The organism is Streptomyces sp. NPDC051218, from assembly GCF_044455475.1.
Taxonomy (GTDB): domain Bacteria; phylum Actinomycetota; class Actinomycetes; order Streptomycetales; family Streptomycetaceae; genus Streptomyces.
In genome coordinates this window covers 1-55,622 of sequence record NZ_JBITEU010000003.1, presented here as the reverse complement: position 1 = coordinate 55,622, position 55,622 = coordinate 1, and the positions used below count along the sequence as shown (strand labels likewise).

Here is a 55,622-nt window from a genome sequence, read left to right as displayed (position 1 = left end):
CCATATGGCTGACGAGCTTCTCCCACGCTCGAAGGCGATCCGAATCTTGCCACTCCACCCCTGTCCAGTACCCCGGATTTTGGAACAACCCTGGGCTATGGATGACTCTGACGATAGGTGGCGATCGCGGACCCGAGATAGTCGAACCACTGTCGAAGCGTGGCACCGTTTGGCGGCAGAACTTCGAGCCCCAACGTCTCCGTCACCTGGTCCAGTTCGCTCTCGGATTGCACAAGCGAGAGCAGTTCAGGTACCTCACGCATGACACGGTCGAGGTCGTCGCCAGGGGTGGCGGAGAGGTAGTCGCTGAGAGCCTCATCGTGTGAGGCGTACTCGTCCGGATGATCCTGGTTGAAGTAGGCGCCTAGCAGTTCAGAAATCCCTGGGAATCTCTCCCTCCATTCCCACCTGGTCTCAGGCTTGCTCCAGAGGTCTCGTCCGGGATGCTGCGCAACAGCCTGGATGTGGTCCCGCGCGATCCGCAAGCAGTCCTCCACGCTCATGCCGGTGGGGGGCTGAACCCGTGGAAGATACTCCACTTCATCTGCGATTTCCTCGGAGAAGAGGCCTGTGGTCAGTAGATCGTCGATCTGACGGACTGCAGTCGCGGCTCGCTCAGGATTTCTTGCGGCAATTCTGAGGTATGAGGCAAGGCCGGGGCCAGGAATATCCGGTGTGTCGGAGAAGGCGAAACCGTTCTGGGCATAGGCTTCTAGAAGGCTGTCCAGTTCATAGAAGCGTTCTCCGGGATTGAAGTGGCTGTTCATAGCGGCTCCATCGGGACGGGGCTTACGGCTGTGGATAAGAGGTGAGAACACGGTACCCGGACGGAGTTGACGGGTCTGCCTTGAGGACTACGCGCACTCTGCTCACCCAGCTCGTCGGCTCCCCATGTGTGAAGTTGTAGCGGGTCAGATGGAGGCCGGTATGTTGCCCAGGGAAATCGGCATCCAGTTCCAGTTTTCCCTTCGGCCCTTTGCTGAGCCAGGTTGATATCTTTCGCTGATTCTTGGGGCGTGCCAATGTTTCTTCGGTGAAGTGCTGGGCCTTGGCCTCTCCGGTGAAGCGTGAGTCCGCCTTCAGTCCTGGGTTTTCGCGTAGGCGCCTGCGCATGCCGCTGATGGTCTTGTCGACGTGCCGATCGATGGTATGAGAGCCATTTTTTCCCTCATCGCCACGAACGTCCGCACGGTGCTCTGGCTTGGTCCGTCCCTTGCGCTTACTTCTGGGCCAGGCGTTCGAACCACCCCCTGAGCCCTCGGATGCACCGTGACCCATGAGGGCGATGCCTGCTACGCCGAGGGCCCCCGCATGAACCGCAGCTTCAGTAGCGGCTGCACCGGCGAGGACTCCACCGCCCGCGAGAGCCAGCCCTCCGGGCGGGAACAGCATGAGCAGTGCGATGAGCGAGAGAATCGTCAGAGCGATGCCCGCATACAGTTCGAGATCCTCCAGGAATGACAGAAGCATCGCCGCCGGTCCGGTCGCATCTCCGTCCAGCGGCTCGCCCTGGCGGTAGTGGACGAACAGCAGCAGGCCCCCAGTGAGGAGTGATCCGGCTGCCGCCCACAAACGCAGCCGTATGAGCGCGACGATCTCCGCGAGTGGCTGTTGCCTCGTCTTCCGCCAGGCGCGCAGCAGGAGAATCAGTTGCAGCAGCGTCCAGGCCAGGGCCGCAACGCCGAACCACAGCAGGATCCGTGGGCCGTTGCCAGTGGTGAACCACTTCTGCAGATCCTTCGTGGACGTGAACGAGCCCACGCCGAGGAAGAGCAGCGACGGCAGCATCAGGATGAGCGGGATGACCAGCAGAGGCCAGCGGCGCCGCCAGGGCCGCAGGCGGCGTGCCGACTTGAGCAGGCTGCGCACCCGGGTCTGCTCCCAGGCGTCGGGGTGGTTGGAGGCGTTCATGCGCGCTGCGGTGTCCGACACCGCGCCATGCAAGCTCTGCAAACGGTCAGGAGGGACGCGTCCGGCGGCATAACAGAGGGACCTGCGCATGCGGGCGAAGCGCAGCGCGATCAGCAGACTCCACGGGACGCGCCAAGCCGCGAAGCCGCCCAACGCGGCTAGTCCGGTGCGGCCTTCGCGCTCGGCGTCCAGGAGGGTGGCGGGCATGGCTTGTCGGCCCCGGCGTATCGCCGTGTAGTCCAGGGCCATGGCGAGCACCAGACAGGCCAAGGGCGCCCACTCCAGAACGGCGTCAGGGAGCTTGAACAGAGTCCTGGGCCACCCGGCTCCGGCCGAGCCGCCACCGGTGTAGTTGAACAGCGCGTGGTGCCCGATCGCGTATACCAGCGGCAGCACGCCCAACAGGCGCCGCCAGCCACGGGCCCGCAGCAACAGCGCCACACCGAGCCCGTCGATGGCGCCCCAGACCAGGTGCAGATTGATGCCCAGGCTTGTCTCCGTGAAGCTGATGTCCAGGGTGCCCAACGAGTTCGGCAGCCAGGTGCTCAGCACGGTCGACCAGTCGGGAATGTAGGGGGAACCCTTGCCGATGCTGCCGATTCCGCCCGAGAGCATCCAGCCCCCGCCGTCCGGCAGAGGGAAGGCCCGCTGGGCATCCAGCATGTGCGAAAGCAGGACCTCGAGCAGGCCGAGCCCGGCACCGGTCGCGGCACCCAGGACGACGAAGTCGGCGAAGCCCAACTGAGAGCGGATCTTCAGGTTCACTCCGGCCAGCACCAGCGGCGCAATCTGTGCGAGTTCCTCGACGACCGGGACGAGGGTGTAGGTGCCGTTCCCCATCGCCTCGGTCAGCGACTGGCCCGGATGGGAGACGGCGGCGCGCGCGTAGAAGTACTCGATGAGCACTGCCATGACGCCGCTGCCGTACACACCGACAGCGACCGTCACCAGCACGGTGGTGAGTTTCAAGGACCGCGTCGGCGAGGCCAGCAAAGCCAATTGCAGCACGCCATATATAGCCGCGGCCGCCATAATGAGCGTCACGCACAAACCCCCGATAGCCAACAATCAGCACAAGCCCCAGGAGGCTAACAGCACGCCTTACAGCCGTGAATGGCTGGCCCATGTCCGCCGAGATGACGCGGGGCGTTTTTCCTTAGGGGCTCAACTCGCACTACATGCAACGCTGTTGCAGAGCATTCAGGGAAATTCCACCCATGCACTCTCATCGGGACAAATATTGGATGCGATCACTCGCCTCACGGCAGATGGGAAACGCATAGCGGACCCTGCACGCGGTCTGAGTCTTTCCTTCCGTCTTGGACACCACAGGTCGCAACGTCCGTGGCGGCAGCATGGTCGCGCACGTGCACAGTCGGCAGTCTCGGAGGCCGTTCCTCCTCGGGCCATGCCATGTGGCCGCATCGTGCTGCAGACATCGGACTGCTGGTCGGTGATCCTTGGCGGCATGGTGCGTGGCTACCTGGCAGAGTTCTTGGTCTCCCGGGCGGTTGGCGCGACCTCGAACCGCGTGGAGTGGGACGCCTACGACGTGCTGACTCAAGGACCCCCGGTGGGACGTACCTCAGGTAGTGCCCATTGACCCGGGCACCGGAAAGTACCTTCCGCCGGAGGCGCGCGGTTTCCAGGCGGACGTCTACGTCTTCGCTGTCCAGAGCGTCCGCACACACGACGAGTACGACGCCCTGGACCTCAGGCAGTGGACCTTCCACGTACTCAGCCGGACCCAGCTCATGGCATTGCCCCGAGGCTGCAAGGGTCACGCACTGGCTACGCTGCGACGTGTCCGCGAGACCTCCGATGCCGTGGCGTATACGACACTCGCTGAACGCATCCGCAAGGCCACCGGGGTGGGAACGGATCCGTCGGTCTGACACACAATGCGCCTCACCACGCTTGTCCCGCGAGCCCCGAGATATCTCCCACTCGATGTTCCGTCGCTGGTCAGGGACGTGAGCCGGGAACATGCGGCGGTCCAGAGCTTGTCCGGACAACAGAACTTCAGAGATGGTGGAGCTTCCTTCCGCGATCAAGGAGGAAGTCGGAGATCTGACCAGGTTAGAGCCGCATTTACGCAGGTCATCTGCTTGTAGGTGCAGGATGAGCATCCGGAGTAGGAGGAGATCTTGCCCGATCCTTCCCTAGCTTTCCCCGGCCTTTGTTAGGTTCCTGTCCACCGTCCGTCCCCCCATTCAGTTCCCCGTGAGGGCTCGGGAGCTTAAGGCTGGGGAGACGCGTCAAAGCCACAGGTGGCCGGCCGCTAGGCAATCGACTGACTACCGGTCTGGATTCGTTCCGCTCAGGGGACAACCGGGGCTTGCGGTGCGACCACCTGGCACAGAGCCACCCGGGCCACGCTTGCTATTCGCTCACCACCGACACCCGCACGAACCTGGTGCGCCCAGTTCCAACAGGAAGCCGTCAACACCTCCGCCAGTTTGTTGCCATGGCAGCGCACACCACGCCCTCACCGTTCCTGGTGGCGACGAGGGCTGGACTTAAACGGGGTCGGCCAGCCAAGCTGTCGACGATCCGTCCTTGCTGTTGAAGGCCACCTGGCGAAAGCCCTCAGCCGGGATCCCCCCGTGCCCGTGCCATACGGTCCCTTGGTACACGGAATCGGAGATGCATAGAGCGAACCCGTCGTCGCGTTCGCGCCGTGCAGTCCGTAGGAACTCGGCGTCGAGTAGACGGCAGGCGTGATTCAGGTCGGAGCCGACCCATCCGTCGAACTCGTCGACCGCAACGTCTCCTGATGAGAGCACTGCTCGCAGCCCAATCTGTGCCGAGCTCGACGCCAGTTGATTCACCGCCCGCAGCTGCTCCGGCGCCTCGGTGAGCAGGGTACGGAGGAGCGCGACCAACGAGGCTTCGGGGGTGATCAGCTCCATGACTGAGTCTCCGCGGCTGGCGCGTTGGTGTTGTGGCTCGTTGATTCCTGAGGTGGTGAGTATGCGGTCGGCGATGCCGTAGAGCGTGCGGCGCAGGTAGTGCTGCTCGATGTCGTTGCGGTCGCTGTACTGCGCGATGTCGAGCAGGAGAATGGTGTGGCTCATTGGGGCCGTCGTGTTCGGACCTGGCTCTCGACGTGCTGGCGACGTTGCTGGGCGCTGTCCCGCTGTGGCTGCCCGCATCCAGAGGGCATGCATGGGTTCCAGCTGCTGCTCGGCAGTGACGACGGGTGCCGTGGACGAGAGGATCTCAATGAGCGCATCGACGACTCGCCATCGAGGAAGGCGAGGGCTGCTGAACGCGTCGTGGATCGAGCTTCGAGAGATTCCCGCGTCCCGCAGGTCCCGGGTCATCTCCGCAAGGCTGGGGAGGCCAGCTAGGAGGTGCAGGTGGTGGAGGGTGTCGTTGAACTCGCGGTGCTCACGGCCAGTCAGATCCGGCTTGCGCAAAACTCCTGGTTGCCCCATGCCTGTCCTCCGTCCAAGACCGTCCGAGACCGTCCAACAGCATGGCATCTCGGCTGATCTCGGATGACGGCATCCGTAGATGTTCAGGGCTGGCCTCTAGGCGTCCAGCTCACACATGTCCGCCGTGATGCTCGAAGCCGCGCTCGGATGGCCCGGGGGTGGTTAAGGGGAGGGCAAGAGATCGTGTGGACGAAGAAGACAGTCCGGCGGCTTGTGAACACTGCGCTGTTTGCGGTGACCCGTGGGGCTGCTACGGCTGCGGGCGGCGCAGTGGTTGCAGGTGGTGTGTGGTGGTTGCAGCGCCGCTAGCCGCGCCGACGTGGTGCCGTGACGGCATCAAGTTGTTCGAGTGGCGGTTGGGCGTAGCGTCTGAAGTCCATTGTCAGCGATAGAGAGTTGGAGCGGCCCATGCACAGCGCAGGCGATCGGATTGATACCTCGACGGCGCATTCGGCGCGGGTGTATGACTACATCCTGGGGGGCAAGGACCACTACCTTGTCGACGCCAAGGCGGGCGATGCCATGTGCCAGCACTGGCCGGCGCTACCCGTGCACATGCTGGAGAACCGGCGGTTCATGCACCGTGCCGGACGCTTCCTCGCCCAGGAGCAGGGTGTCCGGCAGTTCCTCGACATAGGCACCGGCCTGCCCACAGCCCCCAACCTGCACGAGGTGGTGCAGGAGGCGGCACCCGAGTCCCGCGTGGTCTACGTCGACAACGACCCCATCGTCCTGGCTCACGCCCGCGCCCTCCTGCAGGGCTCGTCCGAGGGGGCGACCGCCTACGTTGACGCTGACATGCACGACCCGGACGCCATCCTGGGCAGTCCCGAATTCCGTGCGCTGATCGACGTGAACGAGCCAGTCGGCCTGATGATCATTGGGATACTGCACTTCATCTTGCCGCCGGACGACCGGCGTTTGGTGCAGCGCCTGCTCGAACCGCTGCCATCGGGCAGCTTCCTGGCAATGACCATCGGCACCGCCGACTTCGCGCCCCAAGAGGTCGGCCGGGTGGCCGAGGAATACGCCCAGCAGGGCATGCCCATGGCGCTGCGCGACCTCCCGACCGCCACCTCCCTCTTCGACGGGATGGACCTGGTCGACCCCGGAGTCACCCAGGTTCACAAGTGGCGGCCGGGACCTGAGCAGGAGGGCATCGACGACCGGGCCATCGCCATGTACGGGGCGGTGGCGCGGAAGCCCTGACGAGTCAGGGCGCCCGGGGGTGAGGCTCTCCCGGGCGCTCCGTTTCCTGGGATGAGCAGTCCTCACAGTGCGAGGAGCACAGCGTGGCCTCGCCCTGCGTTTGACGTTTGCCGCAGGCCTGGCAGTTGGCCCAGGGTCCTGCGGTGAATACCATCTTGGGCGAGCCGCATTCTGCGCAGCGCACGCCGTGTAGGCGGGGCAGGTTTCCGTTCTCGTCGGGTATACCGGCTGCGTAGCCCTGGAGTTGGACGTGTGCGCTGTACAGGTCGACTTCGGGTATGTCCGGCTGTTCGCGGTTGATGTACAGCCAGTCCTGGTGGCTGATGGTTCTGTCCGAGGTGAGCGGGTGTGCGTCGAGTTCGGTCGTCCAGCAGCGGCCGTTCGGCTGGTGACCGGTGCCGTCTTCGGCTGCTTCGTAGTACGTCACGGTCCATACGGCGCGCCAGTTGTCGTCCAGGCCGGGGCGCTGTGCGTTCGTGCGTGGGGTTCTTGTCACTGCTGGTGTTCTTCCTTGTCGCCGGGTGCCTAGCGTGCGGGGGGGGCAAGGTCATGCGCTGGGTTGAGAGATTCCAGCGGCATTCGCGGTAGAGCCTGTTGAAGTCGTGCATGGCGTCGGGGTCGTCGGCGTTGCAGGGCTCGTAGCCGTCTGGGGTGGGGCGGCAGTAGAAGCCGTATTCGGCACATTCGGGTTCGCCGGGGATGTGGCCGTTCCAGACGGTGTTGCAGCTGCTGCCGGGATGGCAGTGGGCGCGTTGTCGGCCGGTGATGGCGCAGCGTGCGATGTCGCATCGGTCGGCGTGGAGTGTGCCGGGTGAGGTGGTGCAGTCCGGGCAGCGGCCTGCGGCTGTCAGGGTGAGGTGGATGCGTGGGTCGACGGTGGTGATGGGGGTTGTGAGTCGGCCGAGCCAGAGTGCGCGGAGGGCGTTGTTGAGGTCGCGGCTGGGGGCGATGGTGTGGAGGCCCAGTGTGCGGTGGATGAGTTCGCGCAGGAGCGTGGGCGGGAGTTGGGCTGTGGCCCAGTGCAGGGTGAGTCCGCGGGTTGCGTGGTTGTGGGTCCAGGTGGCGCGCATGCGGGTGGAGAAGGTGACCGGTACGGAGCTGTTTGGGGTGTATCTGGCGATCAGTGGCTGGTTGAGTTGCAGCCATTCAAGTCCGGTTTCGGCATAGAAGTTGAAGATAGTTCGTCGGGCTTCGTCCAGTTTTAGCGTTGCGCTGCGGCGCATGTGGAGCCAGTCGCCGGCAGGGGTGCTCCGGTGCTGGATGAGCGGCTCGTCCTGATCGTCGTCGGGGACAATTCGCAGACGGTGCGGTTGGCCGAGAACGTCGAATCCTGCGCCGCGGATGAGTTCCCTTTGCGGGTTGTCGGGTGCGGTCTCGGCGAGGTGTGAGAGCTGGCGGTAGATCCAGGAACGCCGTTGTTCGACGAGTGTGGTGGCGTCCGTGTCAGTGGTGGTGTCCGGGCCGCGGACGACGATGTTGCCGCCCCGGGTGACGGTGACGGTCAGCGTGGTTCTGTTGCTGGTGCGAACGGTGACGTCGGTGTTGCCGACGCGTATGGTGCGGTCGCTGGTGGGCATGGTCGAGGGTCCTTGGGTAGAGGGGTAGGTGGCTGGCTCGGCGAGCGTCCTGGCTAGTGCTGGTCGCACACCCAGGTCTGCGGAATGCCGTGGACGGGGAGGTCGAGGACGCGTCGGCCCGTGCGCGTGCAGAGTTGGCAGGTGAGGTCGAAGGCGCGCAGCATCCGCAGCGGCCGTATCGGCTCGTCGTCGCGAAGCGTGATCGGTGAGTCGTGGCCTTCGAGTCCGAGGAGCCACAGCGGCTGAAGGTGGCGCTGCCTGGTGAGGATGGTCAGTGGGCTGCCGTTGTCGGCGAGGGTGAAGGTGTCGCCTTCTCGCAGGGTGGTGGCGTGGACGGTCGGGGTCTGTTCGACGGTGACGATGAAGCCGTTGGTCATGGTGTTCCTTGGTTCGGGAGGGTGCCCCCCCCTCATCTCACATAGTTAATTCTACTATGCTTCGGGGGGGTGAAGCCCGTTTGCGCAGGTCAAGAAGGGGTTGTGGCCTCCGTCAGGTCTCGACGCTGTCCGCATACCGCTCGGCGGTGGCGAGCATCAGAGCGAGGCCTCGGGCGAGCTTGCGGACTCCGCTGCTGAACAGAACCAGCTCGACGGCTTGGCCGTCGGCGCCGACGTGAAGACGGTCGCTGTACTGGGCCCGATAGCTCTTCGCTTCGTAGTGCCCTGCCCTGGCACGTGCCCAATCCTCGGCGCCGCGAAAGCGCCCCTTCCGAAACCAGTAGCGATCCATGGCCGCCTCGACGAACGTCCCCCACGCCCGGGCCGGCACGCGAGCCGCTTCGACTCGTGCGGTCGCTCCCTCGTTGTCGACCATGATGTACCAGCGGCCGAGCGCCTCGCTGTCGATGCTGAGGATGTTCCCGTAGCGGGCCTGCAGCGAGGGCCACACCATCTGGATCAGTTCCACCGCGCGGTCGACGGCTGCTTGCTGCGCCCTCTTGTGCGCTGCGACGGCGGTCTCCCACGGCTCGCGGTCGGTGGTGAAGCCGTCCTGCTGCGTGTAGTTGGCCGCCCTCGTTCGTGCGGCCTTGTCGACCAGGGCATATCCGAGGCCCTCGGCGTGGCCGGGGGTCATCTCGGTGATCAGCTCGCGTCCTTCGTGGACGGTGTGCAGGCAGAGGTGGCGTATGTACTCCTGCTCGTCGGGCAGGGCGTCGATGATGTGCGGGTTGCGCAGGGCGAACTCGGTAGGGGCCAGTTCGTCTCCCTCGTCCCGCGTGGTCCAGGCGCCGCTAGTTGTGACGGCCTGCGAGAGGTGCTTGGAGACTTTCGGGTACCAGGTGGCCTTGCGGCGGTTGATCTTCATGGGTGTCTTGGACCTTCAGGAAGCGATGGTGCTGGCCGACCGGGTGAGGTGCTTGGTGCCGCAGACGGCGTGAAGCACTTCCGCGAAGGTGCTGGTGGACAGGTCGGACAGGACGAGGTGGACGATGCGAACGCGGCCTTCGTCATCGGCGTGGATGGTGGCCCTGCCGCCGGGCCAGCGCAGGTCCGCGACACCCGGCACGGACCCGTAGCTCACCTGCGCCTCCGGGCCGGCCAGCTGCTCGGCTGTTGTCATGAAGGCCCGCAGCGCGTCGCGCGTCCGGTCGGTGCGCACGCGCAGCTCGGCGAGGAGCGTGGTCCACGCGGGCAGGCCCGTGGTGCGCATGGAGTCGGCGACGGCCTGTGGGTCGCTGATGGTGCCGGTGATTTTGTGCTGGTCGCTGCGGCGCGGCCAGACGAGGGCGTGCGTGACCGACACCGAGACGCTGACGGGGCTTGACGAGCGGACGGGCGATGAGACGGCGACTTCCAGTGACATGAGCGGACTGTTGAGGAGGGCGAGGTCACTGTGCCCGCAGCTGTCTGCTGCCCAGCCGTCGCCGAGGAGGGCGGCAAGGATGCGGGCATAGTCGAGCGCGGAGCGAGCGGTGCGCATGGAGGATTCCATTCGAAGAGGTGGCAAGAGGGTGTTGGGGCTGGCGGCTGGCGGGAGGCCGACAGGGGCCTCCCGCCGCAGAGGTCAGGCCGCAGCCGCCAGCGCCTCGCGCTCCTGAACGTCCTCGCTGTCCTCGTGCTGCTCCGGCTCGGTGTCCTCGCGGGCCTTTTGGTCCTGCTCCTCCTGCTGGGCGCGGCCCTTGGCCACGGTCCCCGCTTCGACGCTGCTCAGCGCATAGCCCTCCGCTTGAAGGAACGTCAGCCAGGCGACGGTCTGCCCGTTGATGTGGTTGCGCCAGGCCGCGTCGTCCATGTGCTCCAGCTCGTAGGCTGCGGCGACATGGGCGAGCAGGACCCTCCAGGCGCGCGTCGGGCTGGTGCGCGCGATGACCGCACCGAACGGGTCGTCCCCCCGAGACCACTGGCTTTTGCCCTCGTTGGGGTCCTCGACGCCGAGGAAGCGTGCGGTCAGGTCGGTCCGTTTGCGGCTGACGTAGTTCTCGTATCCGTAGCTGGTGCCGGTGACCAGGGAGAGGATCAGCGGCCACACCCGCGTGCTCGCCTCGGGCTGCTGACAGAGTTCCTTGATGAAGTCGGCGCGGACCTCACGGGCCTGCCTCCATGCCTTGTTGTTCGCGATGACCAGACGCCGCTCGGCCCTGGCCGCCTCTTTGTCCGGTCCTGCCTGAGCGGTGTCCTTCGTGGCGGCTTCGGCGGTGAGCGGGTGGCCGTGGCGGTGCCAGGCGGTGCACACCCAGATCACCTCGGCGTCGCTCGGGGCGACGCATGCCGCATGACCAGGGCAGGTGCGGTGGGTCTGCTGGGTGTGCGGCGCCCCGGCGTCGGTGAGGAGGTCGGTGAGCGGCCTGGTGCTGGTGTCGGACCAGTTCCAGCGCCAGTCGACGACCGTGACCTCCGCAGCGGTCAGCTCGGCTGCTTGCTGGGCGCACTTGTCGGTGAGTTCCTTCTCGGCGCGCAGGTCGGCCAGGGCGTGCTTCCAGTGGCCGCGCTTGGTGTTGCCTTCACGCTGGTCACGGCCCTTGGCCCGCTTGAGGGTCCACAGGGCGTCGTCGACGCCTTCGACTTCCTGGAACTCGGCCAGTTCGACGAGGTTGAAGTGTTCCTCGATCGCCTCGGCAAGAGCTTCGTCGGACAGTTGGGCGGCCTTGCTGGCGGCGCCGAGCTCGGCGGGCTTGAAGCCCATGGCGCGCGCGTTGCGTATCTTGCGGGCCTTGGGGATGTTCATGAGGGAGAGCTGCTTGGCGGCTTCGATGTCGTCGCGGATGGTGGCCTGGCGGCGGTGCTTGTTCTCGATGAACGACACGGTCAGTGCCGCGTCGTCGACTCCGGCGAGGTCGTCTCGGACGATCGCCGGGACGAGCCGGTAGGGCTTCTTCCTCGCTTTGGCCTTCTTCGCGGCGGTCAGGGCTGCGTTGTTGCGGCGCTGCCCGAAGATGATCCCGAGCTTCCCCTCCGTCTCGCCTTCCTGCGGGCGCAGTACGAGCGGGGTGAGAACACCGAGTTCGTCGACGCTGGCCTGGAGTTCAGGGTCGGGCTGGGTGGTGTCCTCGCCGTCCTGGTCGGCGCGGTCCTTGCGGTGGTTGTACGGGTCGACCACGAGGTCGTGGGGGTCGATCCAGACGAAGCGGCCGGTGAATCCCTCGACGGGTTCGGGGGCTTTCGGGCTGGTGGCTGTGGTGCTCATGGTGGTGGGCCTTCGAGTTGTGGGGCGGGCGCGAGGCGGGGTGCGCCCGCCCGGTGTGGTGCGCGGGGTCGGTTCAGACGGCCGCAGTGGTGCGGCGCTTGGTGGTGCGCTTCGCTGCCGTGGAGCGGCGGGCCGTGCTCTTCGGCTGTGCCTTGGTCTTTGCGGCCGGGCTGGCTGTGGCGTTGGTGCTGTCCTCGGCCGGAGGCTGGACGGAGGGAGGGATCAACGTGCCGTTAGCGCGCAGCCGCGACCGGGGGCCGTCGAAGCCGGGCAGCAGCACGGTGCGGATCGCGGTGAGGATCTCCTCCAGCGGCGATGCCGTGGTGAAGCGGACCCCGGTGCTGTACCGCGCCCCCTTCGGCAGCCGAGTGTCCTCACCAGCCGCACCATCAGGGCTGGCCGACTGCTTGAGTGCGGGGCCGCCGACGGCGAAGGTCTGCACCGCCCGGCCCTGCCACAGATGTCGGATGCCGATGGATCGGCCGTCGGGGTGGATAAGGCGGATCGACCTGTCCGCGAACCCTGCAGGGCTGTCGTCCAGGGCCTCGCTCCATCCGTCGCCCAGGGCCTCGGAGATGGGCTTGCCCAGCAGGTAGAGGTCGACCTCGCTGAGGGCGACCGGCTCCAGAGGCGTGGTGTCCGCCTCGGTACCGGTGAGGTCTACGGCATCAGGCTCGGTGGTGGTGCTGTTCAAGGGAGTTCTCCTGCTCCAAGTGGTGCGTGAATACAGGGGTGTTGACGGCTGTCAGGCGGAGACTCGGCGGACGGCGTCGATGACGGTGGCGGTGCGGATGGTGCGCACCGTGTCCTCGGTGAGGCTGGTGAGTTCGTCTCGCTGGTTGAAGCCCGCGAAGAGCACGGGGCCCTGTGCGCCGGCGATCAGGCTTTGGTCGAGGAGGAAGTGCAGGGCGATGGCCGCGTACAGGTTCGGCGGCTGGCCGTCGCGGATCTCGGCGACGAAGGCGACGGTGTTCGAGCCGTCCGGGCGAAGTACGTAGTGCAGGGCCTCGGCGTCGTCGCCGAGTGCCTGATGGATCTGTGTGCGCTGGACGGTGTCGTTGGTGCTCAGATGTAGGTCGGTGATCGCACCGTCGGTGGCGATGAGTAGGGCGTGAACGGCGGTGGCGGTCATGTTGGCTTCCTGTCTGTGATCTGGGGCGTTCCCCCGCAACTTCTAAGTTAATTCTACTACGCATGAGGGGTGGGTCAACTGCGAACATGCAGGTCAACAAGGGGGTGGCGTCTACGCTGCGGATGAGAGGGGCTGCTCCATCAGGTGCTCGCCCTGACGTAGGGCGGCGATGATCCGCGCCTTGCCCAGCACCTTGTCGCGATGCTCGAACACGGCGCGCGCCTCCTTCATCGCATCCGCGACGGCGTTCGGATTGGCCAGCGCGTCCGCACACGCCACAGTCACCCGCGGGCCCAGTTCCCAGACCATCGAATTCACCGCGCAGCACGCGGCGGCGATCGGGTCAATGTCGACCATCGACCACTGGAAATCCGCAGGGTCGTGCCCGCGCTCGCGAAGGTGCTGGGCGGCTGAGCGCAGCAGCCCGCCGCTGCCAGCGCACGGATCGTGGATGTGCTCCCCGCCGCGCGGAGCATCGACCGCGAGGCGGATGTCCATGACCTGCCCGGCGGCAATGATGTCGGCCATGGCGTCAGCCACTGACGCCGGAGTGTGATACTCGCCGAGCCCCTGTCGGGCGCCGTGGGAGCGAAGGCACATCATCACGGGCGACAAGACGTCCGTTGCCGAGCGCAAGAACGGGTCCGCGTGGGCGGTCAGGTCGAACAAGCCGCGCTTCAGAACCGTTTCGACAACGGCCCGCACCGCCTGCATGCGGTACTCGTCAACCTCGTCGTTCAGCCACTCGTGGAGGATCCGGGCGCGGTCGATCAGGTCGGGCCGGTACACCCAGTGTGTCGACCAGATCTCCCGCAGCATCGCGATCAGCTGTGGGCCGTCCTGGGTGAGGATCTGCGTCTTGAGGTCGGGGCCGTTCGGGTCCTTCTCGCGGATGAGTGAGAGGGCGGCAACGATTCCGATCGGTACCTCAATGGCCGTGCCCCCGTGCCGGTTGTGCCATCGCTCGGCCACCGCTTCGCCGATCTGCAGGGCGCGACGGTGCGGATCACGCACAGGGTGGGGGTGAGGTGTCCGCCGGGTGCGTGGCGTGGCGGCCGGCTGTGTCGCCATAGGCGGCGGCGCCGAGGGGGTGGAGCGTGCAGGCTTCGCTGCGGCGGCAAAGGTGGCGGGTATTGGCTCAGGGGCGGCGGTGGTCTCTGCGAACAGATCGAGTTGCTGGGGCATGGCGGAGCCGCCTTTCCGTGGGTGGAGTCGGGTATAGGGCGACCCGCCCCGAGTGGGGCGGGTCGCGGCGCTGAGGGTGCTTCCGGAGGGGAATTCGAGCGTCTCCCCTCAACCCTCGATAGTTAATTCTACTATGCTTAGGGGTGGGGTCAACTGCGGATGCCCAGCTCAGGGAGGGGGGTTAGGCCTGATCGACCCAGGTCATGCCGTACGGGGTCTGCCACAGCCAGGACAGGCCCGCCTTGTGAATCTCCGCCCGGGCTCTGTCCCACCACACACGCCCGAAGCGGTCGGTGTGTGCCTCGACGGCCCAGGCGGCCGACGCTGCCGCGTGTGGCGCCTGGAGGATCTCGGCAACCGACTCTCCGAATCCGTGGACGCGCTCACGCAGACTTGCGTGCAGATCGGCCACCTCGGTGCGCCAGAACTCGTCACGGCGGTGCTCCTGACGGTCATGCGGCAGCGCCCACCCCCGCTCCGTGATCGCCCCGTTCTGCTGCAACGCGATCCAGGCCGCCGCCCGCTCACGCGAGAGCACCGCAGGTTTGAACCTCACGTTGAGGACTTCAAGTTCAGAGGTATCGTCAGCTCGTATCCGTGCTCCGAAGTGGGCCGCGTTCGCATCGTGCCGCGCCTGGGCGCGCTCCCGGGCTGCGACCTCCGTCCGGGCGTCCCACACGGGAATCAGGTAGTTCCACGTCGTCCTGGTGTGCTCTGGGTGCGTGTACGTCACTTCCCACAGGCCCCGCATGTGCGTTCCTTCTCCTTGCTGGTCGTGCTGTTCTGGCTGTTGCCGGTGTTCGCGTGGCACGTCTACTGGGGCACTGGCGCGGCCTTGTGCTGGGCCACCCAGTCCTCGAAAGCGCGCGGGTCGACGGCACGCAGCTGCTGGAGGTAGTGCCAGGCCATGCGGGCGTGCAGGGCGCGGGCCTTGTCGGTGAACGGAACCCGCACCGGCAGGTGCCCCCGGCCTGACGGCCACGTCAGGCGGCTGGAGCCGGGTGCGGCTGCCGCGATGTACCAGTCGAGGTTCGCGGCCAGCCGTACAGGCAGCTGATCTTCGATCGGCTCGTCCTCCATGGGCCAGATGCCCTCACCGTCGTCGGCGAAGAAGTCGTGCGGACTTCCGGCCGCGGCGTCGTGCGGCATGTTCACCCACACCCGCTGGCCGTGCTCCCTGTGCGGTTCGACGTGGATGACGGTCCGGTTGTGGGCCAGGCACGTTCCGTTCGTCTTCGACAGATAGAGGACGGCGACGCGATCATCGCGTTCGTACTCACTCATGTAAGACAATTTCCGTTCTGTAGTGGTTACTTCGAGGTGCGCCGCAGGGCGCGGACGGCCTCGGCGCGGACTGCCGTGGCCGGGCAGGGGCCAGTGATCGCCCGCACGTGGGCGACGACCTGACTGTGGTCGTCCTTGTGAACGGCGTGCTGCAGGTCGTCCATGGCCTGCGCCACCTCGTCCACGGTGGTGGGGTGCCGCCGCCGGCACGGGCAGTTGTCTGCCCTGTACGCGGACAGCGCCGTGAGCAGATACGGGTGCTGGTCCTGCGGGACGCAGCCGCGATGGCGCATCGCGGGGCGCGCACGGCGCAGATGGCTGTAGAAGCGCAGGACGGGCTTGCCGCACATCAGGCAGGCGACGGGCCACAGCACGTCGCTGCCGCAGTACCCGCCGAGCGGCGCCCAGCCGAGTTCGTCGATGCGGGCGACAGCGAGGGCGGCTGAGGTGACGTTGCGGAGCGTAGGCCCCAGCCCGGACAGGTAGGCGCCGAGCTCATCACCCCTCGTGCCGTCGATGGCGCTCGCCGGTGGCGTCTTGCTGTTCACGATCACGGCGTCCTCGGGCCGGATCATGCGGCGGTGTAAGCGCGCAGGACGGCGTACGCGGTGGCGGGCAAGGTGTCGCTGGTGCGCAGAGCAAAGGGCGCGCCCGGCTCGGCAGCGTTCGCATCGTGGAGGATCTCGAGCAGCCCGGGTGTCGGGTAGAGGTTCGTGAACCCGGCCCGGGGCGGTGCACCGTTCACTTCCGGGAGGGCGTCGAGGACTGTGCGTACTTCCGGCGGGAAGGGATCTGCTTCACCTTCGCGGTGGGACAGGGGCCTGGTCAGCGCGGCACGCCCGCATCGGATGGCCCGCTCGGCGGTAAGCCGATTCATTCGAACCTTCACGCTCACCGCGCCGGGGCGTGGCGAGCGCATATGGATCCACAGCGTCGGGTTGGCGATGTCCTCGCCCTCGAACACGAGCTCTGAACGGGCGTTAGTTCCTTTCGCTATGGCGGGCAGTCGAGCGTCACGGAGCGGGAGGCTCAGCAGGCGCAGTGCCGCGAGGGCGTCCCGGCGCCCGAAGTGCGGCAGGACCTGGCTGTGGATCAGCTCCGCAACCTTCACGCCGTTCGCGCTCTTCATCGGGATGGTTGAGGTGAACGTCCTGGCTGGCTGGCGCGGCTCATTGTCCTGGGAGGCGAAGGCGCTGACGCTGAGCAGGCCATCACGGGTCTGGAGGCTGCAGCGCAGGCCGAGCGGGTGGGTCACGATCGCCGTGCCGAGCAGTCCGGTCACGGTCCATTCCGGTCCGAGCGCGGCTGCGGTCTGATCGGTGAGCGTGAGCAATTCTGGGGCGACGAGCTGGGTGTCGTAGGGCATGGAATGCTTTCTTCGGAAGCGCCGTTCCGCGTCCGGGTGTTGTGCCGAACGGATGGCTGTGGATGTGGTGAAGGGGGTGCCGGTGACTGTCCAGCACCCCCTCACTAACCATTATTCTACTATGGTTGAGGGTAGGGTCAACTGCGAAAAGCCAGGTCAGAAGGGGTTTACTCGATGGTCGAGGCGGCGAGTACGGTCTCTACCTCCTCGGCGCTGCGACGCCCGAACACCTCGTCGTAAGTGAGCAGCCATGGCCATGCGGCCGCGCAGCCCTACGTAGCCACCGGGCGTCACGACTTCTCCGGCATTTCCGCGCGGGAGCACAGAAGCAGAGCGGTCTCCAGGGACACCAGGAAGTCGTCGCGGTCGAATGCGAGAGACGACGCGGCATGGCGTGCCGGGTGCGGCCCGGCGCAGAACTGTTCCGCGTCGCCTTCCGGGTGCTGCTCGGACCACGCGGACGCGTACTGGGTGAACGCCCACGCGTGCTGGTCTGCGGGCGTGGGGGATCCAAGGTCGGCCGCTGTGGCGGTGCGGGCTTCCCAGGCGGCGAGGAGCAGCAGCTGCCGCCGTACTTCCGGGCGGGTGAGAGACCACAGGCTGGGCAGGCCGAAGACGACGAAGGCTTCCTGAATGTTGTTGTCGACGGCGCTGGTGGCCCGGGCGAGGAGCCGGTGGAGCGAGACGATTTCCTGCTCGGCGCCCTCGGTCTCGCTGCTGAGGTTGTTGTCGTTCACGGATATCTCTTTCGTCGTTGATGGTGTGGCGGCCCAGGACGGCCACCACGTGGTGCGGGATTCGGGATTGCCGGGGCCGGGGCAGCGCGAGAAGTCGCGGGCCGCAAGGACCTGGTACTCCCACGCGCCGTCCGGCCAGGGGCCTTTGCGGTCGACGATCGTGGCGGTGCCATCCGGCAGGCTGTGGGCCCATTGCTGGTTGATGTGCGAGACCCGTGTGCCGATCGGTAAGGGATGCGTGGTCATTGATGCTCCGTTTCCGCGCTGCTGTCTGCGAGAAATGCCTTGATCTCTGTGCGAGTGCGGCGCTTGTCGCGGTGCCGGAAGGCGCGACGGGCCTTCCGGGTCGCTGAGGCGTTGTAGAACTCGTCGGGGTAGTGGTGGCTTAGTCCGATTCGGCCCATCTCCCGCGGCGTGAGGATCACGACGCTCCCCGTACGGTGTGTGAGGCCTCAAGGTGACGGGCGGCTGTGATCAGCGCGCAGGCTTCGGTGTCGCGGCCGAGCAGGACCAGCCCGCAGACCTCGAACATCAACGACCAGTGGCATTCAGGAACCGCATCGGCGAACTCCTCGAACGTCACGGCCTGTTTGGCCCGGCTGCGACGGGTCCAGGCGCGGTAGACGATGCGCTGCATCGTGCGATTGGCCCGGCGGGTCTGGGCGCTGTTGAGGCCGAGGCTGCTGATGATCTCGGCGGCCGCCGCAAGCGGCAGGTGCGTGTCGAGCACGGTGGTCATCGTCTTTCGGGGATCCGGAGGTGGACGGCACTGCTGTCCGGGGCCGCGCTGCGGCGCAGCCCCGCGGCGGGTGTCAGTGCGAGGCCACGCCGAAGAGCAGCCAGCCGTCCGCGCCGTCGTCGGTGGTGATCGGTAGTGCGCCGGCGGGCCCGTACTTGGTGCTGACCCGCGGATCCTCGCCGTTGAGTAGTTCCTTCGCGCGAACCACGGCTTCCTGCTCGCTGCGCTTCGGCTCGTCGAGCAGCGTCACCTCGTCCTTCTCGGCGACGGTGCCGGTGAAGCCGGAGGTCCCGTACTCCCACTCGGCGTGATCGCGGGCGGCGTTGAAGGCTCTCTGCAGGTCGGTGCCGGTGGCGGTGGTGTAGAAGTCGAGGGCGCCCATGAGGCGGGTCCTTCCCGTGAGTTGAGATGACGGCATGGCGCGGCCCGCCCCGGTATGAGGCGGGCCGTAGTCGCGGAGTGTCAGTGGATGCGCACGCGAGGCCGGTTGGTGCGCAAGACCCGTACGCGGGCAGGCTGCTGGCCGCCCTGCTTGCGGTAAATCTCGGAGAGCACGCTGTCGGCACCGACCACCGCGGCGACCGCGTCCTCGAGGACGGAGCTCTGCGCGCCCGGGCCGAGCGTGCGGAACCAGGCCTCCATCGCGTCGCCGCTCCGCGTCACCAGGCCTGCCGTGTCCGCGTAGGCCTCCCAGGCGTGCACGGTCATGTGCGCGGCCCAGTTGATGGCGGTCGCGGCCTGCTCCTCGGTGATGTTGTGCTCGGTAGCGACCTGCAGAACGGCGAGCGGGTCCGGCGTCATCGTGTGCATGAGGGGTGCTTCCTTACGTTGTGGTTCAAGCGGCAGTTGGGTGTGTTCTCCCTTCCCAACTAAGGTTAATTCTACTATGTCTAGATGGGGTGTCAATTGCGTCTATGCAGGTCAGAGCCCCGACCGCTGTCCTGTCACGCGCTGCTCTACGACGCCACGCGCGCTTCGCGACGGCCGCGCGTGGCCCGCTTGCGGATGCTTGCCGCGCCGGCATTTCGCACCTCGGCCCGCTGTGACGTCACCCGGCACTTCCCGCACAACGGCTCCCCGAGCCGCTCGTGAGCCTTCACCCCGCTGCTCGTCCCGCAGGTACCCGCCTGCGATACGAGCTTCGACAGCACAGGTGCGCCCGCGGCAACAGCGACAGGCTTCCCGTTGACCCACGTGCGCGCCGCGCATACCCCGTCGAACCGGTTGGCCTCCGGCCGCACGAGCTCGTAGCACTGCAGCACGAACGGACACAGCTCCGCGCAGCCTTCCATGAGTGGCCCGCACGCCTTCATAACGTCGCTGGGTTTACTGCGCACCAGTTGCTCGCTGGGCACGTACCCGTCAAGGCCGGCGCACGGCGCGGCGGTGGTCCAGGCTGTGGAAGAAGTGGAGGTGATCACGGAGGGCTTTCTCGTTGTCGCGTGGAATCAGAACAGGGCGGGCTGCGCCTTGGCGGGCGGGCAGATGGCATCCAGAGCGGCCGAGGCCCTCAGCTCCAGGCCGCTGGCGCGGCGGGCCCACGGCCGGTAGAAGAGCGACGACCACAACTCGGGCGTGCGGTAGGGGACCGGGCCCGGAACATATGCGGCATCGTGCGCTGTCACGGCCTCGACGGCCGCGCGCAGCGCCCCGTAACGGACCGGGGTCAGGCGGGAGTTCACCATCCGGTGCGCCTCATGCCAGTACACGGATCCGGACCGGGCACCGCCACGAGCATCGACTTCGTAGCGAAACCCGCCGGGCGTGGCCGACCAGTGAGTCAGGCATCCGGCATCCGGTTCTCCCTCGAGGCGCCGGACGCTGTGTCTGCGCTCACCTTCGTCGAACTGCTTCTCACCCCACTGGATGCGAGCGTGAAGGTCCGGCAGGTCGATGAACTCCAGGAGCGGCGCCGGGGTGAAGAAGTCGCGCACGGCCATCTGGAGGTCGTCGTCGGTGAGGTTCACGCCCTGCCCCCGGCGCCAGTGTTGCGGTGCGAGCAGGCGGCGAGGTGTGCTGTCGCGGCCTCGATGAGGGGCTCCAGGCGCAGGTCGCCGACCTCGTGAGGGCACGGGTGCGGGGGCAAGCTGTCGTAGATCACGCACCGCCAAGCGGGCGCCGGCCCGTCCTCGGGGACGTGGCTCAGATGCCAGCCTGCGAGTGCCCCCGGAGCCCAGCGGTTGAAGGGGAGGGCGTCTTCGCAGGCGACGACGAACAGCGTGCCGTCATGGGCGTAGGCGCAGATCGCCACGCCGCCGCGGGTCTCCACGTACGGGTGCAGTCCGGCGTCTTCGAGAGCAACGTGCACGTCGCTGTACACGGCGAGGGCGCGGTGTTCGTCCCGTCCGTAGGCGGCGCGGATGCCGGCCACCTCGGCAGTCACATCAAGCATGTCTATCCAATCCCCAAGAGAGTTGTGCACTGGCCTATTTTCGGCCAGTGCACGCTCCGGCAGTTACATGCACTTCAGCGTTGCGCGCTTGGTGAAGTGGTCGCCAAATTCGTTCTGCAGTGCACTGACTGCCAGATCCAGCGGGCCCCACGCGCTCTGTGGAATGTCCATGAACAGCACCCCTGTCAACGGCAGGTCACCCTTGGGCTGCTGAGTGAGCGCCAGCGCCTCCCAGCCCTTACCTCCCGGCCGGCGCTGCGCCTCAATGGAGCTCTCGTCGTGGTAAGCGATCACTCGCACCTCTTCACCTCGGGAGGTCACCTGGAACGTCCTCGCCCTGGCGAATGCGTCCTTGAGTTGATCGTCGGGCATGTGGGCGGTCCCGCGGCAGATCGAGCCGTACATCATGCTTGCCTCCAGAGGTGATGAGCGGGTCCCTCCTGCTCGTATAGTTAATTCTACTATGCGTAGAGGGGGTGGCAAATCACCCGGGCGTGAACTGCCACACAGTTATACATCAGCCTATTTCTGGGAGTGACTTTACCTCCCCGCCACCGGCCGCGTCCTCCCGCCTCCCACCCCGCATGGCAGCAAGCTGCTGACGTGCCACCTCCGACAACCCGTCCGACCCCGACCCCGGCTTACGCCGCACCTGCGCCAGCACCCGCTCGTTCGCCTCCCGCTCACGGACCTTGAACTGCTCCTTCTCTGCCCGTTCCTGCCGCACCCGATGCTGCCTCGGACTCGTACCGCAGCCGCGGCAGGAACGGCCCGGCTCATCCGTATGCGACGGGCACGAAGGGGCCGCAGCTTCTTCGAGCGGAGCGTCATCCGGCTCCCTCGCAGCGCCAGCTGTGGGGGTAGGGGGGTTCTTCTCCTCTGGGTATTGGCTCTGGTTACTAACTAGAACGCCCGATGATCCGGCGTCCGGTGAACCGGCGTCCGGAAAACCGGCGCCCGAAAACCCGTCTTCGGTTCCGCCGACCGGCTGCCCGTCACCGACGGGCTGTTCCGCCGCGCAGAAATCTTGCCCGGCCGCCTCGTCGCCCTCCTCCAGCCGCTTCTTGAGCTTGCGGGCCATGCGTCGCGCCTCCAGCTCGTGGTACTCCTCGGCCGCCCACTCCTGCGCCGTGTCGTACACCTCCGTGATCCGGCTCAGCGTCCCGTCCGCCATCCGCTCGGTCACCACGCGGTAGTAACCCAAGTCCTTCAGCTCACGCAGCGCCGTCTTGATCGCCTCCTTGCCCTCCCTGCCCGCGCTCGCGATCGACTCGGCGCGCACCTTCCAGGCGTCCGGCTTCGAGATCAGGAACGCGAGCACGCCCCGGGCCCGAAACGACAACCGGGCATCCTCGAGAGCAGCCGTCGGCACCACCGTGAACCTGGTGCTGAGATGGCGGCGCAGAATCGACACGGAGCATGCCTCCAGGGCAGTAGAGCTTCAAAAAGATCAAGAGAGAGGGCGAACCCCACACCGTCCGTGCGGGGCCGCCACAGAGGCCGTCAGGCGGTCTTACGGGCGCGACTGACCTTGATGGTGCGGGCGGTCTTCTGACCGGCCGCCTTGCGCCGGGGCACGACCATGCCGGCGCGGCGCAGCACGGACACCATGGCGTCCGTATCCGGGATCATCGGCACCACCAGGTCGGCGTCCTCGAACTGCTCGACCATCGCGGCGACGTCGGTCTCTTCCTTGTCGTTGCCGCCGCCCCAACCCAGGTGGTTGTCCCCGTAGTTACCTTCCGGCGAGTTGTCGAGCATCGCCCGGGCCTTCTCCTTGACCCGCTTGCCCTCCCGGTACCGCTCGTGTGCCCGCACGTAGGCGGCGAGCGCCTTGGCCCGGTCCTCGTCATCGTGGACGAGGACCGTCTGCGCAGGCTGGCCCGGCGCCACGCCCGGCCAGCAGGCCTCAACGAACGGACAGTTGTCGCAGATCACGGACAAGCCGGGGCCGTCATGGTCGCGCCGCAGATCGTCCGGGGAGCCTGCCTCCAGGACGCGGTCCACCCACCAACGAGCCTCCACAGCCAGCCACTCGTCGAAGTCGAACTCCTGGATGTGCTCCTCGCCCGTATCCCGGCACACGAAGCGAAACCGGATGCGCTTGACGTCGATCGGCCCGAGGCGGTGCAGGTACCGCTGGCCGCGCACATCCGCGAACCCGGCCGTGCGCAACAGGTCCGCGTACAACAGGACCTGCCGCATCTCCGCAGCCGTCGGCCCGAACCGCACGACACGGTCCCAGACGCGGCTCGACTTCGTCTTCACGTCCTCAACCGTCACGACCTCGGCCGCTCTGACCGGCCGGTGACGCTTGGGCAGCTTCGCCGCGGTGGCGGCATCGAGTTGTACGACGTCGATGTGCCCGCGCAGCGTGGCATCGACGACGGTGCGCTCAACGAGCCAGCCGTACTCGCGACGGGCATCCTCAAGAAGTCCCTTGTGGATGTAAGTGCCGAGGATCGCGGCACGCTTGTCCCCGGCGTTCGTGCGCTCGGCGCCGGCCAGGATGTATCCGGCTCTGCGCGAGCAGATCGTGTCCGATGCGCCGAGCTGGGTCTGGACGGATCGCGGGCGGCGTGCGTCAGCGGCATGGGCGGCATCCCAGATCGACAGGGATGTGGGTGCACTGATCGTGCTGGCGGTCACAAAGTCTCCAAGCGGCATGCCGGGGCCCGGCCCGTCACAGCCGGGCCCCAGCGGGAAGCGGGCGGAAGGTCAGGCAGCGAGCTCGTCGGACGGCTGCTCGTCGAAGGCGCCCTCGGTGTCCTGGTCCTGCTGCTCAGCCGCAGCGGCCTTGAGGCGCGCAACGTCGTCGCTGGTGGGGTCGCTGAACTTCTTCGGGTTCTTCACCTCGGCCGCCTTGCGCTCGATGGCGGCCCGCACCACAAGCACCTCATCGCGACTCAGGTCCTCGTCCGCCTCGACTTGGCGCCACAGCTTCTTGAGGTCGTCCACGCCCTGTTCCGCGGCCTTGTCGACCTTCGGAAGCCACCGCTGGGCCAGATCCCCGGCCAGTTCAGGGACAGCCTTGGGCTGGTTGTGGATCGAGCAGCCCATGAGGCCGAACACCAGCTTCTCGACGGAGAAGTCCGGCACCGTCTTCGGTGTCCCATTGCGCGGAACCTCGAACTTGAGGGAGCGGGCGCCGACTATCTGCGCAGGCTCCTCGCGGCGCAGCCGCACCCATACCGTCGCGTCGAAGGCGAGCGACTTGTGCGCCTCCACCCGCCAGTCCTTCGTGCCGGAGATCGGCTCACCCTTGCCGTCGACGACCGCGACCTCTTTCCCGCGCGCCAGCAGGATGACGATGCCGGGCATGGTGCGCACGAGGTACATGACCCGCTGCCACCGCTCGGCCGCGTCATTCCACAAGTTCATGGCGGGCTTGATCTCGGCATCCGGGTCCTTGCGCAGCTTGGTCTGGTTCTTCGGAGTGCGGCGGGCCCGCTCGTTGGTCCAGTTCACGAGCATCCGCCACAGCATCGAACCCGAGTCGATGACCAGGACGACAGGCTTCTCCTTCGCGGCGGCTGCACGCTTGGCCTCCGCGTGCACCGCTTCGATCTGGCCGAGGATGTCGCGGTAGCTGCCGTTGTGCTCGATCAGCAGGTAGTCAGAGCCCGGCACATTCGCGTACTCATCGGCTGTGTCTTCGCCTAGCTCAAGCCAGTACGCCTGGCCGGTTTTGTCGGAGCCGGTGAACTGGGCTGCGAGCCAGCTCTTCCCGGCCTTCTCCTCGCCCTCGATCAGGACGATCGGCCAGGGGATGACGCCGGTGGGCTTACGGGTGCGGAGGGGTGGCACGGTCATGCTGGACACGGAACATCTCCAAGAGCTACGGCGGAAGATGTACACTGGCCTATTTCTAGGCTGTGTGAATCTTCCTTGTTTCGAACAGGTTGGACCACTCCGGGTGCATGGCGATGAGGCACCGGGCATACCGGGACCGGAAGTCGTTGTTGAGCTTCCATGGTTCCCCGCGGGTGGCGATGCCGTACTGCCAGCGCAGAACCTCGAACAGCATCCCGATGCCGATGCGCGTGAGCCCGCGCTCCATGCAGTCGGCGGTGAGGTTCTCCAGGTGTCGGAGAATCCAGGGATTGAGCTCGTTAAACGCTTCGAACCGTTCCTGGATCGTCAGGTTGCTGCCCGGGTTCTCCGGCTGTCGGATGGTCGCGATGGGTAGCTCTAGCTGCACTGTCATGACTTGCCCCTCCCTGAACTGATGTATCGCAGCCTATTTTGCATGCGGTCGACACGGCGCCTGCACGCACCCTCAGTGGATGAGGTTAATTCTACTATGTATCGGGCGGAGGGCAACCCGCCGAACCGCCCCAAGATATGGCCCGGCGGTCGCGACGACGTCAGGCCCCGTCTACGGCGGCCTTGCCTCGCTTTGAGATCCCCGACCCTGGCCCGTCATACCGTCCCTCCCGCAAAGCAGCAGCGACATCCTCCTGAAACTGCCACACACCACCACGGCTCTGCGCCACCGTGTGCTCCGCACCCTCGAGCACCGTCGACAACAGCCACAGGGGGGAGCCGGACAGGAGGTAGTCCTCGGCTGGCAGCATCCCGCCGCCCCGGTTGCGCGTGTTCGATGCCACATACTTACTGACACCGAACAGCGCCGCGTACTCCTGCAGCCCCACCAGCGGGGGCAGTTCGCCCTTCTTCTTCGGGCGGACCGTCGCCTGCTGCTCCTTCTCCAGCTCGGCGAGCAGCTCCTCATCCAGCTGCCGGCCGCGACTGCCCGGCGGCAGCGCGAACTCCACCGCCAGGCCACCGGGCCAGAACGGCTTACCCGAGACGATCACGGCATCCTCATAGGAGAGGATCCCGTCCGGGATCCACCGGTCGCTGACCGCCGTCGGCGCAACGTTGTAGATCTTCGCGAACTCCTTGCGGCCCACGATCAGCGGCTTCGCCACGACGGCCTCCTTCCTGCTGGTCCACCATCCGGGGGGCATAGCAGAATAGCTGTCACAGGGGTGGAACCGGCACCCGAGGTCGAGACCGCGTGGGATGTCGGCTGTGTATTCCGGCCGAGGTGCCGTCAGGCAGCATGCGGTTGTTCCGCGTTAGCTTGAACCTTCCGGGACTCGGGCCACGTGGCGGCCGACGCTGACTCCTCAGCCGCCGGGGGTAGCTCACACCATGTGGTCTTCCCTGCTGGCTCCGGGCAGCTGCCCCACGCCGCAGACAAGAGTCCAACGAGAAGCAAGCCGCGACCGTGCTCGTCACTCGATGAGGGCTGCTTGGCCTCTACATTCGTCGTGTCGGTGTCGGTCACCTCAATGCGGATACGGCGGCCAGTCCACCGGAGGCAGATCACGCAGGGAGCATTCGTGTGAACCACCGCGTTGGTGATCAACTCCGTGACAAGCAGCTCAAGATCATCGAAAGATGGGGCCTGTGGCCCCAGGCCCAGCCCCTCCACTGCCTCACGCACAAATTTACGTGCTGGCCCCACAGCCTCGGAGTCGGCAGCAACTTTGAACGAGAAGGGCAACTTGCGAAGGGTGAGGCGCGGCGTCATCGGACCTCCTCTGGGAGGCCGCTGCCCTGGCTTTAGGCTGAACGGTCTCCGCAACTGACTGGATATCGGGTCCCCAACCTGACAGCACGGATGACGATCTGCCATTTCACCGGTGATATCACCGCCACGATCCAGCGGAACGCGAAGTGGCCCCCGCGGACAGCGGGGGCCACCTTCCCTTCGACGAGCCTCAACGAGCCGTCTCGAACGCCTCACGGACAGCGGCAGGCACGCGACCACGATTGCTGACTTCGAAGCCGTTCTCCTTGGCCCACGCCCGGATCGCCGACGAGTCAGTCTTGCTGCCCGCATCCTTGGGCTTCCCCTTCGCTTTCGCACCCCCGCGAATCCTGCGAGCGCCGTCAGCATGGAGATACGGATTCAAGATCTCAAGGAGCTTCTCGTAGTTCTCATCCGTGAGGTCGATCTCGACCCCGGCTCCGTCGATAAGAACGCTGTGCGTGGCGATTTCCGACGATTCCTCGCCGGTCAAGTCATCCACATATGTTGTGACTACTTTCTGGGCCATGCGTGAATCGTAGGACACCGTCCTGCAGTACTGACAATCGCTGGCGCCCAGAGCACGGATACCGCTACCCCCAAGCCGCAGGGCCAACATGGAGGTGCTCGCGCTTCAGCCCTTGGGGACGTGCGGAGGCTCGCGCAGCAGAGCGTGGTGGGTCTTGCGGTCCTCGCTGCGCTGCACCGCTTCGCCCGTGCCGAGGATCGCCGCGGCCAAGGCGAGGATGAGTCCCGTCGGGAGCCCGTCGACGTAGTACGCGATCAAGGAGAGCGCCGCTGCGGCAATGGCATACAGGCGGGCACTGTGGTCGGCGACGAAGGTGCTCAAGTTCTCAATTTCCGTAGGCGAGTTGGTGCAGGAGGTTCCAGCCGCGGCGACCGATTGCCGGATCGTTGGGGCGGCCAGTGGTGAACAGGTTGTGCTTGCGGTTGAACCCGGCCACGGCCTTCTGAGTCTGCGGGCCGTAGTTGTCGGAGGGCGGCACCGAGCGGTCCAGCCAGCCGGTGTCCTTCAGAGCTTGCTGAAGACCCTTCGCAGACGGTGACGAACGACCCGGAGCAAGACCGCTCGGAAACGGAGACGGCGTATAGGTGCCGCTGCCCGCCTTCCTTGGAACGGTGAGCTTCTGCCCGGGTGTGATCACGAACGGCTTCTTGATCTTGTTGGCCTGGGCCAGAAGCTCCCAACGGATGCCGAGCTTCTTGCCGATCCCGGACAGCGTGTCGCCGTTCTTAACCACATACATCGACGAAGCCCCCGCCGAAGCGCCGCCCGAACTTCCACCAGAGGGCTTGGACTTCAGCCGGGCAGACACGCGTGCCCGCAGCCATTCCATGGTGAAGCCCTTGGGATCGACCTTCCCCGGCTGCCACTCCTTGTGGCCGATCACGCTCGCCGGGCTCCAGCCGTGCGCGCGGCACAGTGCCGCCGCCGCTCGTTCGATCGCTTCAAGCTGCGCCTTCGGCCATGGGTCCGTGCCATCGCCGCGGTTCTCGCACTCGAAGCCGTAGAAGTGCGTGTTGCCGTCGGTGTCCGCTTCGTTCGCAGCGGGACGCCCGCGCTCGGCGATGACCGCCCGCAGCACATCACCATCACCGCGGCCGGCGTGGTTGGTGCGGCCGTGTCCGACGAGGTACACGGTGCCGTCCTTCGCGATCATGCCGTGGCACAGCGGGCCTGGCAGGCCCGCGTAGCCGCGCTCGACGATGCTGACGGTGTTGCTGGTGCCGGAGGTCACGGTGTGGTGGATTACCACACCGTTCACCGGCCCGAACGGCCCCTTGTGGTTCCTGTTGTGGGTTCTCCACCCCGGCCGCTCCACCACGTGCACGCCTTCGGCGCGCAGCACAGCAACGAGTCGGTGGGCACTGATAGGTGTCGCCACGTTCGGCGCTCACTGTTCTCCCCGCGCCCCAACTTAACCCCCTGTCCCGCGGGCCCCTATGGGGCTGTGCCTCGTGAGGCGAGCCACAACTGGAGGGCCATCAACAGCACCGGCGAGACGAACGAGCTGAACACCAGCCGACGCGTCGCCATCGCCTGCGTCTGATCCTCGCGGCGCTGCTGCTCCGTGCGCTCCAGGCTCTGATCCACCTCGGCCCGTAGGGCGCCAAAACCCGTCTCAAGATAAGTGATCCGCTGCTCTACGCCGCGTTGATCCGCCCGGTACACGTCCTCGGTCACGACGTGATCAAGGCGGGCAGCCAGCCGAGCGAGGTCCCCGCGAAGGTCCTCTCGTAGCTGGGAAACGGCACGGTGCAGCTCCCAGAGCGTCGGCTCGGCGCTGGGAGGCATGGACACCGCGATCACTCCTGAGCAGCCCCGAGCCCTACCGTGATCGTACGTTGGCGAAGGAGGAGGGCCCCTGACCTGCTCATTCCCGTCAGCTCGATGGCGTACGGCAGACGGCCGCACCGCCATGTGACGTCGGCTGGGCCGCCGTTGTGACCTGCGATGAAGAGCTGGAAAGAGACGCTCAATGGCAACGAAGAAGGGTCAGAATGATGATCTAAGCTTCAACGATAAGGGTTGAGTAGAGACGTATCCTGATGCGAGAGCCAGTCAGAGCCTTACAGCAAATCTGATGTATCGAAGTTGGGATGTGACACGTGAAGCTTGCCGTTCCGCTGCTGCGGGTTACCGCAATCAACTAGGCTCGGGAGTACCCGCCAAGAGATGAGAACTTAGACATAACCTTCTGAGAACTTGGCCAGATGGGATGTCGCAGCGAGCTTGACCGCCAACAAGCCCGCACTCGTCCTTCACACAGCAGAGCGCCCCCGCCCGCACCACGCAGGATGCAGGACAGGGGCGCCCTGTGGGAGCGGCCGCAGAGCCGCCGACCCCGATGGCTGAAACATCGGGGTCGGCTTCTACGGCATGGCCTCAACGAGCCTGGTTGCCACCGCGGACACGAACGCGGACACGACCGCACCGATGACGATCAGCGCCAGTTCGCGGCGGCCGAGCCGCCGAAGCCACTCCCTGTACTTACCCATCCAGAACCTCCTGTGAGTCGTCCCGAGCCCGGTTGCCCGGGATGTGAGATGAGTCAGGAGGAGCTGTGCGTATGCACGAGTTGAGGGTATGCCGAACGCCACGCTCGGCGACGGCATTTGGTGAAAACCGGGCCGCTACGGCTTGCGTCTATGGACGTAGAGCGCGAGGCGCCGTCGTCGGAACAACGGCGAGCCTTTTCCCGCTTGTAGCCCCGGGCATCCGTAGATCCGCCAGAGTGGTGCCCAGTCCCCCCAATGGAGGAAGGGCAGGCCCTGTGGTCGGAAGCTTTTTGTACTGGTCGGACCGAGCCATCCAGAGGCTCGCGGAAGACAACGGCGTCGAGTTGACGGGCCGTGCGCGCTGGACGGTAGGCATCGGCGCCGGGGGTTTCCAGGCGGGCCTCGTGGGCCGGGAGCGCCTCACCCGCAACCGGGTGGAGGAGGCGCGACGAGTGCGGCGAGCACTGGGCAAATCAGTGATCGAAGACTTCACCACGCCGCCGCCCGCCGCATTCATCCAGGCCACCGGGCGGGTCTCGTTCGCTCAGTTTGAGGGCATTTACGCGAAGAACCCAGGTGCCCTGTTGCACCTCCAGACGCGCAGCCCCGCAGGCCAACGAATCGACGTGTGTTTGTTCGGGAGCCAGGACAACGTAAGCGGCTTCGGCCCCTGGGACGATTTCGAAGGCGGCTGGATCTCCTCCGAGGCGCCCGCGGTCGACAAGTTGCTCCGTGCTGGCGACGGAGACGGGCCTCCGACCGAAGACGATGCGGAAGCCCTTGCTGTCGAGGCATTGAAGATCGCCTTGCACCAAGGGGTGACGGGTGCCGGCGAAGAGCACGCGGGTCGCCCCGAGACCCGCGGTTACACCGTCGGTCACAACGGCGACTGCACCGTGCTCGCGGAGGTCTACACCGACGTCGTCCTGGAGGCCGGTCGGTGGCGCTTCCATGAGGGGAACCCGCTTGCTGGCGCTGAACGGATCATCGTGGGCAGACCGCTGTGGGTTCGAACCTTGCACCCTGAGGCGACCACCCGTTACGCGGACCTCCGGGGAGGGACGCGATGGCGCTGGCTGCGAAGGATGCGCCTGCTGCCGCGACGCCATCCCAGCCCCGGGTCGGGCCCGTAATGAGCCCGCGTGGACTGGCAGGCTCTACATCGGGGAGGCGTGAACGGGTACGAGATCGGTAAGAGCCCCATCGCATCGCATGCAGATCCCCCGGTAGGTGGGCGGCTCCGCGTTCGCGTAGAAGGTCGCCGTGAACGGCCGCCCCTTCACAGGGCATTCTGGCGTGTGGCATGTGACGGTCATGGTGATCGAAGTCGGGTCGTCCATGGGTGTTTCAGTCCTCTCCGATGATCATCCAGTGCACGAGCGTCTCCGTGGTGTTGGTGCGGTTCACCCAGATCGTCAGACCGCTCGAAGACACAGCCGTCACACCGACTCCCGTCACAGCCTTGCCGGGCACAGAGGTGACGGGGGTGACGAAGGCTCGGAAGTGTTCTCCCTTGACGTTTCCGCCGCTCAAGGTGATGGATGTGGGTTTGTTGGCGACCGGGTTGATGGTGACTGTACCCATGGAGACGTTGTCCGCCCGCAGCACGCCGGCCGCCCGGATCGATGACGCGAACAGCGCGGCGGTGCCCTGCCTCAGGGACAAGCTGCCGCCGCCCTCACCTGACCCCAGCCGAGCGACGTTCTTGTTGAGGTAGAGGCGCCCGCCGACCGGTTTGGCTCCCTTGGCGGTGATGCGCTCCGCAGCGAAGAAGTCGTTGCCGAAGAACGTCCGCCACCGATAGGTGTCGTTGTCATCAGGGTCAGTGAAGGTGCCGGAGTTGATGCCGATGTTCGCATCCGAGGCGCTGCGGCCGCTGACGTTGATGAACGCCTGATTCGCACCGTCGACGGACGACCAGTAGATGTACGGGTAGACGTCGTTGGGCTCCATACCGATCGCGGACCCGTTCGTGCCGATCGCCCGCAGTCGCGCATTGTTGAGAACTACACGTGGCCCATCGGCGGCGGTCTGCACTGTGGCACCCGTGATGATCTTTCCGTTGATCGCGTCCACGTGCAGCAGGTCGGCAGTGATCGCCCCCATCGCCACGTTTTCACGCTGCACGGCACCATTGCCGAGGTCATCAGACGCGGCACGGCGGGCCGTGGCCTGCACAGCCGAGGAGGGTGCGCTTGGTGTGCCGGAGCTGTTCACTGCGGTCAGCCGCACCCACACGGACCCGTAGTGGTTCACTGCGACCGTCACCGAGGCTCCAGACGCTGCCTCGATCGTGGTGGTGGGCCACTGCACGTCCGGCTCCACCTCCGGTGACTTCAGGACGTGCACCTGCACGCGCGCCAGATCCAACGGGGCGGGCTGGCCGCTGGCGAAACCGCCATCCCAGGTGATGCGCACACCGCCGAGAACCGGCTCTGCCTGCGGAGGTGAAGGGGCGGGTGGTCTGGGCCCGTTGACCGCGGTGAACCCGCTCGTCCCGTCGGGCTGCCGTCCGATGACAGCCCTCAGTGAGCCGTTCTCGTCGTACACGTCCAGCGCCCCGTCCTCAAGACTGGCGTTGACCAGCTTGGGGGAGCGGATCATGGTCTGCACGAGCTTTTCCAGGCGGGCCAGGCGGGCGCCGATGTCGTTACGCACAAGGTTCCTTCGGGTTCAGGCGGCGGTGGCGTACTGGTGGGCGCCAGCCGGTTCGAGCTGAAGCTGGGCGGTCTCGCCGGAGTCGGTGTCAGGGCGGATCGTGAAGCCGGTGATGCGGCACCAGCCCGACCAGTTCGCCCACTCGTCGCGCACCGACACCTGCACGTCGTCACCCACCTGCCACGATCCGATCGGCGCCGCGGGATGGTTGCGGACGGTGATCTCCTCCACGTGTCCCAGGCTCTGCCGCCAGGCCCGCTCCCGCCTGGCCCGCTGCGCGAGCGCGTCACGGCCGCGCACCTCCGGCAGTTCCAGCACGTGCTCCAGGCGCAGCCTCTTGTTGCGCACCGCGTCGACGGCCCGCTGCTGCGAGCGCCCCTCACCCGACCCGGTGGCGATCACGACCTGCGCGTACTCGTCCGCGCTGTAGGTGACCGGCGTATGGCCGACAATGTTGGTGTCCGAGGAGAACGCGATGTCGCTGCGGCGCGCACCCAGACGCGGGTAGCCGACCCGGATGCGCCGCACCGGACGCCGGTCCTTCCCCCACCAGGTGGCGCACGTGTAGTCCGGCGCATCAGGAGCCTTGATCAGATCGTCGAAGAGGTCGCCGAGCACCGGTGTCTCCCACCAGCGTGAATGCCACGGCTCTGCCGGGCTGCCCACCTTGGCCGTCGACGTCGTGTCGTCCACAGTGACACCGAGGCTGCCGTCCGGGATGGACTGCGCGTAGGTGACGATGTCGCGCATCACCCGGCACGGGTCGGTGTTCACGTACGGCCCCCGCCCGCCGAGCTCACCGTCCAGGTCATGCCGGTACTGAAGGTAGGAGGACCAACCCGCGGCCTCGACCTGCATCGTGCCGCCGTCGGGCTCGGTCTGCCAGATGATGCCGCCCCACCGGATCCGCCCGCCCGCCTCGGCGTACAGCAGCGTGTTGCCCGGGTCCGTCAGCCCCGGATGCGACCACGCAAGGCGAGGAGACAGAGCTCCCCGCAGATGGCCGGGCCCGTTCAAATCAGGGCCGAACTCCACGCCTCGCAGGGGGAGATCGTGCGACAGCCACTCCCCGGTCAGAGCGTGCTGCGTCAAATACCTGTACGCCACCGCCAGCTACACCGGGCCCTCGGTGAACTCGACATCGGCGATGATCGACGTGCCGCCGTCGACACTCAGGTCGCCCTTCCAGTCCTTCGCCATCTTCGCCTGCATGTACAGCACCCGGCTGGTGCCCCGGTAGGAGGCGGGCAGCGTGAGAGTGTCGGCGGCCACTATCGTCTGCCGGCGCACGACCTTGCCTTGGTTGTCGTCCACGACCGTGTCCTGGCCGTGAACCGTGCCGAACACGAGCTGGAGCTTCCCGTACAGCGAGTCGAAGTCCATCCGCAGACCCGCGACCGTGATGGTGACGATCACCTTCGTCGCCCACGCCGGCACCGGTATCTGCCAGCGCGCCTCGGGTGGCCAGTCATGCCACGTGTCGTCGTCCTTCCATGCCTTGCTCATCTTCGTCGGGTACGCCGTGTAGAGCGTCCGCTCCCTGCGCGGGTTCGCCACCCGCCGCAGATCACGGATCATCCCCGCCGTGACCGTCCCCGTGCTCGTGGGCAGATCGACGCGGGCCAGCGGCACCCCCGTCACCCCCTTAGGCACCCCAGAGGCAGTGGAGGACACGTTGGGGATCACGTCGAAGAAGTTGACCGCGTCTTTCGCCGGATCGAGCCCTCCCTCGAACTCCGGGTCCTGCACCCGCAGAACGATCAGATCCGAACGCGGCGCAGCCCCCGTCGGCGCGATATCCACCGTGGCGGCGCCGATGTTGTACGCCGTGTAGGAGCCCTGCCACGCCGACGCCTTCCCGCGGATCACTGCGGATCCGTCCGCGATCTGCACGCCACCGCCAGGCACCGGCAGCGGCGCCACCTTGAGGTCGGCGGCCTCGGTCACACCCTCCGAGCCGTGCGACAGATCCTTGATCATCTGCCGGAACGTTTGAGCACTGTGGGTGGCGCCGTTCACCAGCAGCGGGGCCTGGGGGAGCGTCATCGAACGAGGTTCTCCTTCGGGTTCACGAGAGTCTTGAACGCGTCACGCCACGCCACCGTCAGGCGGGCGGACGCAGTGGGATCGGAAGCGGTCCAGCGCACTTCGGAACGGCCCTTCGGCAGCTTGAAGCTGCCCAGAGGCGAGGTGGTCGCGACGGTGCCGTCGCCCTGCCGCGTCACCGTGCGGCGCCCGGGCCGGGTGTCGACGGTCACGTACTCGCCCACCGGCACGGTGATCCCCAGGTCGATGCGCCGGCCCGTCTCCACATGAGTGATCACCGGGTTCGCGCACGGACCGTGCACCGTCAGCACTGGGTAGGCGTCGATGGTGCCGTTGTTGGTCACCCAGCCCGGCCGGTTCTGCCCTGACTGGTCCCCATCGCTCACCCGGATCGGGGCCTGCACGGGCGCGGTGAAGCCGCCACCGGAAAGCCAGCCCAGCCGCAGCCCCACCGACTGCTCGACGTCGGCGTAATACCGCGGATCTGGTGCGGTGAACTCAAGGTCGAGAGGCACCCAGCCCAACGCTGCCTGTTCCCACGACGCTTCCACCTTGCGCAGCCGCCCGAACAAGACACGGACCGGAGCACCAGGCCACTTGATCCGCAGCGCGGTCACCGCGCCGCCCACCGTGCGCACACGCGGCTCGTCGGCGGCTTCCTCAAGCTGGGCGACGATACCGGCCGCTGCAGCGGGATCGCCCGGAGTCTTCACCCCACAGTCGATGCGCAGCGTGCGTGCTTCATACCAGTCAGCGCCGAGCCAGGCACCGTCCGCGTTCGGCTGCTCCACCAGCTCGCCACGCACAGCCGGACGGGCCAGGCCCTCGATCTGCCCGACGGGCACGCTCGTACCGTGACCGAGCCGGATTCCGGCGATCTCCAGCTGGAAATCAGTGAGGTCGCTCATCGCAGCACACCGCCTCGTCGGGCACGCCGCATCTGATACGAGACCGTCGCTGCAATGTCGTCGGCCGTCGCGGCAGAACCGGAAACGTGGATCGTCTGCTGCCCGATCGCCGGAGCCTGCTGCACCACCGTCACCCGTCCGCGCCCCGCATGAGCGTCCACCAGACGACGCGGCGCAAGCCCGTACCCGAACCGCTCCGCGGTCTCAGCCAGCACAGCCGTCGCCCGGCCGCGCTTGGCACCGGCATGCGGGATGTAGGACTCGGAGCCAGTCTCCGGCTCAGCAAACTTGATCAGCCCGAGCGGCGAGGAGTACACGCCCGGCTCCCAGATGCCGCCGTTCGCGTACGCCTTCCCTGCGTTCGCCTTCACCAGGTCGGACAGAAACCGGTCCGCCTTGCCCGTTTTCCTGATGTGACTCTTTGCGAGGTTTCCGACCTCGATGATCCGGTCCTCGGCCAGCCCCGTCGCCTCAGCGATCGAGTGGAGGCCCTTGTTCTTCGACAACGCCCCGACGAGCTTCACCAGGTCCGCGAGCTGGTCACCGTCGAGGGTCGTCGCGGCCTTCTTCGCGGCCGTGTTGGCCTTCTGCGCCTTCTTGCGGTCCTTGACCGCCTGAGCGGCCAACGCCTCCGCGTTCTCATCGCCCTGTTCGGCAAGACGCTGCGCGAGCGCCGTGCTCCCGCGCGAGGCGAGCGTCGTCAGATTCTTCTGGAACGCGCTGCTGTTCTTGACGGCATTGTTCAACTGGCCCGTGTAGTCGTTCAGCGTCGCCCGCGCGGTGCCGGCGAGCTTGGTGAGCTGGGCGGCCATGTCGCGCACGTACCGGTTCGAGCCGCGAGCCATCTTCCGCGTCAGCGCGACACCGTCTTCGCCCATCTCCTCCAGTGCCTTGGCGACATCCGTGCCCGCCCTGCGGGCCACCGTCGACAGGTCGTTGCGCCATCCCTGGGCTGTGCGCACCGAGCGGCGCAGATTCTTCTCGAACAGGTGCAGGTCGAAGTGTTCCTTGCCGCCCTTGCCCTGGCGCTGCGACTTGGAGATGACATCGGAGATCGTCAGGCCGGACGAGCCCAAAGGTTGATAGGACCAGTCGGAGAGGCCACCCGAGGCGTTGTAGACGACCTGCCCGCCGAAGCGGCGTGCGACCTCGTTCAGGATGCTCTTCGAGCGGGCCCGCTTACTGGGGGCCAAAGGGAGGTAAGCCTCGCCCTGAGTCTCGTCCTCCGCCCACACCCGCCATGTGCCGCCGTGCGCGATCTGCGCGACATGGTTTTCCTTACGGACACCACCGTCCGCGTAGGTGACGATGCCACCGTCCTTCTTGCCCAGCCGGTACCCGTCCTTGTAGGGCCCGTAATTGCCGCCCTGCCGGACGGTGTTGAGGTACTCGGTCTTGTAGACACCGATGCCGATAGTTTTGCCGCGCAGCCCGTTGATGGCGCCCTGGATCGTTGCGACGTTGCTCGTAGCGGTCCCGGTGGGCACAGTGATCGTGACGTTCTTGCTGCCCGGAACAGCGCGGATCTTGAAACCGAGGTCTTCCAGCTGCTTGCGCGCTTCCCCGGTGGGCGCGCGCATGGTGACCGTTTTGCCGCCAGGGACGCTGGCGATCTTTTGCTTGACGGCCTCCAGGCTGCTGATCGTCGCCGCCGTCGCTGAGGTGACGCTGACGTGTTTGCCGCCGGGGGTCTGCGCGATCTTCGAGATCAGCGCGTCCAGGTCCGTGCGCGCCAGATCGGTCGGGGCCGTGACCTTGACCCTTCGGTCCTTGAGATCCTTGATCTTGAAGCCGAGCTTCTCCAGCTCCTCGCGGGCCTCGTTCGACAGCGTGGAGATGGTGACCGTCTTCTGGCCAGGTGTCGTCTTCAACGCCTGTTGCACGGCGAGCAGTTCAGCCATCGACTCGTCCATGCCGGCCGTCTGCAGGAGGATCGACACTTGCTCCGGCACCAGGCCTGCGTTGTCCGCGAGCTTCGCCGCCGCCTCCGCGGACAGTCCGAAGCCCTCGGCGGTGGAGATCGCCGAGTCGCGGGCGGTAGCCATCTGCTCCTGCGCGGCCTTCAACGCCTCCGGAACCGTTTTCCCGTTGGCCTCCGCGTACTGGTAGGCGGCCAGCGCAGCATCGGCGGAGTTCGTCGACAGGCCCTGCAGCAGGTCGTACAGCTTCTGCCCGTTGCGGGTGACCGTCGACAGCGAACCGTCCATGTTGAGCAGGGACTTGCCGTACCCCTGTGCGTGGTCGGTGCCGCCCTTCAGCGACTCGGCTGCATCCGACACTGACCGATTCAGCCGGGCCTCGGCAGCGGAGAGGTTCACTGAACCGCCCGCGAGGATGTCCAGAGCGTCATGCAGGCCACGCGCACGGGAGTCGGCGTCTGCCGTCGTATCCGACAGGCGGCGCATCGCGTCGGAGAACTTCCCAAACGGGCCCACCGCGTCCGCCGCGGACCGGCCCGCGGCACCATTGACGCCAGCGAGATCCCTGGCGTCCTTGACAGCCTGGGACATCTCGCCCTTGACGGAACCGAGCGCCTCAGCAGCGTCATGCGCACGCTGGCCCACATCGGTGTACATGACGCCGCCGCCGCGCACCGGCTTCAGGTTGATCGCAGCGACGTCCTCCATACGCTTCTGGAGTTTCCCGAGGCCGTCGTCCTGGCTGAGGTAGGCGTTAGTGAGGTCCTTGACCGGCACTCCCGCCCTCGACATGACGTCGACCAGGCGCTCCTTGCCGTCAAGGACCTTGGTGTCCATCAGCGACTGCGCGGCCGCGGTGCGGACGCTGTCCGTCACGGCACCGTTCGACTCGCGCAGCGCCTGGGTGAGGCTACTGATCCGCGACTGGTGCTCGGCAGCCGCCTGAGCGGCTTGCTGCTGGTGAGAGGCGAGCATCGACAACCCGACACCTGCGCCGGCAAGCGCCACACCCCACGGCCCGCCCAGCGCCCCCATCAGGCCGCGGGCTGCACCACCGACTCCAGTCCCGATCGCACGCGCCACCCCCGTGATCGGGCCTGAGGCATTGCGGAACGCACTCGCCATCTGACCCACCACAGGGATGCGGGTCTGCACCACCGCGAGGGCCTGGCCGATCCGGCCAATGGACTGCCCCTCCCCAGCCGCGAGTCGCTGCTGAACCCGCATCTGGTCCCCAAGGGAGCGATACGCGCCCACGACGGGCCCAGAAACCGTCTGACCGAGCCGCGACATCATCGGGGCGACACGGCGCGCGAGGAGCATCGCGATGATCGCCGTCTGCACCGGCCCCGGCAACGCCCCGAAGCCGCGCACCAGGCCGCCCACGATGTGCCCGATCGGGACCAGTGCACCCGACACGGTGCTGGCGGTCGCGGAGACCAGGTTCAGGGCGGTGACGATGATGTCGAGCGCGGTCCCGCCCGCATCAGCCTCTTCCGCGACATCGCCAATCGCGTCGGCGACGGGAGAGACAGCCGAGCCGAAGTTGCCCGCGATGTCGATGAGGGCGCGGCCGCCGTTGACGAGAACGTTCACCCCGGCGGCGGCAGTGTCGAAAGCGAGGTCCTTCAGCGGCCCGCCCAGACCACCGAGGGAATCACCCACCTCGTCCAGCCCCGACGAGAGCGCCCTGGACATCGACGGCCCGGCCAGCGTGTACAGGTCGTGCACATAGTCGATGACGGCCGCCATACCGGGGGTGGCCGCAGCCATCCCGGACGTCAGCAGCCGGGTGACCTTCTCCAACCCCGGCGCGGCCGCCGTATAAAGGACCTGCCCGGTGTTCGAGGCTTGGGTCTTGAGCTGCGTGACCGCACCCGCCAGACCCTTCGTCTGCGAAGCGGCGATCTCCTCGGCCGCACCGGTACGGGCGATCGCCGTGTGCATCTGGTCGAAAGACTCGACACCCTGATGCGCCAGCGCCGACGCACCCGCCAGCGCCGGTTTACCGACGACGTTCGCAAGTGAGCCAAGGAAGTCCTTCTGGCTCATCTTGTGCTGGGCTTTTTCGAACCCGTCGATGACCGTGCGCAGGCCCTTGAAATTCCCCTGCGTGTCCCACGCTTCAATGCCCAGATCAGCTAGGCCCTTGCGCATGTTCGCGGTGGGCTTGGCCAGGTTCGTCAGCATCCCGCGCAGGGACGTTCCTGCTTTCGAGCCGAGGATGCCGGAGCGGGCCAGCATCGCCACTGCCGCCGAGGTGTCCTCGATCGAGATCCCGAGCTGGGCGGCGACCGGCCCGGTGTAGGACATCGCGTAGTAGATGTCCTGCAAGCCACCCGAGGCGGCGTTCGCCGACGCGGCAAGTACATCGGCGGCACGACCTGCGTTGTTCGAGCTGAGCCCGAACTGGTCCATGACGTCGCCCAAATAGCGGGCGGCGTCCGCAGCCGAGAGGTTGTCGGCCGCGGCGAGCTGCATCGCAGCCCGCGCGTTCGCGATGGACGACGTACTGGTCTGGCCGGCCTTGGCCAGCTCCAGCATCGAGTCCGCGGCCTTCGCCGCAGACGTGCCGGGGATCTTGAGGTCGGCACCGAGCTCGCGGGCCTTCGCCGCGGCCTGCACCATCTCCAGGCCGGACGCGTTGGTGACCGCGCCCCACTTGTTGATCGCTTTCTGGTACTCGTTGCCCTCTTTCGCGATCTCCGCGAGCCCGGCAACGATGCCGCCGCCGACCAACAGGCCGCGAAGGTGGTGGGCTTCTTGCCGGGCGCCGAGCAGCCCGTGGCGCAGCTGCCGCATCGACGCGTGCCCGTCCGCACCGACACGGCGCAGCCCAGCACGGGCACGATCGGAGTCGCGGGTGAGGCCCCGCAGCCCAGTGGAAGATCTGCGGGCGCCGGTCCCGATCTGGGTGAGGTTCCGGTTGAGGGTGGCGGTGTCGCGGCCCAGGCCGCGCATGGCGCGGGAGGCCTGCCGGATCTCCGACAGGAGATGGGAGAAATCAGCTCGTGCCTGGACACTGAGCGTGTACGACGACACCTGCCGGTGCCCTTACTCCCCGCGCCCCTCTCCTAGCCCCACCCTCAACCACCCGCTACTGCGCGGCGCGCGGCACCAGACCGATGCGCACCCCGTATCCGTCCGGACCGTCGGGCACCTGGTCCTGCTCGTGTGCGATCAGCTCACAGCCGGTGCACCGCACACTCGTGGTGACGTACGCGAACCGGTCACCACCCTGCTGCTCGTCCCACTCAGCCGACCGTGTTCCGCACTGATCACACATCGTCCGCTGATACGCCACGAACGACAGGGCCTTCGCCCGGTCCAGCTCCGTCCAACGGCCATCACCTGCACCGAGGAACTGCGAATGCGGGATACCCCATCGGTCGCACAGCTCCAACTCGGTGCGGAGCTGTACGTCCGTGATCAGCCTTTTCCCAGCTCCACCGTCGACGTACGGACGATCTGCTGTGCCTGCCACGCCGCCGCGAACAGTGCGTTCGACTCCGCCACCGGCCAGGAATCGAGCAGACCCTGCGCGTCGACTTCGCTCATGCCCTCCACGGTGTTGCGCTCGTCGTCCCGCTCGATGTGCGCGGCGGCGACCAGGGCCGCGGGGAACGTCTCCGGGTTCCATGCGTCCCCGTCCTCGGCCTGCGCCTCGGTCGGAGGGAACCTCTTGATCAGCCCGTCCAGGATCGGCCGCGGCAGCGCCTTGAACGTCAGCTCGATCGAGAGGTTGTCGAAGAACTCCTGCGCATTCTCGACCTCCTCCTCCGCCTTCGCAGTCGCGTCACTGTGCGCCCGGCCGTTCTCCGCGTCCGCCATCCGGCAACGGGCAAGGTCTCGCAGCGTCTCGTCCAGGTGCTGCTTCGCGTCCTGGTCGTCACAGATCACCAGCGTGTACTCAGGCAGCTGGCGGGCACGTAGCCGGGCCAGCTTGCTCGACCAATGCGCATCACGGGCAACAGCCTTGGCCGGCGGAGCAGGAGTGGTCTTGCTCTCCGTGGACACCGGCATCACTTCTCGACCTTCGGCGGCACCGCGGCCGGCACGGCGGCGTCCTGCGTCGGCTTCTCCGTGATCGAGAAGTTCACCGTGAACTTGGCGGCCTCGTTGTCCGTCGAATAGTTCGGCGACCGCGAACCGATCCGCACAGGGAACACGTCCATGGACCGCGAGCCCGCCACGTCGCCCTTGCGGAGGAAGACGACCCAGCCGGTGTCGTCCTTCTTGAGCAGCTGCTCGATCTCGTCGGACACCTTGTCCTCGTAGAACCCGAGGGACGAGTCGTCGGCCTGGTCAGTGCCGGGGATCTTCGACTCGAACGTCGAGCCGAGGTCGGGGGTTTCGATGGCCTGATTCGACAGCGTCCAGCCGTCGATCGCCGCGATCGCGTCGGTCAGGTTGGTGCCGGCCGTGAGCTCGGCGCGGGTAGGGACGTGGCCGGTGTCGGTAACGCTCTTGAGCCACAGGACGCGGGTCACTCCGCGCCGAGAGAACTTCTTTACCTGCAAGGTCTGCTGTCCGATTCCGGGACGGCAGCCACACATCTCGGGAGGGCCCCGTCCCTCGACGTCCTGTCGGGGAACCGGCCCAAGCCACGGGATGGCTGGGCGTCCGCGCGGGGGCCTCCGCGGTGAGGATGCGGGCGCACTCAGATAAGAACGGCTGAGCGGTGCACGTGGATCACCTTACTGTCGTCGGCCGCAGAGTCGCTGATCACCTCGAAGGCGCTGCAGCCCGGCACCGCGATCCCTACGATGCCGAAGGACACACGGTGGAGGGGGCGCACACGAAATGGCGCACGACGAAGAGCAAGCGGCAGACCAGGCCGAGCCCAAGGAGGGAGGGGCCGGGGCAGGCTCGAGCTACGACGACTTCCTCGTGGAGGCCAAGAAGCGGGCAAGCAGTCCAAATCCGCTGGAGATACCCATCTCGGACCTACTCGCGTTCTGGAACGCCAAGCGACGTCGACACCGCATCGTCCCCAGGATCGTGGCTGATCTCGCAGCGGAGGGGCTGCAGACCACACCCGATCTTGATGCCCAAAACTCGTGGGAATCAGTGCAGATCACGAGACTGCCACAAGCAGATGCCCATCCTGGCGAGCCAGTCGGCATCAAGATCGGAAGCCTCGGATCCGCGAAGATATGGGCAGCAGGCGCGGACCCGGACAACACCTCCGGTACACCGACGATCCCCAGCCTGAGTCGAGACGCTTCCCTTGCCACCGCCGGCTCGATGATGCTTGCATCCAACCTTGACCAGCTGCCTGTCGGAACCGCGAGAGTCCTCGAAGGAGCGGTCAGCTGGCGGTCCATCGCCCGCGCCCAGTTCGTGAATCCTCACGCCACGCTCAGGGACGCGATCGTGCCTGCGAAAGAAGTCCAAGCAGAGGATGACCTGCTCAGCGTCATCCCGCAGGTCGTCGAGTCAGGCTTCGTGTTCGTCCGCGACCGCAAGAACATGCTCACCGGAGTCGTCACGACGGCCGATCTGAGCCGGACGTTCGACACGCTGACGCGCCCGTTCCTGCTGATCGCAGAGATCGAGCGACGTTTGCGCAAGATCATCGACAGGAAGATCGCCGACGGGTCCTTCACTCAAGAAGAGCTGCGTGCCGCGGTTCAGGGAGAAGGTCGTGACCCAGCGGAGACCGCCGCAGACTTGACGATCAGCGAGTACCAATCGCTCCTGGGATCCAGGGAGATGTGGGAGCGGCTCGGATGGCAAGCCGATCGCAAGATCTTTGTGAAGGCCCTCGACGAAGTACGGCAGATCCGAAACGACATCATGCACTTTGACCCCGACCCCCTGGACACGTCGCCCCTGGTCGGGTTCCTCGACTGGCTTCGGCTGCAACACCCGAAGGACTAGTGCTGTGACCGGGAGGATTCACCGTGATCGGAAGGCGGCTCACGGGACGAGCGCACGCGAAACGGCTGGTATTACTGGGGCATGCAGGAAGAGACTGCACGCTCCGCGATCGACATGTCCATCTCCGCGTTCAACGCCTCGGACGACAGCTACGTGACTGCCCTGCTCTCCCAGGCCTGACCTCGGACGTGGTCTTCTGGGGGCCGTTGGGCCGCAGCGAAGGAATCGCGGCGGTCGAGCGGTTCGTGCTGGACGTCCGGCGCCACCCAGTGGGGACCGGCACGATGGTGCGCTGCTCAGCGGTGGGCATGCCTGATGAGTGAGCCAGGTACCAGTGGGTCTTCACCACGCCGGATGGAGGCCCCCGCCTGGCGGGAACGGACGTTGTCCATCTGCGGCGGAGCCTCATCGACCAGGTCAGCGTCTTCGCGGGGAAGATCGAGGCGTCCGCCCCCTGAGTCGTCCTTCTGTCGCTGTCCCTCTCCTGAACTTGCCCCCTTCGGCGCTCGGGGGCTGCGGTTCGCAGTTGGAGGCGTCCGCCCCAGCGGATGCCCGTTTCGCTGCGGATGCGGGCACGTTCCTTGCGTTGGGCGGCAAGTACGTCGGGGTGGCGGGCGTTGGTGCTGCGCCAGCGCAGGTTGCGGTGCAGTGCCTGGGTTTGCGCGGGGTGGCTGCGGTGGTGGGAGTTGGCCCAGGAAGCGTAGGTCGGGGTGAAGCACAGCTCGACCTTGTTCTTCTTCGCCCAGTGGCGGATGCCCGCGCCGGTGTGGGAGGAGAGGTAGTCCAGGATGACGTAGATCGGGGCGCCGTCGGGTCGGGCGGCGCGGATCGACTTGAGCGCGGCCAGAGTGTTGGCGGTGCCCTTGCGGCGGCGGTTGACGCCCCACAGGCGGTCGTCGCCCCCGGAGCAGCAGCCGTGGAAATAGGTGACGCCGTGGGTGCGGCGGTAGGTCGCTGGCATCCGGTTGGGCTTACCCTGCTTCGCCCAGAAGGAGCCTGAGATGGACCGGGTCCCCAGGGGCCCGAACTCGTCGAAGGCGAAGACCCGGTCCGGGAAGCGGTCCAGCACCTGCTCGATCCGGTCGAGCTTGGTATCGCGATGAGAGTCGGGTGACTCCTTCCAGGTCTTGGTGCGCTGGAAGGTGATGCCGCGGCGCCGGAGCCGGCACCGTAAGGCTTCACGGTCGATGCGGATAACACGTCCGTGCACTTTCCGCAGGTAGGCGGCGAATTTGCGGATCGACCAGCGGGTGAAGGGCTGGCCGAGCTTGCTGGGGCGAGTGGTGGCCGTCCGGATGACGAAGTCCTCGTTGTCACGACCGAGTAGGCGGGAACGGTGTGCGACAGGAGGCCACCTTTCCGTCAGAGGGGAGCCGCCTGTCCCTCCCGGCCCCCTAGAGGTTGTACGTCCAGGTCTCACATCCGCGGGAAGTTGGGGGCATACGAATTGAGCCGACCTTCACCCATCGGAAGAGGTTCTTCCCAGAGTCCGCTTTCACGCTTTGGGCACAGGAAAGTTGCAGGTCTCTCGCTCCATCTGTGGCGCCGTCCGGTTCCTCCGCCTCGGCCTGGGCTTTCAGCCAAGCGTTTGCCCGACGGTGTACGGCCTGTGCCTGGTGTGCCTATATTGACTATCGCGCTCGCCGGTCCAGACCAATCCGGCGGCATGCGCACTCACGGGGCGGCCAGGAGGATTACTGATGCAGCACACTCAGCCTGAATGCATGTTCACGCGACAACGCGTCTCGCTGTATCGCCCCTGAAGCCCATCGGGGGAGACATGGGCTGTAGCGATGTTGGCCGAACTCTGTGCGTGGCCCTTGGTATTTTCCAGGCCTTGACGCGCAGCCCCTAGGGCGCCGCTGCTGCAACGAATTCGAGCCGACGGCGTAGCTCACTCTCACATTCAGAAAGCGATGCCCTACTTGAGTAAATCTGCTCGCACAACGGCCCCCTGCATGTAGGGTCTTTGTGCCCTCGCAACCTCGGCCGCGAGGGCTGCTGGCTTCATAGCCCCCGCCCTTCCGGCGCAAGCTCTGGGCGCAATTGGCAAGTTGTGCGCCTCGACCGACACCAACTTTCGTGAACGTGAACTGCCCGGTGCGAGGCCGGACACGCTCGTCGCCGTCGACGTGTGCGGCGGAGCCGTCAACGGCATCGAGTTTCAGGCCCGCGCCAAGGTGTGCACTGACAGATCTTGGTCGACCAAGGTAGTGGGCAAGTCCGAGCGTTTCGCCAGCTTCAAGGTCACCACGCGCGCCGAGATGCGCACCACCGCGACGAGTACGGACACCGTGGTCGTGTCGAAGACCTATGACTTCACTGAACAGTTCAACAAAGACCGAGCCAGTGCTGCCGGCCACCTATGACAACGAAGGCGACGGCAAGGGCCCAACCACGTGGCAGCGGACTAGCTCTTCGCTCGTCCATTGACCCTTCCCCAGCCGCTGCGCCCCCCATACGGGGCTGCGGGCCCCCCTTTTTTGACCAACCGACGATTGAGGAGGACCCATGGCGGACGAGATGGTTAAACGTGCCCAGCAGTTCATCAACAAGGCCTGGAACCCACTCCCGGCGAGGGTGCCAGGGTCATCGTCGACCCCTCGCTGCCGTCTCAGCGTCGCAGGGGCGCGACACTGACACGATGAAACGACTCCTCCCCGTACTTCTCGTCGTCGTAGCCCTCCTCACCGCAGGCTGTACAGACGACGCAGGCCCGCACAAGGACAGCACGGGCCCGTCCGGTCCCCAGACCATCAGCGAGTCACCCTCCCCGCAGGCCACTGATCTCGCCAACCGCTACCACGCGGCCGGTGGGGGCCGTGACGTAGTCGGCATCCGCCAGACGAAGAACAAGAGCGGTCTCCCGATCCTCACCGTATGGACCCAGAAGAAGAGCGGCTACACGCAGTTCGACGACTTCGCCACCAACTTGGCGTCCTTCCTAGCTGGGGAAGGCGTCCGTCTCGACCAAGGCTACGTACTCAATGTGTACGGCCCGGACGGAGCCCGGCTGCACACCTATGACACGACACCGGAGAAAAACCCGTGATACGCAGACCCCTGACCGCCATGGTCCTCGCCACCGCTACCGTCGGCGCCTTTCTGTTCGCCGGCAGCCCTGCCGTCCACGCCGACGAGCCCACCCCAGAACCCTCTTCCACTGCCCCGACTGAGACGCCCGAGGAAGAGCCGCCGGTGGAAATCCCGGTGGACCCGGTGATCGCCGAGTACAACGGCCGGAAGATCAACCTCGCCGAGTCATGGGAGGGCGCAACCAGCTGCACCGAGATGCCCAGCGGAGAGGTCCACTGCTACGACTCGGACGAAGAAGTACTGACCGATCCCGAACTGCCCGCCGAGACACGCAAAGCGACCATCGAAGGCGCCAACGACGACGCCTCAGCGGCACGCCCCAGCCGGTGCGTCGCCGACTACTGGTGCCTCTATATGGACGCCAAGCACAAAGGCAGAATTCTCCGATTCTCCGCCGACGGCGGGAAGAACCTCGCCAACTACGGCTGCCGCGACAAGCTGAGCTCGGTCTACTACTGGGTCAACCGATGGCACATCAACTACGGTGACGCCAGGATCATCGACAAGCGATCGTGGCCGGTCAACGACCGAGTCAGGCGGATTGGCGCTCCGGCCAATGTCCCCCACCTCTCGAGCCTGGGATATCCCAACGGTGGCAACTGGAACGACAAGACTGACATCTTCGATGTCCGCCGCAACTAAAAGTTGTTGCAGCACGGAGAAATGATCTCCGGTGACCGTTTCACAGCGTCTCCCAGGCTAGTGGAAATGGGAGCACGATAGGGAAGTTGACCTTGTCTCAGGTAGCCGGATCTGAGCGAGTTCACCGTTCTGCAAAAGTTCTAAGGGTTGCCCTCTGGCCAGCGCGGCACCGGGACAACCCAGAGGCGCAGGAATGCTTCGTGCATATCGGTTCGTCGCCCCCAGCGGATGTGTAGGCGTTTGAAGCCGTGAAGCTAGGTGAAGCTGAGCTCAGCCACCCACCTGTAGGTCTCAAGGCCGGTCCCGTGGCAGGCGATAGCGGGAACGATTGACTGGGTGGGCCAGTTAGCCGACACCGCCTGTCGGCTAACTGGCCCTAACAAAGCCGTTGAACGTGGCGGTGGGGAATCCGACAGGGGGCAAGGCCGAGGCATGCTTCGTGGATGTCGTCGCGTCGTTCCCAGCGGATCCGTAAGCGGCGGCAGCCGTGTAGTCAGGAGATCGTGTGCTCGACGACATAGCGGAAGATGCCCGGGCCGCTACCGTGTGGCTGGCCCCGCTCCGCGATGACCGGTCGGATCCCGCCTTGCCAGAGCAGGCGTCGGCATTCGTCGTGGTCGTAGCCCCGGTCCGCCAGGAGTGCGTCGGGTTTCCGCCGTGGTCTGCCGACGACGCCGGCGACGGAAGGGACCTTGTCGAGCAACGACAGCAGCTGGGTGACGTCGTTGCGGTTTCCGCCGGTCAGCGAGACGGCGAGCGGGATGCGCTGCCCGTCGGTGAGCACACGGGTGCTTACTGCCCGGCCGGGAGCGGTCGACCGGGCTGGGCCCGCTTTTGGGCCCCTGCGAGCGGCCCGGACGCGGGAGGAGTCGATCACTGTCCGCGACCAGTCCAGCTGGTTCCTCGACCGCAGCCCTTCGAGCAGCACTGCGTGCAGCCGGTCCCACGCGCCTGCCTCGTTCCAGGCGGCCAGCCGCCGCCAGCACGTCATGCCCGAGGCAAGTCCCAACTCCTGGGGTAGGTACTCCCATTGGATGCCAGTATGCGGGACAAACAGGACCCGCACAGGGCTTGCTGGCCCGGCACCCGCGGTCTGCCCTCGACTGCTTCGGAGCGGGCTTGGGCAGTAACGGCTCGATGAGCGACCACAGTTCGTCAGACACGATCTACGGTCGCGTCTGACGGTTCCCGATACTCACACCACCGAGCCAACAAGCCCACAGTCACATGATCAACCGCTTTTGATAGAGCCAGTAGGGCTTGTCCCGCAAGCTCAGGGGATCCCGGTCCCCTGAGCTTGCGGGACAAGCCCTAGGTTCGAACCGGCGGCGCTGGGATCGACGACGCATCCGTCTCATCAAACGAAGCACATCCAAGATTCCCGCCCTGCTCGTGTCCGATTGGTGCCTTCGCTCAGCCTGGGAAACCAAGGTGGACTTCGTGGCGTCAGGTGGGGGTCGGGCCAACCTGCAGGGGCATGACCACTGGATCCATCTCTACTCGCCACGGAAGCAGTACAGATGGAAGGTCCGCTGCTATCCACACACTCTCCGCTCCGGCTGCAGAGGGCAGGAGCGTTTTCTCGCCATGCACCGACGACAGCGTGTTCCGCCGCATGGTTCCGCAGTTGATGCCCCGGCACCAGAGGGGAGAGCTGCGCGGCCTGGAATTCTGACTGCCGCCACCCATACGACCTTGAAGGAGAAGGCTCCTCCGATGGATGAAATGGTCCTCAAAGCCCAGAAGTTCGTGAACTCCGTCTACGGCGGCAGGGTCGGCATGCAGGTTGAAGAGAACGGGCGGACTGCGTGGCCCCTCATGTATGCGCTCACCCGTGCGCTGCAGTGGGAGCTAGGAATTGCGCCCCTGTCTGATGCCTTCGGTACCACCACCCTTTCTACCCTCCAGTCAAAGCATCCGAAGATCAACGCATCCACTGCGCCGTCTGCAGACTTCATACGGCTCATCCAGGCCGCGCTCTACGCCAAGGGCTACGACGGCGGCGGCATTGACGGCAAGTACAGCGATCGCGTTGCCTCCTCGGTCAGCAAGCTGAAGGCAAACATGGGGGTCGATACCGTCTACCCCGGATCCGACCTGGTGCCGAAGGTTTTCAAGGGCCTGTTGAACATGGACGCTTACGTCACCGTCGACGGCGGGTCCGACAGCATCCGAGAGATTCAGCAGTGGCTCAACGGGCGCTATGTACACCGCCGCAACTTCTACATCATCCCTTGTGACGGCCACTACTCACGGGATGTGGCCAAGTCCACGATGTACGCGGTGCAGTATGAGATCGGCATGTCCGACGACGTGGCCAACGGGAATTTCGGCCCCGGCACTCGGGCCGGCCTCAAGAACCACACCCTGTCCATCAGCTCCAAGGGCACCTGGGTCCTGCTGTTCTCCGCTTCCATGGTATTCAATCAGCGCAGCGGAGTGGGCTTCGACGGAACCTTCACCGCCAGCCTGGCCGACTCTGTACGTGATTTCCAGAAGTTCGTGAAACTGCCAGTCACCGGACTTGGCGACTTCCAGACCTGGGCCTCACTGCTGGTCTCCTATGGTGATCAGGATCGCAGGGGTGCAGCCTGCGACGGCGTCACGAAGGTGACCCCGGCACGAGCCGAGACGCTGAAGGCAGCAGGCATCGAGTACGTGGGGCGTTATCTGTACAACCCGGACCCGACCCCCAGTGGGGACCTCAAGCACAAGGAGATCCAGCCGGGCGAGCTGAAGACCATCGCTGACCACGGCTTACGCTGCTTCCCCATCTTCCAGACCTTTGCAGATTCTGCGAGTTACTTCAACGCCGGCCAGGGCGTCGCCGACGCCAGACTGGCTGTGACCCAGGCATCGAAGCACGGGTTCAAGCGCGGCGCGCGGATCTTCTTTGCCGTTGATTACGACACCATGGACGGCGAGGTCACCTCGAACGTCATCCCATACTTCCGGGCCATCGCCCACGAGATCACCAACCTCGATGACCCGTATCGCGTCGGCGTATACGGGACCCGCAACGTGTGCGCCCGCGTCGCAACTGCCGGGTATACGGGAGCTAGCTTCGTGTCCGACATGTCGTCAGGATATTCCGGCAATCTCGGATACCCCATGCCCACCAACTGGGCCTACGACCAGATAGTTACCCGCACCATCGGCTCCGGTGATGGTGCGATCGAAATCGACCACAACATCGCTTCCGGGCGCGATACCGGAGAGAACAGCTTTGACCCGATCCCCTCCGGGACACACCTCGACACCGACCTTCCGGCTGAAGCACACGGGGCACTCCTAACCGAAATCCGTCAGACGATGCAGAACCTCGACCCGCCGATCGGGGAAACGTCGGCGAACACCAAATGGTCGACGAAGCAAAGCCTCGACCTTGTGCTCCACAACGACGCCCTGATCACGGGGATGGCGCGCACGCTGAAGATCCGCAAATCCCTAATCCAGGTCCCGGTGTTCTGGGAAACCCGCCACTACGACACATCACTCGACTACCTGGGTGACCTCGGCGTCCGTGTCTACCACTCAGGCGTACAGACAGTTCCTCCCGTGGCGGACGCGTTCATCAAGCGGGACGCCAGCACCGGCCCAGGCCAGATCTTCGCCGTCACCGCCATCAACGCCCGCAACCAGGCAATCACGGACGGGATCCTTGGCGGTTCGACCAGGGACCCCAGTAGCGACGACGACGTGTGGACGATATGGCAGAAGCTAAACGGGGAACCGGAGTTCAACATCCGCCAGGTGCCCTACGTGCACCGTTATCATGCGGTCAAGTACGGCGCCCCGCGCCCAAGTCTGACCACCACACCTGAAGAACTGTTCGACCTGCTCAAGTACTACCAGGGCGACACCGCAAACGCCGAGACCGAGGCAGCGAAGAGGCTCAAGGTGTACGGAACGTTCGAGAGGTACAACGCCATCTCCCGGGGCGATAGCCTCTGACTGGTATGGAACGCAACGAGGACACCTATCTGATCGAGCTCGGTGCCAAGTGGGCCCGTGTAACAGTCACCATCACGCTGCCTGCGGCCGCCAACTTGCTCCTCGGCTATATCGGCAACAGCATCGTGGATGTGCCCTGGCGCTTGCTCGAAGTCTGGGTGTTCCCCGGATATGGGTGGGCACCCGCGCCATCCCCGACGGACACGGATGACGGCATAGGGCCGATCATCGCGGCACTGGTACTCCTCACCACCCCATACCTCCTGATGTGCGGCTTCATCAACTACTTGGTAACTCGGGCGATCAACGTCTACCGGCCCTCGTACGCCCTCATTGCGTTCGTCGCGCTGATCGCGCCGGCAGTCGTCTTCACCATCGACCCATCCCTGTATGCCGATATTCCTCGGTACTGACAGAAAGTCGCAAACATGCCTGATCAGATATCGCGTCGTGCTGCCTTACAGCAGGCAGCAGCCATCGTCGGCGGCACCACCCTGGCCACCGTCACCGGAAGCGCAGTCCTGTCGCCCCAAGCCTTCGCCGCTCCCGCGCCTGACCCTACCGACACCGGGGCCGCCTTGCGCCGCCACAAAGCCGAACACGATCGGGTGTTCACCGGTAAGCCGTCCAAGAACGGATGGGGCATGGAAAAGGTCACGAACGACGGCGGCACCATCTGGACCCGACCCATACCCGGCTCTCCCCTCGATGATGTGACCATGCGCATCGGTGACGTAGCGATCGTCCTCGTGCACATCGTCCGCCGCTTTCACTACGAGATCGACGAACTCAGACGTGGTGACGTCGTCGGCTGGCGCAGCCCGGACCAGCTGCGCAAGAACCTGGCGGAGTCCAACCAGGCCTCAGGAACCGGGGTTCAAATCCGGCCCCGCTTCTACCCGTCGGGCAGCCGGGGTGGGCACTTTCCCCAAGACCTGGTCGTGGTCCGGGACATCCTCGCCGACTGCGGCGGCACGGTGCGCTGGGGTGGCGATGATAGGCACCCCGACGAGGCACTCTTCTACATTGATGTCGACCCGGGTGATGCCCGCTTGCCTCAGGTAGCAGCCAAGTTTCGTGGGTGGGCGCAAGCACCGGGCCAAGGCGCCGGGGCGATCAGCGATCCGCTCCAGCCACAGCGCAGGCGTGCTGCCCAACGGTTGGCCCGCCAGCAGTCCTAATAGGCTGGGTTCCTCAAAGGAGGTACACGTAGCGGCGTCGTAGAGAGCGAGTTGGTGGTGCGGCTCGGCCCCAAACCCATGGACATTCGCGGGGGTTGAGTTGGTCGGTTGCGAGCGAGGGCCGTGGCCTGGCCGATGTGAGCAGGGTTGGCGAGCGACCGACCGGCGAGGGCGGCTTTGCGGAAGATGCGCCACCAGCCTTCCTGCAGGATCAGCCAGCACGCACCGACCGGGATGAACGCATGATGGATGCGGGGGTGGTCCTCCAACCAGGTCTGGGTGGACAGGCTGTTGTGGGAGGACAGGTTGTCGGTGACAAGCCAGATCTCGCCGTCCGGGTTGGCGTCCTCTACCTGTTGCAGAAACCGCTGGTAGAAGACGCTGTTGCGGGAGGAAGCGGTCATGGTGATCTGCTGGCCGTCCCGGACGCGTAAAGCCCCGTAGACACAGGTTTTCTCGGGCCCGCGGCTGTAGTCGAGCTCGGCTTTGATCCGGCGTCCGTCGGGTGACCAGGCGGGGCGGGCGGGAAGGTCCGGGAGATCACCGGCCCCAGCTCTTCGGCGCAGATCACCGTCGCGTCGTCGGGCGGGTGTAGAGGCCGATGGTACCAACCTGTCAGGCCCGGACACAGGGGGCGCTCGTCAAGCCCCCGCAGTCCGTAGCCGAAAGCTCGTACCGCTGCACCGCCGTCACCACGCCATCCTCCGTACTGGCTGGATCCACACCGTCGTCGACCAGCAGCTCCCGCGCCCACACATCGACGCCCGGAACCTGAATCGGATGCTGCCAGTCACCCGCGGCCGTGCGTTCCAGGAAGGCATCACGGACGCGATCCGCGAGCCACTCGCCCTGATCGGTGCGCGCCGCGACGACCGTCACCTGATAGACAAGCCGCCCGTCCTCCGACCTGTCCGCGAACGGAGCACCATCAATCGGGCCTCCTTGCGCGTACAGCACGGTGTACGGCAGCAGTGCCGGCCTTCCGCCAACCAGCGGCAGACGGCCACGACCACATGGCTTGCCTGTGGCCGTAGCTACCATGACACGCACGGCTTCGGTGACTCGAGACCTGCCGATCACATGTCACCTCCAGCGAAGTTCGCGGCCGCGGGCCCTTCGGCGCTCAGCACCCCGTACCGGCACAACCCGAGCGCATCCCACTCCATCACTCCGGGCGCCGTCGAGATCGACAGGCTCCGCTCATCTTCCTTGTCGAGGACCTCGGCGACGACGACCGCGCGGGCGAGGAGACCCCGCTCGTGTTCCGCGAGCACGCTGGCCAACGCGTCCTCGAGACTGTTACTCATGTCGCTCACAGCGATCTCGACACCGCGCTGCGCAACTCCCGGACAAGGAGCGAGCCAAAGCCGCTGACGGCCGGGCCCAAGTGGGGGAACGGGGGCTGGTTGTAGTTGCGGCCGAGGCTGTCGACGCCGACGAACCCGAACTCCAGCCGCCTGGCCTGCGGAGCGTTCGTGCCGACCTCGCCCACGATTACGGGCCCGGCCCGGTGTACGTCGGACTGCCACGACGCCCGGTACTTTCCGGTGATCGCCCGTGGGCCCGGGCGGCCGGAAGTATTGTGCTGCACCTGCACCACCAGCGCCTTCGCGCCGTGCCGCATCGCGATCTCAGCCGCGGACACCGCCGCCTTCCCACCACGGCTCCACGCTGCTGCCAGCTGCGACGGATTGCGAAATGTCCCGCCGCTCACAGCGCCACCAGCGTTCGGTTGTGCTCCTCCAGCCACACGGTGCGCAGCACCGGGAACGACGAGACTTCACCCAACGCCGACACCCGGTACGTACGGCCGACGGCCTGCTCGTCGCGGGCTTCAACGATCAGAACGGTGTCGTTCTCCCGTACCTCCGGCGCCGCAAGAGGCAGCAGCAGCCGGTAGCCGGCACGCACCTCCTGGACATACGCGCCGTCCTGCCCCGAGCCCTTGCTGCGGATCCGCTCCTGGTGCGCGTAGAGCCCCGCATTGTCCTCGTACACGATCATCGGTGGTGCCGGTACAAGGTCACCGGTCCCCGGATCGAGCATGTCCTCGCCACTGCTTCGGGTGACCTGCACTGTGTCCGGCATCAGATGGCGCTCCGCAAACCGGACGAGCCCGGACTGGTCAAGCACTCGCAGCCCACTCCCTCAGCTGCGTCAGCATCCCGCGGGTCAGCTCACCCGGTCGCCCATCCAGGTCATCCCGGTCGAGAACAGCCTCATCGAGCCTCTGCCAGTCCACCGCATCAAGGAAACCGACCACGACATGACGAACATCGGCGGGCTCCACAACCACCTCGGCCAGGCCGTCGAACTCGACGCCACGCCAGCCGTGCTGAACGTACAGGGTGACCTCGGGCCCTTCGTCGACGGTCTGCGTGATCCGATACGCCTCCACCGCGGAGGCGACATCGTGCCCGTCGATCTCGATGACCGCGGGTTCCTCTGGGCGGGCAGCGATCCGAACGCGGCGGGGGTCCAGGTACGTGCTCATGAAGCCGACCCTAGGTGCGCGAAGCTCAACGGTTACGGGTCGGCGACGGAGCTGATGCCCGTTGGGCACGAACTCGTAGTTACTCGCCAGCCTTGCGGTAGCGGGCGCGACGGAACGGCCTTCTTCCTTCACTAGTACTTCCTCGTGGGCGAGGTTGCGAAGCAGCTTGCACCGCTTGCTTCTCGTCGATGTGGTGCCTCAGTGTCTCCAGCACCTCAACAGCATGCGAGGGGGTCCAGATGTCACCCTCGTCCAGCACGGCGTTCTCCAGACAGCCGGACTGCGTGCCCTACTGCCGCTTTCTCGGGCGGCCGTTCCGCTCCAAGATTCGGTAGACCCGAGAGGGGGGCATGCTCGCTGCGATGTCCAGCGCGGATCGGTCGGCGTCCTCGCTGGTCTCATCCGCCTTGATCATTGCCAACTCACGCCAGCCTTCCAGGTGCTGGATGAGATGGCTGATGTGCGCGATGTCTCACAGCAGATCCATGAACTATGTCGCTGTGGGCGCCGAGGCGGTCCGATCCTCACAGAGGGCGTCGTACTGGACGCGGGCCACGTCGTCGGACCTGTGCTTTGTGGCGAACTAAGTGGCGTCGTCGGCGAAGTTGAACTTGATACGCGTTGGCATGATGCCCTTTTCCTAGCGTTCGCTAGACGTAGGATGCGCACCTCGCGAACGCCACCGAGGTGTCGTCGTTACAGTCCCGCACGCTCCAACAACAGTGGAAGATCCTGGCTCTTGACGAGGGTGATGCCCTGTGGGTGCTGGTTGGTCAGTTCTACGAGTTCCACAGGGGAGTTGTGCAATGCGCGCGTTGCCCGCTCGTGCAGCGTCGCGGGAAATCTCCACGGGTACTTGGCGTCCCAGGTCACCCCATAGGGCTCGCCCTCGACGCAGCCCATCGCAGCGACCTTCTTCTCAGGGGTGGCGAAGTAGATCCAGATGCGGTCTCCGTGCTGCATGTAGCGGTGCCTGGACAGCCACCAGTCCCGCCGGGGCTCAGCTTGGGCGAGCGCCAGCACGTGGCCTGGTGTCGAAGGGCCACCGTCCATCTGCTCCTTCTTCGGGTCCAGGATGTACAGCCAGTTCCTCATGGACTCGTCGCCCCCCTCTGCCCGCCTCCGCAGACCGCAGAGGCTTCACGCCAACGGTAGCCCCGACTTTGAAACGCGGATATAGGTTCCGAGCAGGCGTGGCAGCGGTTAGCGGCATCGAGGGTCGCGCAGCGATTCGCTCTTTGAATCTCAGGGAATTGCCGGGCAGTAGAAGGGAGTTCACGCGTCTGAGGCATTTGGTCGAGGTGGGCCAAAGGTGATGACTGTGTACGTCTCGCCGGGTCCCGGCGGGCGCGTCCAGGAGCGGGTGGCAAAGGTGTGTAGCCGACCGTGGTCGAGGGCGAATCGGGGCAGTGTGGCACCGAACGTCGTGGCGATCGCCGTCAGGGCGGCAGCCTCACCCGGCAGTTCCCGGTTCTGGCTACCGCTTCGAGCCTCGGGGAAGAGCCGGTCCGGGTCCAGGTTCTGCGGAATCTCTCCGGAGCGGTCGCACCGTTCGCCCAGGACCGTGAACCCGTAACGTTCTGTGCCGTACTCGGCCACAGAGAGGTGGAACAGAGCGCCTCTGCCGAACTCGTCGGACGAGGCCCAGACCACCACGGCACGGCCGTGCCGTGAGGCGGCGA

The 55,622-nt window shown here is 66.1% G+C and carries 59 protein-coding genes and 5 pseudogenes; 11 read left to right on the top strand and 53 right to left on the bottom strand.

What is annotated here, in order from left to right:
- Positions 1-95: 95 nt before the first annotated feature.
- Both ACIBCK_RS11270 and ACIBCK_RS11265 read right to left on the bottom strand, forming a co-directional pair.
- Positions 96-767, bottom strand: a complete 672-nt coding sequence (locus tag ACIBCK_RS11270; protein ID WP_399389039.1) for a contact-dependent growth inhibition system immunity protein — start codon at positions 765-767, stop codon at positions 96-98.
- A gap of 22 nt (positions 768-789) precedes the next feature.
- Entirely contained in the window at positions 790-2,955 is a 2,166-nt protein-coding gene (locus tag ACIBCK_RS11265; protein ID WP_399389038.1) for an RNase A-like domain-containing protein, read from the bottom strand.
- 548 nt (positions 2,956-3,503) lie between these two features.
- On the opposite strand from ACIBCK_RS11265, the gene ACIBCK_RS11260 reads away from it, so the two are divergent.
- On the top strand, positions 3,504-3,806 hold the full coding sequence (locus ACIBCK_RS11260; protein WP_399389036.1) for a hypothetical protein: 303 nt from the start codon (positions 3,504-3,506) through the stop codon (positions 3,804-3,806).
- A gap of 624 nt (positions 3,807-4,430) precedes the next feature.
- Here ACIBCK_RS11260 and ACIBCK_RS11255 read toward each other — a convergent pair.
- Positions 4,431-4,988, bottom strand: coding sequence for a hypothetical protein (locus ACIBCK_RS11255; RefSeq protein ID WP_399389034.1), 558 nt, complete (start codon positions 4,986-4,988; stop codon positions 4,431-4,433).
- A 771-nt stretch (positions 4,989-5,759) separates the two neighbouring features.
- Between ACIBCK_RS11255 and ACIBCK_RS11250 the strand changes: the two genes are divergently transcribed.
- Positions 5,760-6,560: an SAM-dependent methyltransferase gene (locus tag ACIBCK_RS11250; protein WP_399389032.1), complete on the top strand. Its 801-nt coding sequence runs from the start codon at positions 5,760-5,762 to the stop codon at positions 6,558-6,560.
- A gap of 62 nt (positions 6,561-6,622) precedes the next feature.
- On the opposite strand, the gene ACIBCK_RS11245 is transcribed toward ACIBCK_RS11250, so the two are convergent.
- From ACIBCK_RS11245 to ACIBCK_RS11090, 32 genes and pseudogenes are all read right to left on the bottom strand, one after another.
- On the bottom strand, positions 6,623-8,137 hold the full coding sequence (locus ACIBCK_RS11245; protein WP_399389030.1) for a YgjP-like metallopeptidase domain-containing protein: 1,515 nt from the start codon (positions 8,135-8,137) through the stop codon (positions 6,623-6,625).
- 53 nt (positions 8,138-8,190) lie between these two features.
- On the bottom strand, positions 8,191-8,514 hold the full coding sequence (locus tag ACIBCK_RS11240) for a hypothetical protein (protein ID WP_399389029.1): 324 nt from the start codon (positions 8,512-8,514) through the stop codon (positions 8,191-8,193).
- Between the two features lie 112 nt (positions 8,515-8,626).
- The gene (locus tag ACIBCK_RS11235) at positions 8,627-9,442 is read right to left on the bottom strand and encodes a hypothetical protein (protein ID WP_399389027.1); all 816 of its coding nucleotides are present in this window, start codon (positions 9,440-9,442) and stop codon (positions 8,627-8,629) included.
- A 15-nt stretch (positions 9,443-9,457) separates the two neighbouring features.
- Positions 9,458-10,057, bottom strand: coding sequence for a hypothetical protein (locus tag ACIBCK_RS11230; RefSeq protein WP_399389025.1), 600 nt, complete (start codon positions 10,055-10,057; stop codon positions 9,458-9,460).
- Positions 10,058-10,141: 84 nt separating this feature from the next.
- Positions 10,142-11,761 carry a ParB/RepB/Spo0J family partition protein gene (locus ACIBCK_RS11225; RefSeq protein WP_399389024.1) on the bottom strand — a complete coding sequence of 540 codons (1,620 nt, stop codon included), beginning with the start codon at positions 11,759-11,761 and terminating at the stop codon, positions 10,142-10,144.
- 73 nt (positions 11,762-11,834) lie between these two features.
- Positions 11,835-12,455: a hypothetical protein gene (locus ACIBCK_RS11220; RefSeq protein ID WP_399389022.1), complete on the bottom strand. Its 621-nt coding sequence runs from the start codon at positions 12,453-12,455 to the stop codon at positions 11,835-11,837.
- 51 nt (positions 12,456-12,506) lie between these two features.
- Positions 12,507-12,893, bottom strand: coding sequence for a hypothetical protein (locus ACIBCK_RS11215; protein ID WP_399389020.1), 387 nt, complete (start codon positions 12,891-12,893; stop codon positions 12,507-12,509).
- 111 nt (positions 12,894-13,004) lie between these two features.
- Positions 13,005-14,078, bottom strand: coding sequence for an N-6 DNA methylase (locus ACIBCK_RS11210; protein WP_399389019.1), 1,074 nt, complete (start codon positions 14,076-14,078; stop codon positions 13,005-13,007).
- Positions 14,079-14,259: 181 nt separating this feature from the next.
- A complete protein-coding gene (locus ACIBCK_RS11205) occupies positions 14,260-14,634 on the bottom strand; it encodes a hypothetical protein (protein ID WP_399389018.1) in 375 nt (124 codons plus the stop codon).
- 257 nt (positions 14,635-14,891) lie between these two features.
- Positions 14,892-15,362, bottom strand: a complete 471-nt coding sequence (locus ACIBCK_RS11200; RefSeq protein WP_399389017.1) for a hypothetical protein — start codon at positions 15,360-15,362, stop codon at positions 14,892-14,894.
- Between the two features lie 26 nt (positions 15,363-15,388).
- On the bottom strand, positions 15,389-15,937 hold the full coding sequence (locus ACIBCK_RS11195; RefSeq protein WP_399389016.1) for a hypothetical protein: 549 nt from the start codon (positions 15,935-15,937) through the stop codon (positions 15,389-15,391).
- Positions 15,934-16,728, bottom strand: coding sequence for a hypothetical protein (locus ACIBCK_RS11190; RefSeq protein ID WP_399389014.1), 795 nt, complete (start codon positions 16,726-16,728; stop codon positions 15,934-15,936). Before ACIBCK_RS11190 ends, ACIBCK_RS11195 begins: the two co-directional genes overlap by 4 nt.
- A 290-nt stretch (positions 16,729-17,018) precedes the next feature.
- Positions 17,019-17,711, bottom strand: a complete 693-nt coding sequence (locus tag ACIBCK_RS11185; RefSeq protein WP_399389012.1) for a hypothetical protein — start codon at positions 17,709-17,711, stop codon at positions 17,019-17,021.
- A gap of 175 nt (positions 17,712-17,886) precedes the next feature.
- On the bottom strand, positions 17,887-18,204 hold the full coding sequence (locus ACIBCK_RS11180) for a hypothetical protein (protein WP_399389010.1): 318 nt from the start codon (positions 18,202-18,204) through the stop codon (positions 17,887-17,889).
- Positions 18,205-18,277: 73 nt separating this feature from the next.
- Positions 18,278-18,586 carry a hypothetical protein gene (locus ACIBCK_RS11175; RefSeq protein WP_399389009.1) on the bottom strand — a complete coding sequence of 103 codons (309 nt, stop codon included), beginning with the start codon at positions 18,584-18,586 and terminating at the stop codon, positions 18,278-18,280.
- A gap of 80 nt (positions 18,587-18,666) precedes the next feature.
- Positions 18,667-19,014, bottom strand: a complete 348-nt coding sequence (locus ACIBCK_RS11170; RefSeq protein WP_399389007.1) for a hypothetical protein — start codon at positions 19,012-19,014, stop codon at positions 18,667-18,669.
- 146 nt (positions 19,015-19,160) lie between these two features.
- A complete protein-coding gene (locus ACIBCK_RS11165; protein WP_399389005.1) occupies positions 19,161-19,625 on the bottom strand; it encodes a hypothetical protein in 465 nt (154 codons plus the stop codon).
- Between the two features lie 27 nt (positions 19,626-19,652).
- Entirely contained in the window at positions 19,653-20,171 is a 519-nt protein-coding gene (locus ACIBCK_RS11160; protein WP_399389004.1) for a hypothetical protein, read from the bottom strand.
- A complete protein-coding gene (locus ACIBCK_RS11155) occupies positions 20,168-20,596 on the bottom strand; it encodes a hypothetical protein (protein WP_399389003.1) in 429 nt (142 codons plus the stop codon). The genes ACIBCK_RS11160 and ACIBCK_RS11155 overlap by 4 nt, the downstream gene beginning before the upstream one ends.
- A 63-nt stretch (positions 20,597-20,659) precedes the next feature.
- Positions 20,660-21,004 carry a hypothetical protein gene (locus ACIBCK_RS11150; RefSeq protein WP_399389001.1) on the bottom strand — a complete coding sequence of 115 codons (345 nt, stop codon included), beginning with the start codon at positions 21,002-21,004 and terminating at the stop codon, positions 20,660-20,662.
- A 109-nt stretch (positions 21,005-21,113) separates the two neighbouring features.
- Entirely contained in the window at positions 21,114-22,010 is an 897-nt protein-coding gene (locus tag ACIBCK_RS11145) for a hypothetical protein (RefSeq protein WP_399388999.1), read from the bottom strand.
- 89 nt (positions 22,011-22,099) lie between these two features.
- Entirely contained in the window at positions 22,100-23,245 is a 1,146-nt protein-coding gene (locus ACIBCK_RS11140; protein ID WP_399388997.1) for a hypothetical protein, read from the bottom strand.
- A 69-nt stretch (positions 23,246-23,314) separates the two neighbouring features.
- Entirely contained in the window at positions 23,315-24,409 is a 1,095-nt protein-coding gene (locus ACIBCK_RS11135) for an AAA family ATPase (protein ID WP_399388996.1), read from the bottom strand.
- A 55-nt stretch (positions 24,410-24,464) separates the two neighbouring features.
- On the bottom strand, positions 24,465-24,803 hold the full coding sequence (locus ACIBCK_RS11130) for a hypothetical protein (protein ID WP_399388995.1): 339 nt from the start codon (positions 24,801-24,803) through the stop codon (positions 24,465-24,467).
- 160 nt (positions 24,804-24,963) lie between these two features.
- Complete coding sequence (locus ACIBCK_RS11125; RefSeq protein ID WP_399388994.1) at positions 24,964-25,530, bottom strand: hypothetical protein; 567 nt, start codon at positions 25,528-25,530, stop codon at positions 24,964-24,966.
- 125 nt (positions 25,531-25,655) lie between these two features.
- A complete protein-coding gene (locus ACIBCK_RS11120; RefSeq protein WP_399388992.1) occupies positions 25,656-26,138 on the bottom strand; it encodes an ATP-binding protein in 483 nt (160 codons plus the stop codon).
- A 190-nt stretch (positions 26,139-26,328) separates the two neighbouring features.
- A complete protein-coding gene (locus ACIBCK_RS11115; RefSeq protein ID WP_399388990.1) occupies positions 26,329-26,667 on the bottom strand; it encodes an Lsr2 family protein in 339 nt (112 codons plus the stop codon).
- A 105-nt stretch (positions 26,668-26,772) separates the two neighbouring features.
- Positions 26,773-26,988: a hypothetical protein gene (locus tag ACIBCK_RS11110; RefSeq protein ID WP_399388989.1), complete on the bottom strand. Its 216-nt coding sequence runs from the start codon at positions 26,986-26,988 to the stop codon at positions 26,773-26,775.
- A 4-nt stretch (positions 26,989-26,992) separates the two neighbouring features.
- Positions 26,993-27,184, bottom strand: a pseudogene (locus tag ACIBCK_RS11105) (peptidoglycan-binding protein); the annotation flags it as partial.
- An 81-nt stretch (positions 27,185-27,265) separates the two neighbouring features.
- A pseudogene (locus ACIBCK_RS11100) lies at positions 27,266-28,045 on the bottom strand (N-acetylmuramoyl-L-alanine amidase); the annotation flags it as partial.
- A 56-nt stretch (positions 28,046-28,101) separates the two neighbouring features.
- A complete protein-coding gene (locus ACIBCK_RS11095) occupies positions 28,102-28,344 on the bottom strand; it encodes a hypothetical protein (RefSeq protein ID WP_399388987.1) in 243 nt (80 codons plus the stop codon).
- A gap of 689 nt (positions 28,345-29,033) precedes the next feature.
- On the bottom strand, positions 29,034-29,159 hold the full coding sequence (locus ACIBCK_RS11090; RefSeq protein WP_399388985.1) for a hypothetical protein: 126 nt from the start codon (positions 29,157-29,159) through the stop codon (positions 29,034-29,036).
- Between the two features lie 275 nt (positions 29,160-29,434).
- Between ACIBCK_RS11090 and ACIBCK_RS11085 the strand changes: the two genes are divergently transcribed.
- Positions 29,435-30,292 carry a hypothetical protein gene (locus tag ACIBCK_RS11085; RefSeq protein WP_399388983.1) on the top strand — a complete coding sequence of 286 codons (858 nt, stop codon included), beginning with the start codon at positions 29,435-29,437 and terminating at the stop codon, positions 30,290-30,292.
- A 214-nt stretch (positions 30,293-30,506) separates the two neighbouring features.
- Here ACIBCK_RS11085 and ACIBCK_RS11080 read toward each other — a convergent pair whose 3' ends face one another.
- The 8 genes from ACIBCK_RS11080 to ACIBCK_RS11045 form a co-directional block, all read right to left on the bottom strand.
- On the bottom strand, positions 30,507-31,577 hold the full coding sequence (locus ACIBCK_RS11080) for a hypothetical protein (protein WP_399388981.1): 1,071 nt from the start codon (positions 31,575-31,577) through the stop codon (positions 30,507-30,509).
- Positions 31,578-31,832: 255 nt separating this feature from the next.
- A complete protein-coding gene (locus ACIBCK_RS11075) occupies positions 31,833-32,909 on the bottom strand; it encodes a hypothetical protein (RefSeq protein ID WP_399388979.1) in 1,077 nt (358 codons plus the stop codon).
- Between the two features lie 21 nt (positions 32,910-32,930).
- Entirely contained in the window at positions 32,931-33,863 is a 933-nt protein-coding gene (locus tag ACIBCK_RS11070; protein ID WP_399388978.1) for a hypothetical protein, read from the bottom strand.
- Positions 33,860-34,771: a hypothetical protein gene (locus tag ACIBCK_RS11065; RefSeq protein WP_399388976.1), complete on the bottom strand. Its 912-nt coding sequence runs from the start codon at positions 34,769-34,771 to the stop codon at positions 33,860-33,862. Before ACIBCK_RS11065 ends, ACIBCK_RS11070 begins: the two co-directional genes overlap by 4 nt.
- Positions 34,768-39,732: a phage tail tape measure protein gene (locus ACIBCK_RS11060; RefSeq protein ID WP_399388974.1), complete on the bottom strand. Its 4,965-nt coding sequence runs from the start codon at positions 39,730-39,732 to the stop codon at positions 34,768-34,770. Before ACIBCK_RS11060 ends, ACIBCK_RS11065 begins: the two co-directional genes overlap by 4 nt.
- Before the next feature lie 55 nt (positions 39,733-39,787).
- Positions 39,788-40,174: a hypothetical protein gene (locus ACIBCK_RS11055; RefSeq protein WP_399388972.1), complete on the bottom strand. Its 387-nt coding sequence runs from the start codon at positions 40,172-40,174 to the stop codon at positions 39,788-39,790.
- Positions 40,120-40,707: a hypothetical protein gene (locus ACIBCK_RS11050; RefSeq protein ID WP_399388970.1), complete on the bottom strand. Its 588-nt coding sequence runs from the start codon at positions 40,705-40,707 to the stop codon at positions 40,120-40,122. The genes ACIBCK_RS11055 and ACIBCK_RS11050 overlap by 55 nt, the downstream gene beginning before the upstream one ends.
- A gap of 5 nt (positions 40,708-40,712) precedes the next feature.
- Positions 40,713-41,180: a hypothetical protein gene (locus ACIBCK_RS11045; RefSeq protein ID WP_399388968.1), complete on the bottom strand. Its 468-nt coding sequence runs from the start codon at positions 41,178-41,180 to the stop codon at positions 40,713-40,715.
- Between the two features lie 313 nt (positions 41,181-41,493).
- Between ACIBCK_RS11045 and ACIBCK_RS11040 the strand changes: the two genes are divergently transcribed.
- A complete protein-coding gene (locus ACIBCK_RS11040; protein ID WP_399388967.1) occupies positions 41,494-42,573 on the top strand; it encodes a hypothetical protein in 1,080 nt (359 codons plus the stop codon).
- A gap of 81 nt (positions 42,574-42,654) precedes the next feature.
- Positions 42,655-43,031 (top strand): annotated as a pseudogene (locus ACIBCK_RS11035) (nuclear transport factor 2 family protein).
- A 53-nt stretch (positions 43,032-43,084) separates the two neighbouring features.
- On the opposite strand, the pseudogene ACIBCK_RS11030 reads toward ACIBCK_RS11035, so the two are convergent.
- Positions 43,085-43,909: pseudogene (locus ACIBCK_RS11030) on the bottom strand (IS630 family transposase); the annotation flags it as partial.
- A gap of 718 nt (positions 43,910-44,627) precedes the next feature.
- On the opposite strand from ACIBCK_RS11030, the gene ACIBCK_RS11025 reads away from it, so the two are divergent.
- The 3 genes from ACIBCK_RS11025 to ACIBCK_RS11015 all read left to right on the top strand — a co-directional run bounded on the left by ACIBCK_RS11025 (position 44,628) and on the right by ACIBCK_RS11015 (position 46,311).
- Positions 44,628-44,942, top strand: a complete 315-nt coding sequence (locus tag ACIBCK_RS11025; protein WP_399388966.1) for a hypothetical protein — start codon at positions 44,628-44,630, stop codon at positions 44,940-44,942.
- Positions 44,943-45,217: 275 nt separating this feature from the next.
- The gene (locus ACIBCK_RS11020; protein WP_399388964.1) at positions 45,218-45,625 is read left to right on the top strand and encodes a hypothetical protein; all 408 of its coding nucleotides are present in this window, start codon (positions 45,218-45,220) and stop codon (positions 45,623-45,625) included.
- Positions 45,626-45,645: 20 nt separating this feature from the next.
- Entirely contained in the window at positions 45,646-46,311 is a 666-nt protein-coding gene (locus ACIBCK_RS11015) for a peptidase inhibitor family I36 protein (protein ID WP_399388962.1), read from the top strand.
- Positions 46,312-46,804: 493 nt separating this feature from the next.
- Here ACIBCK_RS11015 and ACIBCK_RS11010 read toward each other — a convergent pair whose 3' ends face one another.
- The gene (locus tag ACIBCK_RS11010) at positions 46,805-47,377 is read right to left on the bottom strand and encodes an IS5 family transposase (RefSeq protein WP_399388960.1); all 573 of its coding nucleotides are present in this window, start codon (positions 47,375-47,377) and stop codon (positions 46,805-46,807) included.
- Between the two features lie 650 nt (positions 47,378-48,027).
- Between ACIBCK_RS11010 and ACIBCK_RS11005 the strand changes: the two genes are divergently transcribed.
- The 3 genes from ACIBCK_RS11005 to ACIBCK_RS10995 are packed head-to-tail and all read left to right on the top strand — an operon-like array spanning position 48,028 to position 51,446.
- A complete protein-coding gene (locus ACIBCK_RS11005) occupies positions 48,028-50,265 on the top strand; it encodes a glycoside hydrolase domain-containing protein (RefSeq protein ID WP_399388958.1) in 2,238 nt (745 codons plus the stop codon).
- Between the two features lie 5 nt (positions 50,266-50,270).
- Entirely contained in the window at positions 50,271-50,678 is a 408-nt protein-coding gene (locus ACIBCK_RS11000) for a hypothetical protein (protein WP_399388956.1), read from the top strand.
- 15 nt (positions 50,679-50,693) lie between these two features.
- A complete protein-coding gene (locus ACIBCK_RS10995; protein WP_399388955.1) occupies positions 50,694-51,446 on the top strand; it encodes a hypothetical protein in 753 nt (250 codons plus the stop codon).
- Here ACIBCK_RS10995 and ACIBCK_RS10990 read toward each other — a convergent pair.
- From ACIBCK_RS10990 to ACIBCK_RS10955, 8 genes and pseudogenes are all read right to left on the bottom strand, one after another.
- Positions 51,443-52,075, bottom strand: a complete 633-nt coding sequence (locus ACIBCK_RS10990; RefSeq protein WP_399388953.1) for a transposase — start codon at positions 52,073-52,075, stop codon at positions 51,443-51,445. The two genes, ACIBCK_RS10995 and ACIBCK_RS10990, sit on opposite strands and share 4 nt — an antisense overlap.
- On the bottom strand, positions 52,062-52,526 hold the full coding sequence (locus ACIBCK_RS10985) for a hypothetical protein (protein ID WP_399388951.1): 465 nt from the start codon (positions 52,524-52,526) through the stop codon (positions 52,062-52,064). The genes ACIBCK_RS10990 and ACIBCK_RS10985 overlap by 14 nt, the downstream gene beginning before the upstream one ends.
- Positions 52,523-52,753: a hypothetical protein gene (locus ACIBCK_RS10980; protein WP_399388949.1), complete on the bottom strand. Its 231-nt coding sequence runs from the start codon at positions 52,751-52,753 to the stop codon at positions 52,523-52,525. Before ACIBCK_RS10980 ends, ACIBCK_RS10985 begins: the two co-directional genes overlap by 4 nt.
- Before the next feature lie 5 nt (positions 52,754-52,758).
- Entirely contained in the window at positions 52,759-53,091 is a 333-nt protein-coding gene (locus ACIBCK_RS10975) for an HK97 gp10 family phage protein (protein WP_399388947.1), read from the bottom strand.
- Positions 53,092-53,156: 65 nt separating this feature from the next.
- Positions 53,157-53,579 (bottom strand): DUF6093 family protein, encoded by a 423-nt coding sequence (locus tag ACIBCK_RS10970; RefSeq protein WP_399388945.1) that lies wholly within the window; start codon positions 53,577-53,579, stop codon positions 53,157-53,159.
- Positions 53,572-53,940 carry a hypothetical protein gene (locus ACIBCK_RS10965; RefSeq protein WP_399388943.1) on the bottom strand — a complete coding sequence of 123 codons (369 nt, stop codon included), beginning with the start codon at positions 53,938-53,940 and terminating at the stop codon, positions 53,572-53,574. Before ACIBCK_RS10965 ends, ACIBCK_RS10970 begins: the two co-directional genes overlap by 8 nt.
- A 696-nt stretch (positions 53,941-54,636) precedes the next feature.
- The gene (locus ACIBCK_RS10960) at positions 54,637-55,035 is read right to left on the bottom strand and encodes a hypothetical protein (protein ID WP_399388942.1); all 399 of its coding nucleotides are present in this window, start codon (positions 55,033-55,035) and stop codon (positions 54,637-54,639) included.
- Between the two features lie 180 nt (positions 55,036-55,215).
- Positions 55,216-55,622, bottom strand: a pseudogene (locus ACIBCK_RS10955) (SMI1/KNR4 family protein); the annotation flags it as partial.

Excerpts from the sequence above, each read along its gene's own strand:
- ACIBCK_RS11225 (WP_399389024.1), bottom strand. The coding sequence starts at position 11,761 with ATGAGCACCACAGCCACCAGCCCGAAAGCCCCCGAACCCGTCGAGGGA.
- ACIBCK_RS11000 (WP_399388956.1), top strand. The coding sequence starts at position 50,271 with ATGGAACGCAACGAGGACACCTATCTGATCGAGCTCGGTGCCAAGTGG.
- ACIBCK_RS11195 (WP_399389016.1), bottom strand. The coding sequence starts at position 15,937 with ATGATCCGGCCCGAGGACGCCGTGATCGTGAACAGCAAGACGCCACCG.
- ACIBCK_RS11215 (WP_399389020.1), bottom strand. The coding sequence starts at position 12,893 with ATGACCGCCACCGCCGTTCACGCCCTACTCATCGCCACCGACGGTGCG.
- ACIBCK_RS11175 (WP_399389009.1), bottom strand. The coding sequence starts at position 18,586 with ATGGGCGCCCTCGACTTCTACACCACCGCCACCGGCACCGACCTGCAG.
- ACIBCK_RS11155 (WP_399389003.1), bottom strand. The coding sequence starts at position 20,596 with ATGCTTGATGTGACTGCCGAGGTGGCCGGCATCCGCGCCGCCTACGGA.
- ACIBCK_RS11005 (WP_399388958.1), top strand. The coding sequence starts at position 48,028 with ATGGATGAAATGGTCCTCAAAGCCCAGAAGTTCGTGAACTCCGTCTAC.
- ACIBCK_RS11245 (WP_399389030.1), bottom strand. The coding sequence starts at position 8,137 with ATGCCCACCAGCGACCGCACCATACGCGTCGGCAACACCGACGTCACC.
- ACIBCK_RS11210 (WP_399389019.1), bottom strand. The coding sequence starts at position 14,078 with ATGCCCCAGCAACTCGATCTGTTCGCAGAGACCACCGCCGCCCCTGAG.
- ACIBCK_RS10960 (WP_399388942.1), bottom strand. The coding sequence starts at position 55,035 with ATGAGGAACTGGCTGTACATCCTGGACCCGAAGAAGGAGCAGATGGAC.
- ACIBCK_RS10965 (WP_399388943.1), bottom strand. The coding sequence starts at position 53,940 with ATGAGCACGTACCTGGACCCCCGCCGCGTTCGGATCGCTGCCCGCCCA.
- ACIBCK_RS11170 (WP_399389007.1), bottom strand. The coding sequence starts at position 19,014 with ATGCACACGATGACGCCGGACCCGCTCGCCGTTCTGCAGGTCGCTACC.
- ACIBCK_RS11040 (WP_399388967.1), top strand. The coding sequence starts at position 41,494 with ATGGCGCACGACGAAGAGCAAGCGGCAGACCAGGCCGAGCCCAAGGAG.
- ACIBCK_RS11255 (WP_399389034.1), bottom strand. The coding sequence starts at position 4,988 with ATGAGCCACACCATTCTCCTGCTCGACATCGCGCAGTACAGCGACCGC.
- ACIBCK_RS11090 (WP_399388985.1), bottom strand. The coding sequence starts at position 29,159 with ATGGGTAAGTACAGGGAGTGGCTTCGGCGGCTCGGCCGCCGCGAACTG.
- ACIBCK_RS11270 (WP_399389039.1), bottom strand. The coding sequence starts at position 767 with ATGAACAGCCACTTCAATCCCGGAGAACGCTTCTATGAACTGGACAGC.
- ACIBCK_RS11150 (WP_399389001.1), bottom strand. The coding sequence starts at position 21,004 with ATGATGTACGGCTCGATCTGCCGCGGGACCGCCCACATGCCCGACGAT.
- ACIBCK_RS11130 (WP_399388995.1), bottom strand. The coding sequence starts at position 24,803 with ATGACAGTGCAGCTAGAGCTACCCATCGCGACCATCCGACAGCCGGAG.
- ACIBCK_RS10980 (WP_399388949.1), bottom strand. The coding sequence starts at position 52,753 with ATGAGTAACAGTCTCGAGGACGCGTTGGCCAGCGTGCTCGCGGAACAC.
- ACIBCK_RS11190 (WP_399389014.1), bottom strand. The coding sequence starts at position 16,728 with ATGCCCTACGACACCCAGCTCGTCGCCCCAGAATTGCTCACGCTCACC.
- ACIBCK_RS11240 (WP_399389029.1), bottom strand. The coding sequence starts at position 8,514 with ATGACCAACGGCTTCATCGTCACCGTCGAACAGACCCCGACCGTCCAC.
- ACIBCK_RS11180 (WP_399389010.1), bottom strand. The coding sequence starts at position 18,204 with ATGACCACCGTGCTCGACACGCACCTGCCGCTTGCGGCGGCCGCCGAG.
- ACIBCK_RS11115 (WP_399388990.1), bottom strand. The coding sequence starts at position 26,667 with ATGGCCCAGAAAGTAGTCACAACATATGTGGATGACTTGACCGGCGAG.
- ACIBCK_RS11070 (WP_399388978.1), bottom strand. The coding sequence starts at position 33,863 with ATGACGCTCCCCCAGGCCCCGCTGCTGGTGAACGGCGCCACCCACAGT.
- ACIBCK_RS11020 (WP_399388964.1), top strand. The coding sequence starts at position 45,218 with ATGAAACGACTCCTCCCCGTACTTCTCGTCGTCGTAGCCCTCCTCACC.
- ACIBCK_RS11185 (WP_399389012.1), bottom strand. The coding sequence starts at position 17,711 with ATGACCACGCATCCCTTACCGATCGGCACACGGGTCTCGCACATCAAC.
- ACIBCK_RS11015 (WP_399388962.1), top strand. The coding sequence starts at position 45,646 with ATGGTCCTCGCCACCGCTACCGTCGGCGCCTTTCTGTTCGCCGGCAGC.
- ACIBCK_RS11135 (WP_399388996.1), bottom strand. The coding sequence starts at position 24,409 with ATGACCGTGCCACCCCTCCGCACCCGTAAGCCCACCGGCGTCATCCCC.
- ACIBCK_RS11250 (WP_399389032.1), top strand. The coding sequence starts at position 5,760 with ATGCACAGCGCAGGCGATCGGATTGATACCTCGACGGCGCATTCGGCG.
- ACIBCK_RS11200 (WP_399389017.1), bottom strand. The coding sequence starts at position 15,362 with ATGAGTGAGTACGAACGCGATGATCGCGTCGCCGTCCTCTATCTGTCG.
- ACIBCK_RS11230 (WP_399389025.1), bottom strand. The coding sequence starts at position 10,057 with ATGCGCACCGCTCGCTCCGCGCTCGACTATGCCCGCATCCTTGCCGCC.
- ACIBCK_RS11235 (WP_399389027.1), bottom strand. The coding sequence starts at position 9,442 with ATGAAGATCAACCGCCGCAAGGCCACCTGGTACCCGAAAGTCTCCAAG.
- ACIBCK_RS11065 (WP_399388976.1), bottom strand. The coding sequence starts at position 34,771 with ATGAGCGACCTCACTGATTTCCAGCTGGAGATCGCCGGAATCCGGCTC.
- ACIBCK_RS10995 (WP_399388955.1), top strand. The coding sequence starts at position 50,694 with ATGCCTGATCAGATATCGCGTCGTGCTGCCTTACAGCAGGCAGCAGCC.
- ACIBCK_RS11120 (WP_399388992.1), bottom strand. The coding sequence starts at position 26,138 with ATGACGCCGCGCCTCACCCTTCGCAAGTTGCCCTTCTCGTTCAAAGTT.